General features: G+C 65.9%; 50 protein-coding genes and 1 pseudogene (1 of these 51 running past the window's edge). 20 read left to right on the top strand and 31 right to left on the bottom strand.

Translation table 11 applies throughout. The annotated features are described in order from the left end of the window. The 6 genes in view from paaN to paaA are tightly spaced (at most 58 nt apart) and all read right to left on the bottom strand, a layout consistent with a single transcriptional unit that may run on beyond the window. Positions 1-1,430 carry the 5' portion of a phenylacetic acid degradation protein PaaN gene (gene paaN / locus AC3WL8_RS18230; RefSeq protein WP_492378514.1) on the bottom strand. The gene continues 235 nt to the left of window position 1, outside the view, so the window shows 1,430 of its 1,665 coding nt (coding positions 1-1,430); the start codon lies at positions 1,428-1,430; its stop codon lies beyond the left edge, outside the window. Between the two features lie 58 nt (positions 1,431-1,488). Then, positions 1,489-2,565: a 1,2-phenylacetyl-CoA epoxidase subunit PaaE gene (gene paaE, locus AC3WL8_RS18225; protein WP_492378513.1), complete on the bottom strand. Its 1,077-nt coding sequence runs from the start codon at positions 2,563-2,565 to the stop codon at positions 1,489-1,491. Positions 2,566-2,584: 19 nt separating this feature from the next. Then, complete coding sequence (paaD, locus tag AC3WL8_RS18220; protein WP_211981377.1) at positions 2,585-3,100, bottom strand: 1,2-phenylacetyl-CoA epoxidase subunit PaaD; 516 nt, start codon at positions 3,098-3,100, stop codon at positions 2,585-2,587. 5 nt (positions 3,101-3,105) lie between these two features. Then, complete coding sequence (gene paaC, locus AC3WL8_RS18215; RefSeq protein WP_492378512.1) at positions 3,106-3,861, bottom strand: 1,2-phenylacetyl-CoA epoxidase subunit PaaC; 756 nt, start codon at positions 3,859-3,861, stop codon at positions 3,106-3,108. 10 nt (positions 3,862-3,871) lie between these two features. Then, complete coding sequence (paaB, locus tag AC3WL8_RS18210) at positions 3,872-4,153, bottom strand: 1,2-phenylacetyl-CoA epoxidase subunit PaaB (RefSeq protein ID WP_010809321.1); 282 nt, start codon at positions 4,151-4,153, stop codon at positions 3,872-3,874. A 54-nt stretch (positions 4,154-4,207) separates the two neighbouring features. Next, the gene (gene paaA / locus AC3WL8_RS18205; RefSeq protein ID WP_013952980.1) at positions 4,208-5,194 is read right to left on the bottom strand and encodes a 1,2-phenylacetyl-CoA epoxidase subunit PaaA; all 987 of its coding nucleotides are present in this window, start codon (positions 5,192-5,194) and stop codon (positions 4,208-4,210) included. A gap of 131 nt (positions 5,195-5,325) precedes the next feature. Here paaA and paaX point away from each other — a divergent pair, with 131 nt between their 5' ends. Next, on the top strand, positions 5,326-6,267 hold the full coding sequence (gene paaX / locus AC3WL8_RS18200) for a phenylacetic acid degradation operon negative regulatory protein PaaX (RefSeq protein WP_492378511.1): 942 nt from the start codon (positions 5,326-5,328) through the stop codon (positions 6,265-6,267). Between the two features lie 42 nt (positions 6,268-6,309). On the opposite strand, the gene AC3WL8_RS18195 is transcribed toward paaX, so the two are convergent. Beyond that, entirely contained in the window at positions 6,310-7,326 is a 1,017-nt protein-coding gene (locus tag AC3WL8_RS18195) for a 1-aminocyclopropane-1-carboxylate deaminase (protein WP_013952982.1), read from the bottom strand. 192 nt (positions 7,327-7,518) lie between these two features. Here AC3WL8_RS18195 and AC3WL8_RS18190 point away from each other — a divergent pair, with 192 nt between their 5' ends. Next, the gene (locus AC3WL8_RS18190; protein WP_013952983.1) at positions 7,519-8,034 is read left to right on the top strand and encodes an Lrp/AsnC family transcriptional regulator; all 516 of its coding nucleotides are present in this window, start codon (positions 7,519-7,521) and stop codon (positions 8,032-8,034) included. A 150-nt stretch (positions 8,035-8,184) separates the two neighbouring features. Here AC3WL8_RS18190 and AC3WL8_RS18185 read toward each other — a convergent pair whose 3' ends face one another. Continuing rightward, the gene (locus tag AC3WL8_RS18185) at positions 8,185-9,351 is read right to left on the bottom strand and encodes an acyl-CoA dehydrogenase family protein (protein WP_013952984.1); all 1,167 of its coding nucleotides are present in this window, start codon (positions 9,349-9,351) and stop codon (positions 8,185-8,187) included. Between the two features lie 255 nt (positions 9,352-9,606). On the opposite strand from AC3WL8_RS18185, the gene AC3WL8_RS18180 reads away from it, so the two are divergent. The 6 genes from AC3WL8_RS18180 to AC3WL8_RS18155 all read left to right on the top strand — a co-directional run bounded on the left by AC3WL8_RS18180 (position 9,607) and on the right by AC3WL8_RS18155 (position 17,547). Continuing rightward, entirely contained in the window at positions 9,607-10,911 is a 1,305-nt protein-coding gene (locus AC3WL8_RS18180) for an acetyl-CoA hydrolase/transferase family protein (RefSeq protein WP_492378510.1), read from the top strand. Between the two features lie 41 nt (positions 10,912-10,952). Then, positions 10,953-12,161 carry an acetyl-CoA C-acetyltransferase gene (locus AC3WL8_RS18175; protein WP_013952986.1) on the top strand — a complete coding sequence of 403 codons (1,209 nt, stop codon included), beginning with the start codon at positions 10,953-10,955 and terminating at the stop codon, positions 12,159-12,161. Positions 12,162-12,279: 118 nt separating this feature from the next. Then, positions 12,280-13,266, top strand: a complete 987-nt coding sequence (locus AC3WL8_RS18170) for a Bug family tripartite tricarboxylate transporter substrate binding protein (RefSeq protein ID WP_013952987.1) — start codon at positions 12,280-12,282, stop codon at positions 13,264-13,266. A 52-nt stretch (positions 13,267-13,318) separates the two neighbouring features. After that, entirely contained in the window at positions 13,319-14,476 is a 1,158-nt protein-coding gene (locus AC3WL8_RS18165; RefSeq protein ID WP_153954016.1) for an acyl-CoA dehydrogenase family protein, read from the top strand. Positions 14,477-14,572: 96 nt separating this feature from the next. Next, entirely contained in the window at positions 14,573-15,871 is a 1,299-nt protein-coding gene (locus AC3WL8_RS18160; protein ID WP_013952989.1) for a CaiB/BaiF CoA transferase family protein, read from the top strand. Between the two features lie 143 nt (positions 15,872-16,014). Then, positions 16,015-17,547: a class I adenylate-forming enzyme family protein gene (locus AC3WL8_RS18155; protein WP_013952990.1), complete on the top strand. Its 1,533-nt coding sequence runs from the start codon at positions 16,015-16,017 to the stop codon at positions 17,545-17,547. On the opposite strand, the gene AC3WL8_RS18150 is transcribed toward AC3WL8_RS18155, so the two are convergent. The 5 genes from AC3WL8_RS18150 to AC3WL8_RS18130 form a co-directional block, all read right to left on the bottom strand. Further along, entirely contained in the window at positions 17,544-18,446 is a 903-nt protein-coding gene (locus tag AC3WL8_RS18150; protein WP_013952991.1) for a LysR family transcriptional regulator, read from the bottom strand. The two genes, AC3WL8_RS18155 and AC3WL8_RS18150, sit on opposite strands and share 4 nt — an antisense overlap. Before the next feature lie 149 nt (positions 18,447-18,595). After that, positions 18,596-19,144 (bottom strand): helix-turn-helix transcriptional regulator, encoded by a 549-nt coding sequence (locus AC3WL8_RS18145; protein WP_228772400.1) that lies wholly within the window; start codon positions 19,142-19,144, stop codon positions 18,596-18,598. Positions 19,145-19,599: 455 nt separating this feature from the next. Next, entirely contained in the window at positions 19,600-21,774 is a 2,175-nt protein-coding gene (locus AC3WL8_RS18140) for a xanthine dehydrogenase family protein molybdopterin-binding subunit (protein ID WP_492378509.1), read from the bottom strand. A gap of 9 nt (positions 21,775-21,783) precedes the next feature. Further along, the gene (locus AC3WL8_RS18135; RefSeq protein ID WP_013952994.1) at positions 21,784-22,242 is read right to left on the bottom strand and encodes a (2Fe-2S)-binding protein; all 459 of its coding nucleotides are present in this window, start codon (positions 22,240-22,242) and stop codon (positions 21,784-21,786) included. Then, the gene (locus tag AC3WL8_RS18130; RefSeq protein ID WP_492378508.1) at positions 22,239-23,159 is read right to left on the bottom strand and encodes a hypothetical protein; all 921 of its coding nucleotides are present in this window, start codon (positions 23,157-23,159) and stop codon (positions 22,239-22,241) included. The genes AC3WL8_RS18135 and AC3WL8_RS18130 overlap by 4 nt, the downstream gene beginning before the upstream one ends. A gap of 78 nt (positions 23,160-23,237) precedes the next feature. On the opposite strand from AC3WL8_RS18130, the gene AC3WL8_RS18125 reads away from it, so the two are divergent. Next, positions 23,238-24,143, top strand: a complete 906-nt coding sequence (locus AC3WL8_RS18125) for an adenylate/guanylate cyclase domain-containing protein (protein ID WP_013952996.1) — start codon at positions 23,238-23,240, stop codon at positions 24,141-24,143. Positions 24,144-24,208: 65 nt separating this feature from the next. Here AC3WL8_RS18125 and AC3WL8_RS18120 read toward each other — a convergent pair whose 3' ends face one another. The 15 genes from AC3WL8_RS18120 to AC3WL8_RS18050 all read right to left on the bottom strand — a co-directional run bounded on the left by AC3WL8_RS18120 (position 24,209) and on the right by AC3WL8_RS18050 (position 42,629). Then, a complete protein-coding gene (locus tag AC3WL8_RS18120; RefSeq protein WP_013952997.1) occupies positions 24,209-24,406 on the bottom strand; it encodes a hypothetical protein in 198 nt (65 codons plus the stop codon). A gap of 44 nt (positions 24,407-24,450) precedes the next feature. Beyond that, positions 24,451-27,225 carry an ATP-dependent Clp protease ATP-binding subunit gene (locus AC3WL8_RS18115; protein WP_492378507.1) on the bottom strand — a complete coding sequence of 925 codons (2,775 nt, stop codon included), beginning with the start codon at positions 27,223-27,225 and terminating at the stop codon, positions 24,451-24,453. Between the two features lie 129 nt (positions 27,226-27,354). Beyond that, the gene (locus AC3WL8_RS18110) at positions 27,355-29,628 is read right to left on the bottom strand and encodes an FdhF/YdeP family oxidoreductase (RefSeq protein WP_492378506.1); all 2,274 of its coding nucleotides are present in this window, start codon (positions 29,626-29,628) and stop codon (positions 27,355-27,357) included. Between the two features lie 277 nt (positions 29,629-29,905). Continuing rightward, positions 29,906-30,943 carry a class II fructose-bisphosphate aldolase gene (gene fba / locus AC3WL8_RS18105; RefSeq protein ID WP_013953000.1) on the bottom strand — a complete coding sequence of 346 codons (1,038 nt, stop codon included), beginning with the start codon at positions 30,941-30,943 and terminating at the stop codon, positions 29,906-29,908. Positions 30,944-30,985: 42 nt separating this feature from the next. Further along, on the bottom strand, positions 30,986-32,224 hold the full coding sequence (locus AC3WL8_RS18100; protein ID WP_492378505.1) for a phosphoglycerate kinase: 1,239 nt from the start codon (positions 32,222-32,224) through the stop codon (positions 30,986-30,988). A gap of 9 nt (positions 32,225-32,233) precedes the next feature. Beyond that, positions 32,234-33,244 (bottom strand): type I glyceraldehyde-3-phosphate dehydrogenase, encoded by a 1,011-nt coding sequence (gene gap / locus AC3WL8_RS18095; protein WP_013953002.1) that lies wholly within the window; start codon positions 33,242-33,244, stop codon positions 32,234-32,236. Between the two features lie 59 nt (positions 33,245-33,303). Beyond that, the gene (gph, locus tag AC3WL8_RS18090) at positions 33,304-33,999 is read right to left on the bottom strand and encodes a phosphoglycolate phosphatase (RefSeq protein ID WP_013953003.1); all 696 of its coding nucleotides are present in this window, start codon (positions 33,997-33,999) and stop codon (positions 33,304-33,306) included. Next, a complete protein-coding gene (gene tkt / locus AC3WL8_RS18085) occupies positions 33,999-36,008 on the bottom strand; it encodes a transketolase (protein ID WP_492378504.1) in 2,010 nt (669 codons plus the stop codon). The genes gph and tkt overlap by 1 nt, the downstream gene beginning before the upstream one ends. A gap of 40 nt (positions 36,009-36,048) precedes the next feature. Further along, positions 36,049-36,927 carry a phosphoribulokinase gene (locus tag AC3WL8_RS18080; RefSeq protein WP_035826731.1) on the bottom strand — a complete coding sequence of 293 codons (879 nt, stop codon included), beginning with the start codon at positions 36,925-36,927 and terminating at the stop codon, positions 36,049-36,051. A gap of 11 nt (positions 36,928-36,938) precedes the next feature. Further along, complete coding sequence (locus AC3WL8_RS18075; protein ID WP_013953006.1) at positions 36,939-38,033, bottom strand: class 1 fructose-bisphosphatase; 1,095 nt, start codon at positions 38,031-38,033, stop codon at positions 36,939-36,941. A 57-nt stretch (positions 38,034-38,090) separates the two neighbouring features. Continuing rightward, the gene (rpe, locus tag AC3WL8_RS18070) at positions 38,091-38,816 is read right to left on the bottom strand and encodes a ribulose-phosphate 3-epimerase (RefSeq protein WP_492378503.1); all 726 of its coding nucleotides are present in this window, start codon (positions 38,814-38,816) and stop codon (positions 38,091-38,093) included. Between the two features lies 1 nt (position 38,817). After that, on the bottom strand, positions 38,818-39,582 hold the full coding sequence (locus AC3WL8_RS18065) for an HAD family hydrolase (RefSeq protein ID WP_153954008.1): 765 nt from the start codon (positions 39,580-39,582) through the stop codon (positions 38,818-38,820). 3 nt (positions 39,583-39,585) lie between these two features. Continuing rightward, a complete protein-coding gene (gene cbbX, locus AC3WL8_RS18060) occupies positions 39,586-40,539 on the bottom strand; it encodes a CbbX protein (protein WP_153954007.1) in 954 nt (317 codons plus the stop codon). A 152-nt stretch (positions 40,540-40,691) separates the two neighbouring features. Then, positions 40,692-41,111: a ribulose bisphosphate carboxylase small subunit gene (locus AC3WL8_RS18055; RefSeq protein WP_010809290.1), complete on the bottom strand. Its 420-nt coding sequence runs from the start codon at positions 41,109-41,111 to the stop codon at positions 40,692-40,694. Positions 41,112-41,168: 57 nt separating this feature from the next. Next, complete coding sequence (locus tag AC3WL8_RS18050; RefSeq protein WP_035826739.1) at positions 41,169-42,629, bottom strand: form I ribulose bisphosphate carboxylase large subunit; 1,461 nt, start codon at positions 42,627-42,629, stop codon at positions 41,169-41,171. 166 nt (positions 42,630-42,795) lie between these two features. Here AC3WL8_RS18050 and AC3WL8_RS18045 point away from each other — a divergent pair, with 166 nt between their 5' ends. The 6 genes and pseudogenes from AC3WL8_RS18045 (at position 42,796) to AC3WL8_RS18020 (ending at position 48,025) form a co-directional block, all read left to right on the top strand. Continuing rightward, the gene (locus AC3WL8_RS18045; protein WP_013953011.1) at positions 42,796-43,746 is read left to right on the top strand and encodes a LysR family transcriptional regulator; all 951 of its coding nucleotides are present in this window, start codon (positions 42,796-42,798) and stop codon (positions 43,744-43,746) included. A 218-nt stretch (positions 43,747-43,964) separates the two neighbouring features. Further along, the gene (locus AC3WL8_RS18040) at positions 43,965-44,186 is read left to right on the top strand and encodes a DUF1484 family protein (protein ID WP_153954078.1); all 222 of its coding nucleotides are present in this window, start codon (positions 43,965-43,967) and stop codon (positions 44,184-44,186) included. Between the two features lie 460 nt (positions 44,187-44,646). Next, positions 44,647-44,952, top strand: a complete 306-nt coding sequence (locus tag AC3WL8_RS18035) for a hypothetical protein (protein WP_018314260.1) — start codon at positions 44,647-44,649, stop codon at positions 44,950-44,952. Between the two features lie 438 nt (positions 44,953-45,390). Further along, on the top strand, positions 45,391-46,743 hold the full coding sequence (locus tag AC3WL8_RS18030; RefSeq protein ID WP_013953013.1) for a dicarboxylate/amino acid:cation symporter: 1,353 nt from the start codon (positions 45,391-45,393) through the stop codon (positions 46,741-46,743). Between the two features lie 234 nt (positions 46,744-46,977). Further along, positions 46,978-47,247: pseudogene (locus tag AC3WL8_RS18025) on the top strand (hypothetical protein); the annotation flags it as partial. 493 nt (positions 47,248-47,740) lie between these two features. After that, the gene (locus AC3WL8_RS18020; RefSeq protein WP_080569590.1) at positions 47,741-48,025 is read left to right on the top strand and encodes a septal ring lytic transglycosylase RlpA family protein; all 285 of its coding nucleotides are present in this window, start codon (positions 47,741-47,743) and stop codon (positions 48,023-48,025) included. A 455-nt stretch (positions 48,026-48,480) separates the two neighbouring features. On the opposite strand, the gene mdh is transcribed toward AC3WL8_RS18020, so the two are convergent. Beyond that, positions 48,481-49,653, bottom strand: a complete 1,173-nt coding sequence (gene mdh / locus AC3WL8_RS18015) for an iron-dependent methanol dehydrogenase (RefSeq protein WP_153954006.1) — start codon at positions 49,651-49,653, stop codon at positions 48,481-48,483. 567 nt (positions 49,654-50,220) lie between these two features. Here mdh and AC3WL8_RS18010 point away from each other — a divergent pair. Both AC3WL8_RS18010 and AC3WL8_RS18005 read left to right on the top strand, forming a co-directional pair. Further along, on the top strand, positions 50,221-50,535 hold the full coding sequence (locus AC3WL8_RS18010; protein WP_492378526.1) for a DJ-1/PfpI family protein: 315 nt from the start codon (positions 50,221-50,223) through the stop codon (positions 50,533-50,535). A 201-nt stretch (positions 50,536-50,736) separates the two neighbouring features. Next, positions 50,737-50,937, top strand: a complete 201-nt coding sequence (locus tag AC3WL8_RS18005) for a hypothetical protein (RefSeq protein ID WP_211981398.1) — start codon at positions 50,737-50,739, stop codon at positions 50,935-50,937. Between the two features lie 296 nt (positions 50,938-51,233). Here the strand turns inward: AC3WL8_RS18005 and AC3WL8_RS18000 are convergent, their stop codons facing one another. Further along, on the bottom strand, positions 51,234-52,076 hold the full coding sequence (locus tag AC3WL8_RS18000) for a universal stress protein (protein WP_492378502.1): 843 nt from the start codon (positions 52,074-52,076) through the stop codon (positions 51,234-51,236). Positions 52,077-52,108: 32 nt separating this feature from the next. Next, positions 52,109-52,945 carry a universal stress protein gene (locus AC3WL8_RS17995; RefSeq protein WP_013953018.1) on the bottom strand — a complete coding sequence of 279 codons (837 nt, stop codon included), beginning with the start codon at positions 52,943-52,945 and terminating at the stop codon, positions 52,109-52,111. Between the two features lie 306 nt (positions 52,946-53,251). Between AC3WL8_RS17995 and AC3WL8_RS17990 the strand changes: the two genes are divergently transcribed. The 3 genes from AC3WL8_RS17990 to AC3WL8_RS17980 are packed head-to-tail and all read left to right on the top strand — an operon-like array spanning position 53,252 to position 56,103. Continuing rightward, positions 53,252-53,707: a universal stress protein gene (locus AC3WL8_RS17990; protein WP_013953019.1), complete on the top strand. Its 456-nt coding sequence runs from the start codon at positions 53,252-53,254 to the stop codon at positions 53,705-53,707. Positions 53,708-53,747: 40 nt separating this feature from the next. Then, a complete protein-coding gene (locus AC3WL8_RS17985; RefSeq protein WP_013953020.1) occupies positions 53,748-54,761 on the top strand; it encodes a zinc-dependent alcohol dehydrogenase family protein in 1,014 nt (337 codons plus the stop codon). A gap of 19 nt (positions 54,762-54,780) precedes the next feature. After that, positions 54,781-56,103, top strand: a complete 1,323-nt coding sequence (locus tag AC3WL8_RS17980; RefSeq protein ID WP_492378501.1) for a phosphoribosyltransferase family protein — start codon at positions 54,781-54,783, stop codon at positions 56,101-56,103. Positions 56,104-56,573: the final 470 nt, after the last annotated feature.

The following is a 56,573-nucleotide window of genomic DNA, read 5'->3' as shown; positions in this document are numbered from 1 at the left end:
AGTGCGCCATGTTCCTTCGCGCCGCGGTGCGCCAGCGCGATGCTGTGCGCGGTGTTGTCGGTGGCGACGATGAAGGAGATCGGGCCGAACAGCTCCTGCATGATCTTGCCCTCGTCGCTGGCGTCCACCTTGAGCACCAGCGGCGTGCGGATGCGCGCGCCGGGAAACTCCGGGTGCTCCAGCACGCGGCTGTCGGCGACGATCTCGCCCAATGCGCGCGACGATTCGATGCGCTGCACCACCCCGTCGTTCTGGATCGCGCCCAGCAACTCCACCGCCTTGGCCGCATCGCTGGTGAGCCTGACCACGCCCTCCCCGATCGCCGCGGCTACCTGGTCGAAGCTGAGGTGCCCTTCCGGCGTGTCGATGCCGTCCGTCGGCACATAGATGTTCTGCGGTGCCGTGCACATCTGGCCCGAGTACAGCGCCAGCGAGAACGCGATATTGCGCACCATGCCCTTGAAGTCGCCGGTGGAGTCGATCACGATCTGGTTGACGCCGGCCTTCTCGGTATAGACCTGGGCCTGGTGCGCATTGCGCTCCAGCCAGTCGCCATTGGCGCTGCTGCCGGTGAAGTCGATCAGGCGCACTTCCGGGCGCAGCGCTAGCGTGGACGCCATGCGCTCGGTCGGGTCGTTGGCCACCAGCGTGACCAGGTTGGGGTCGAAGCCGGCTTCCTGCAGCACCTCGCGCGCCACCTCGACGGTGATCGCCAGCGGCAGGATCGCGCCCGGGTGCGGCTTGACCACCACCGCGTTGCCGGTCGCCAGGCTGGCGAACAGGCCGGGATAGCCGTTCCAGGTCGGGAAGGTGCAGCAGCCGATCACCAGGCCCACGCCGCGCGGCACCACGCTGTAGCGCTTCTCCATGCGCAGCGGCTCGGTCTTGCCCTGCGGCTTCTCCCAGATCGCCTGCTTCGGGATGCGGCGCATCTCGTCCCAGGCGTAGGCAACGGCTTCCAGTCCGCGGTCCTGCGCGTGCGGGCCGCCGGCCTGGAAGGCCATCATGAAGGCCTGGCCGGTGGTGTGCATCACTGCGTAGGCAATCTCGAAGCTGCGGCGGTTCAGGCGCTGCAGGATTTCCAGCGACACGCCGACCCAGGCTTCCGGCCCGGCCTTGCGCCAGGCGGGCATGCCTTCGGCCACGCCGGCAAAGAGCTGGTCGAGGTCGGGCTTCGGATAGGTGATGCCCAGTTCCGCGCCGTAGGGCGAGACTTCCTTGCCCGCCTGGCCGACGGTGCCCGGCTGCGACAGCGCGAACGGGCGGTTCAGGCGGGCCTCAAACGCAGCCTTGCCGTCGGCGTTGGCGGTTTCGCCGTAGACCCTGGGGCTCGGCATTTCGGTGAACGGGCTCCAGTAGCCGCGCTCGGCAATGGCTTGGGTGGCTTGTTCCAGCAGCGCCTGGTGGCGTTCAAAAAACAGATGGGACACGGCTTGCTCCGGGGGCAGAATGATTTGTGTATGGGTCGGGACGGCAGCAGGAAACGCCTCAGGTTTCCTGGTCGAAGTCGATCACCAGCTTGTCGCTGACGGCGTAGCTCTGGCAGCTGAGGATGAAGCCGCGCGCGACTTCGTAGTCCTCCAGCGCAAAGTTGACGTCCATGTCGACCTCGCCTTCGATGCGCTTGCAGCGGCAGGTCGAGCAGACCCCGCTCTTGCATGAGTAAGGCAGCTCGATGCCTTGCGCCAGCGCGGCATCCAGCACCGTCTCCTTGTTCTTCTCCAGCGTGAAGGAACGCGTGCGGCCGTCCTGGATCACCGTCACCTCGCACTGCTGCTGACCCACCTGCTTGTGCGCATGCGCGGCCGGGCGTGCCGAGGGGATGCTGGTGGCAAACAGCTCGCGCTTGATGCGGGCCTTGTCCACGCCGTTGTCGAGCAGCGCCTGCGACACCTCCTCCATCATCGAATGCGGGCCGCAGATAAAGGCGATGTCGATGTCCTGCGGCTTGACCCAGTGCTTGAGCAAGGCATTGACCTTCTCGCCGTCGATGCGGCCGTTGAAGAGGTCGATATCCAGCTGCTCGCGGCTTAGCACGAACACCAGGTTGAAGCGCTGCAGGTAGGTGTCCTTCAGGTCTTCCAGCTCTTCCTTGAACAACACGGAAGACGAGGCGCGGTTGCCGTAGAACAGCGTGAAGCGGCTTTCCGGCTCGGCCTGTAGCGTGGTCTTGATGATCGACAGCATCGGCGTGATGCCGCTGCCGGCGGCAAATGCCACGTAGTGCCTCGCTTGCGCGGCAGACAGCGGCACGTGGAAGTGGCCGGATGGCGGCATCACCTCCAGCTTCATGCCGGGCTGCAGCTGTTCGTTGGCCCAGTTCGAGAACAGGCCGCCGTCGACGCGCTTGATCGCCACGCGCAGCTGCGCGTCCTGCACCGCCGAGCAGATCGAGTACGAGCGGCGCACGTCCTCGCCGCCGATGCCGGTGCGCAGCGTCAGGTGCTGGCCCTGGATGTAGCGGTAGGTGTCGGCCAGTTCATCCGGCACGGCAAAGGTCACGGCCACGGCATCGCGGGTTTCGCGGGTGACCGAGGCCACGGTCAGTTCATGGAATTTGCTCATCTCACTACCCCGGTCAGGTTCAGTGCGCCTTGAAGTAATCGAACGGTTCCTTGCAGTCGCCGCAGCGGTACAGGGCCTTGCAGGCGGTCGAGCCGAACTGGCTGACCAGCCGCGTGTGCCGCGAGCCGCAGTGCGGGCAGGCCACCACCAGCGCAGGCGCCACCTTGCGGCTGATGCCGCTGATGTCGATCACCTGCTGGGCCGGCGGCGCAATGCCGTAGCCGCCCAGGCTGGCCTTGCCGCGCGGCGTCATCCAGTCGGTGGTCCAGGCCGGCGCCAGCTGCGTCCGCACGCGCACGCTGGCGATGCCCTGCGCGGCCAGCGTGCGCTCGATTTCCTCCCGGATCACGGTCATGGCCGGGCAGCCGGAGTACGTCGGGGTGATGGTGACGACGCAGGCGTCGTCCTCCCATGCCACGTCGCGCACGATGCCGAGATCCACCACCGAGATCACCGGGATCTCGGGATCGGGCACCGTATCGAGCCAGGTCCAGACCTGCCCGATGGCCGGGCGTGCGATGGCTTGCGCAGTCATGGCGTTCACCAGCTGGCGCCCGGATAGGCGCGCTGCAGGAATTGCATTTCGGCCAGCAGGTAGCCGAGGTGTTCGGTATGGCGGCCGTGGCGGCCGCCGCTCTGCGACCACGTCCCGGCAGGCAATTGCAGCGTGGCTTCTTCCAGCACTGCGGCCACGTGGCGCTGCCACGGTTCGGCCAGTGATGCGGGGTCGGGCACCACGCCGTCCTGCACCAGCGCGGCGTCGCCCGCGTCGGACTCGAACAGCTCACCGCTGAACATCCACAGGTCGTCGAAGGCATCCTGCATGCGGCGGTGGCTCTCTTCGCTGCCGTCGCCCAGGCGCACCACCAGGTCGGCGCTGCGGCGCACGTGATAGGTCACTTCCTTGAGCGACTTGGCGGCAATCTCCGCGATGCGAGCATCGGTCGAGCGCTGCAGCCCGTCGAGCAGGAAGTAGTGCCAGGTGTCGAACAGGAACTGCCGCGCCAGCGTATCGGCATAGCTGCCGTTAGGCTGCTCCGCCAGCAGCAGGTTGCGGAACTGGTGCGCGTCGCGCAGGTAGGCCAGCTGGTCGGCGGTGCGGCCGGCGCCCTCCACTTCCGCGGCGTAGCCCAGCCACAGCCGGGTCTGGCCGGTCAGGTCGAGCGCGACATTGGTCAGCGCGATGTCCTCTTCCAGCGCCGGGCCGCGGCCGCACCATTCCGACAGGCGCTGGCCGAGGACCAGCGTGGAATCGCCGAGGCGCAGCAGGTATTCGAGCTTGTGGTTGTCCATCATGCGGGCCGTATCAGATGTGCTTGACGGCTTCCGGCATCGGGAAGAACGTCGGGTGGCGGTAGACCTTGCTGTTGGCCGGCTCGAACAGCGGGCCCTTGTCGCCGGGGCTGCTGGCGACCACGTCGCCGGCCTTCACCACCCAGACGCTGACGCCTTCGTTGCGGCGCGTGTAGACGTCGCGCGCGTTGTTGATCGCCATTTCGCCGTCCGGCGCGTGCAGGCTGCCCACGTGCTTGTGGGCCAGGCCGTGCTGGCTGCGGATAAAGATCTCCCAAAGCGGCCACTCTTTCATGGCAACCTCCTGTGTCATTGCGTTGGATGGGTGGCGGCGCCGCGCGCCGCGGTGTCAGGCGGCGGCCCGCTGCGCCTGCTTGTCGGCGTGGGTCACCAGGGCATCGCGGAACCACGCGCCCTCTTCCCAGGCCTTGACGCGGGTGCGCAGGCGGTCGCGGTTGCACGGGCCGTTGCCCTGGATGACGTTGTAGAACTCGGACCAGTCGATCTCGCCGAAGTCATAGTGGCCGCGCTCCTCGTTCCACTTCAGCTCGGGATCGGGAATGACCAAACCCAGGTACTCGGCCTGCGGCACGGTCTGGTCGACCATCTTCTGGCGCAGCTCGTCGTTGGAGAACAGCTTGATGCGCCATTGCATGGATTGCGCGCTGTTGGGCGAATCGCCGTCGGACGGGCCGAACATCATCAACGCCGGCCACCACCAGCGGTTCAGCGCGTCCTGCGCCATCTGCTTCTGCTCGGGCGTGCCGTTGCACAACGACAGCAGGATGTCGTAGCCCTGGCGCTGGTGGAACGACTCTTCCTTGCACACGCGCACCATGGCGCGCGCATACGGGCCGAACGAGCAGCGGCACAGCGGCACCTGGTTGATGATGGCCGAGCCGTCGACCAGCCAGCCGATCATGCCGATATCGGCCCAGCTCAGCGTCGGGTAGTTGAAGATGCTGGAATACTTGGCCTTGCCGGTGTGCAGGTCGCCCAGCATCTGGTCGCGCGACACGCCCAGCGTCTCGGCCGCGCTGTAGAGATACAGGCCATGGCCGGCCTCATCCTGGATCTTGGCCAGCAAGACTGCCTTGCGCTCTAGCGTCGGCGCGCGGGTGACCCAGTTGCCTTCCGGCAGCTGGCCCACGATTTCCGAATGCGCATGCTGTGAGATCTGGCGGACCAGGGTCTTGCGATAGGCCTCGGGCATCCAGTCCTTGGCCTCGATCTTGATCCCGGCATCCACGCGCGCCTGGAACTCGCGTTCCTGCGGCTCCATTTCTTCCATGGCGCGAAGCCTCGTCGCTCCTGTCTCCACCAGCTGTGCGTACATCCTTTGCTCCGCTCTTGGTTGCTCTGAATCGGGGTCTTGACCTGCATCAACATCGTCAGTTGCAACGGATGGTAGTGATACAATTTGATTCAATCAATCGGCGTTTGTGTATCACTTAAAGGGGCAGGCCAATGGCGACGTCAGGCACCGATCCGGTTTCTCCGCGCGTGGCGCGGCTGGCACGCGGGCTGAAGCTGGGCGCCAATTCCATGCTGGTGACCTTGTTCGGCGATGTGGTGGCGCCGCGGCCCCAGGCCATCTGGCTGGGCAGCCTGATCCGGCTGGCGGCGCCGTTTGGCATCAATGACCGGCTGGTGCGAACCGCCACCTTCCGCCTTACCGCCGACGACTGGCTGGCCGCTACCAGGATCGGGCGGCGCAGCTACTACGGGCTGTCAGACGCCGGTTTGCAGCGTGTACTGCACGCCGGCAAGCGCATCTACGCCGGTGAGGCATCCGAATGGGACGGCCGCTGGACCCTGGTGATGGTGCGCGGTGACGTACGCGCCACGGTCCGGCAGAAGCTGAAGCGGGAATTGCTGTGGGAGGGCTTCGGCGCCATTGCGCCAGGGGTGATGGCCCACCCCAATGCGGACCTCGCCTCGCTGCGCGAAATCATCCAGGCCGCGCGCGCGCAGGACGATGTGGCGGTGATGGAGGCAAGCAGCCTCGAGGCGTTTTCCATCCGGCCGCTGCAGGCGCTGATGCACCAGACCTTCAAGCTCGGCGACGTGGCCGCTGCCTGGCAGGCGCTGCTGCGCCGCTTTACGCCGCTGGCCGAAGAGGCCGCCGGGCTTGCTCCGGCCGATGCCTTCTTCGTGCGGACGCTGCTGGTGCACGAATACCGGCGCGTGCTGCTGCGCGACCCCAACCTGCCTGAAGCGATGCTGCCGCAAGACTGGGCCGGCCGCACCGCGCGCGGCTTGTGCCACACCCTGTATGGGGCGTTGCTCGACGCCAGCGAAGACTACCTGCACCGCGTGGTGGAAGCGGCGGACGGTTCGCTGCAGGATGCCAACCGGAGCCTGCGCCTGCGCTTTGGGGCCGGCGCGCAGGCGGCCGGCGGCAATTAGCCGGGCATCGGGGGAATCCCGGCTGCGAGACTGTGCACGGAATCACCCGTCCTTGAAGAGGAAGCTGTAGGCGTTCAGCGCCGGCACCCCGCCCAGGTGAGCAAAGAGGACTTTCGATCCTTGCGGAAACTCGCCGCGACGGACCATGTCGATCATGCCCTGCATGGACTTGCCCTCATAGACCGGGTCGGTCATCATGCCTTCCAGCCTGGCGCTGAGGCGGATGGCTTCCAGGGTGCCCGCCGAAGGCAGGCCGTATTCGGGTCCGCCATAGCGGGTGTCCAGCACCACGTCCGCTTCAGTGATGTCGCGGCCGAGGCCGACCAGCTCCGCGGTATGGCGTGCGATGCGCAGGATCTGCGCGCGCGTCGGTTCCGGCCTGGCCGATGCATCGATGCCGATGACCCGGTCCGCACGGCCGTCGGCAGCGAATCCCACCACCATGCCCGCCTGGGTGCTGCCGGTGACCGAGCAGACGACGATGTAGTCGAAGCTGAAGCCGAGCTCGGCTTCCTGCTCCCGGACTTCCTCGGCGAACCCTACGTAGCCGAGACCGCCGAGCGGGTGCTCCGAGCAGCCTGCCGGAATCGGGTAGGGCTTGCCGCCCGCCTTGCGCACGCTCTCCATGGCATCTTCCCAGCTTGGGCGAATGCCGATGTCAAACCCTTCGCTGACCAGGCGCACGTCGGCCCCCATGATGCGCGACATCTGGATGTTGCCCACGCGGTCATAGACCGCGTCTGAGTAGTTGACCCAGTTCTCCTGCACCAGCACGCACTTCAGCCCCAGGTGGGCCGCGATGGCGGCAACCTGGCGCGTGTGGTTCGACTGGATCCCGCCGATCGAGACCAGCGTATCGGCGCCCTGCGCCAGGACGTCGGGAATGACGTATTCGAGCTTGCGCGTCTTGTTGCCGCCAAAGGCAAGGCCGCTGTTGCAGTCCTCGCGCTTGGCATAGAGCTCGACCTTGCCACCCAGGCTTTCGCTCAGCCGCGATAGCGGATGGATCGGCGTCGGGCCGAAGGTCAGGGAATGACGCGGAAATTGCTTCAGGTTCATGACTGGCTCCAGGTTGTGGTTGGCATGCGGGCGCCCGGCAGCCGCAAAGCCCGGCATTCGCACGGAAGCTGCGCGACGCCGCATCTGGAATCATCATAAGAACGCTGGGACGAAAGGTGCTTGCAAAGATCTGCGAGTTCTTGCACGATAAAAAGGCCGGAAGCACCAGAAAATTCTCTTTATTCCGTAGAAATGGCCACATCCAGAATAAAATTTCGTACGAAATCCGAGACCTCCCCGCAGCCCGCGCCGGTGCTGGATCGCACGGACAAGGCCATCCTCCGCGCCTTGCAGCGCGATGCATCCATCTCCAACCTGGCCCTGGCGGCCAAGGTCAGCCTCAGCCCGCCCGCATGCCTGCGCCGCGTGGAACGCCTGAAGGCGGATGGCCTGATCCGCGGCGTCGTGGCGCTGCTGAACCCGGCTCCCCTGGACGCGGGGATGCTGGTCATCATCGGGGTCGTGCTGGACAGGTCCACGCCCGAGTCGTTCGCCGCCTTTGAGAAAGCGGCGCAGAAGGTGTCAGGCTGCATGGAATGCCATGAAGTCACCGGCGAGTTCGACTACATCATGATGCTCAGGACGAAGGACAGCGAGAGCTTCAACCGCCTCCACGCGGAGCAGTTGCTCTATCTGCCGGGCGTGCGGCAGATTCGCTCGTTCATGGTGCTCAAGCAGGTGCTGTCGACGACGCAGTTTCCGATTTGAGGATCGGGCTGGATCCGGCTGCGCGGACGAAGAGAGGAGACAGGGGGAAATTCGGGGGCCTGGGGCGAAGCAGAACCCCCCGGCGCCGTTGCTGCCGGGGTTCCATCCGGCCAGCCCCTTGAATGTTGGGGCTGGCGCGCAGTCCATCGCTCAGAATGAGCGCGGCAGGCCCAGGACGTGTTCGGCGACGAAGGAGTAGATCAGGTTGGTGGAGATCGGTGCCACCTGGTACAGCCGCGTTTCCCGGAACTTGCGCTCCACGTCGTATTCGCAGGCAAAGCCAAAGCCGCCGTGGAACTGCAGGCAGGCGTTGCCGGCCTCCCAGCTGGCCTTGGCCGCCAGGTACTTGGCCATGTTGGCCTGGGCCCCCATGGGCTCGTGCTTGTCAAACAGTTCGCAGGCTTTCCAGCGCATCAGGTTCGCCGCTTCCAGTTCGATAAAGGACTCGGCAATCGGGAACTGGACGCCCTGGTTCTGGCCGATGGGGCGGCCGAAGACCTCGCGTTCCTTGACGTACTTGGTGACGCGGTCGATGAACCAATAGCCGTCGCCGATGCACTCGGCCGCGATCAGCGTGCGCTCGGCGTTCAGGCCATCGAGGATGTACTTGAAGCCCTTGCCCTCTTCACCGATCAGGTTTTCCTCGGGGATTTCCAAGTCCTCGAAGAACAGTTCATTGGTCTCGTGGTTGACCATATTGGGGATGGGGCGCACGGTCAGGCCCTTCTTCTGCGCCTCGTGCAGGTCCACCATGAAGATCGACATCCCTTCGCTCTTCTTCTTCACCTCGGCCAGCGGCGTGGTGCGCGCCAGCAGGATCATGAAGTCGCTGTGCTGGACGCGGCTGATCCAGACTTTCTGGCCGTTGATGACGTAGCGTCCGTCTTTCTTGACCGCCGAGGTCTTGATCTTGGTGGTGTCCGTGCCGGTGGTGGGCTCGGTCACGCCCATGGACTGCAGGCGCCATTCCCCCGAGGCAATCTTCGGCAGGTACTTGTCCTTCTGTGCCTTGGAGCCGTGCCGCAGCAGCGTGCCCATGTTGTACATCTGCCCGTGGCAGGCGCCGGAGTTGCCGCCGCAGCGGTTGATCTCTTCCATGATGACCGAGGCTTCGGTCAGGCCCAGGCCGGAACCACCGTATTCCTGCGGAATCAGCGCCGCCAGCCAGCCCGCCGCGGTCAGCGCATTGACAAAGGCCTCGGGATAGGCGCGCTGCTCGTCCACCTTGCGGAAGTACTCATCGGGAAACTCCGCGCAAAGCGCGCGGATGGCGTCGCGGATTTCTTGGAAGTTGTTCGATTGGGTCTGTTCGATCATGGCGCTTGGCTTGCGTTCGGTCTGTGGCGGACGGCCGCCTCCTTGTGATAGCCGCAATAGTCGCGGCGTTCGGCCAGTTGGACAATCAGCCTTTCCGAAAGCGCGCCTTCCACCGGGGTTAAGTCCCGGCGACGGTCAAGGCCTTTCGCTTTCGCCAAAGTCCGCCATTGGCATTGTCAAATAGCGCAAACCCCGCTTTGGAGACATGCTCCGGGCTATCTGGCGCATGCGCCGACTGACCGCTGCCCCGTGGACATGCACACCCTCGCCTCCCGCCTGAAAGCCCTGATCCGCCCCGGAGACCATATCTGGTGGGGGCAGGCCACCGCCGAGCCGCTGACGCTGACGCGCGCGCTGGTGGAACACCGCCACGCCATCGCCCAGGGCGGACGGCTCAGTGTCTTTGTCGGCATCGGGCAGTCAGACACCCTGCAGCCGGCCCAGGCCGACGTGCTCGACTTCTTCGGCTACGCCGCCAGCGGTCCGCACCGGCAACTGGCCAGGGCCGGCGTGCTGGACATCGTGCCCAGCCACTATTCGCACCTGCCCGGGCTGATCCGCCAGGGCACGCTTCGGGCGGACGTGGTGCTGGTGCAGGTCTCGCCCGCCGACGAGCAGGGGCGCCACAGCCTGGGGGCGGTGCATGAATACCTCCCCGCGGCGCTCGACCGCGCCCGCGTCATCATCGCCGAGGTGAACCCGGAGGTGCCGTGGACCCACGGCAGCCGCTACCTGACCGCGGACGATATCGACCTGCAGGTCGAAGCGCTGCACCCGCCCATCAGCCTTGACCGCAGCGCGCCCGGGCCGGCCGAACAGGCGATTGCACGCCACATCGCCGGCTGGGTGGAGGATGGCGCCACCCTGCAGATGGGCATCGGCAACCTCCCTGAGGCCGTGGTGGCTGCGCTGCATGGCCACCGCGACCTGGGGCTGCACAGTGGCGCGATCGGCGACGGCATTGCGGCACTGGCCGAAGCTGGGGTGCTGACCAACGCACGCAAGAGCATCGATACGGGCGTGGGCATTGCCGGCATCCTGATGGGCAGCGAACGGCTGCGGCGCTGGGCGCACCGCAATCCGCAATTGCAGCTGCGCGAGACCGCCTATACCCATCACCCCGAGGTGCTGGCCAGCGTCGACAAGCTGACCGCCATCAACTCCGCCATCGAGGTCGACCTCACCGGCCAGGTGAACGCCGAAGTCGCCGCCGGCGTCTATGTCGGCGCCGTCGGCGGTGCCGTGGACTTCCTGCGCGGCGCCGCGCGCAGCCGCGGCGGCCTGCCCATCGTCGCGCTGCCGGCGACCGCCAAGGGCGCGAGCCGCATCGTGGCGCAGTTGTCCGGCCCGGTCAGCACGCCCCGCTCGGATGCGGGCCTGATCGTCACCGAGCACGGCGTGGCCGACCTGCGCGGCCAGACGCTGTCGCAGCGCGTGCGCCGCATGCTGGACATTGCCGCCCCCGAACACCGCGAGGACCTGGAGCACCAGGCCCACGCCATGCTGCGCCAGTGTGGCGCGGCCTTCGTGGCCCTTCCCGGGCACACGCTGACCGACTGACTTATTTGCTCACCCCAACACAGAGTTCCAAGGAGACTTCCATGCGCAGAGCTGCAATCGTCACTCCCCTCCGCACGCCCGTCGGCACCTTCGGCGGCAGCCTGCGCCCGGTGCCCGTGGAGGAGCTGGCCGCCACCGCCGTGCGCGCCGTGGTGGAACGCAGCGGCATCGATCCCGCGCGTATCGATGACGTGGTCTTTGCCCAGTCCTACGCCAACAGCGAAGTGCCCTGCGTCGGCCGCTGGGCCGCGCTGCAGGCCGGCCTGCCGGTCGAAGTGCCGGGCATGCAGCTGGACCGCCGCTGCGGCGGCGGCCTGCAGGCCATCGTCACGGCCTCGATGATGGTGCAAAGCGGCGCCGCCGACGTGGTGATCGCGGGCGGCGTCGAGAGCATGAGCAATATCGAGTACTACACCACCGACATGCGCTGGGGCGCGCGCTCGGGCAATGTGCGCTTCTTCGACCGCCTCGACCGCGGCCGTGAACGCTCCCAGCCGGTCGAGCGCTTCGGCAAGATCTCCGGGATGATCGAGACGGCCGAGAACCTGGCGCGCGACTACGGCATCAGCCGCGAAGCGGCCGATGTCTTCGCCGCCCGCAGCCACGCACGCGCCGCGGCAGCCTGGGAGGCCGGCCGCTTCGATGCCGAGGTCGTCCCCGTGCAGGTGCCCCAGCGCAAGGGCGATCCGGTGCGGTTCGCGCGCGACGAAGGTTTCCGCCCGGAAACCACGCGTGAAAGCCTGGGCAAGCTGCGCACGCTGATGCCGAACGGTACCGTCACCGCCGGCAACGCCAGCCAGCAGAACGACGCCTCGGCCGCGTGCCTGATCGTGGCCGAAGACAAGCTGGCCGAATTGGGCCTCACCCCCATGGCCTCGCTGGTGGGCTGGGCGGCGGCTGGCTGCGAGCCCTCGCACATGGGCATCGGCCCGGTGCCCGCGGTGAAGAAGCTGCTGGCGCGCCTGAACCTGACGCTGGACCGGATGGACCTGGTCGAGCTGAACGAAGCCTTCGCCTGCCAGGTGCTGGCCGTGCTCAAGGGCTGGGAATGGCATGACCAGGACGCGATCGAGCAGAAGCTCAACGTGAACGGCTCGGGCATCTCGCTTGGCCATCCGATCGGCGCCACCGGCGTGCGCATCCTGGCCACGCTGCTGCACGAACTGCAGCGCCGCGGCGGCCGCTATGGCCTGGAAACCATGTGCATCGGCGGCGGCCAGGGTATTGCCGCGGTCTTCGAACGCTACTGAGAAACCCACTGCATTCGCCGTACAGCCCCCGTGCGCGACGGCGGGGGCTGCGCCCGCCTTTTGCCTTTTGCTTTTCGGCTTTTGCCATCGGCTCTTTGCTTTACGTAGGAGAAGTATCTTGATTTCCATCTCACGCCGTCACGCCATGCTGGCCGCCCTGGCCCTGTGCGGCGCAACTCTGGCCACTCCCCCTGCCTCGGCGCAGCCCAACGGCCAGCCGGTGCGCCTCGTGGTCGGCTACGCGGCCGGCGGCCCTGCCGACCAGGCCGCGCGCCTGTTTGCGGTGGCGTTGGGCAAGGCGCTCAACGCCAACGTCATCGTCGACAACAAGCCCGGCGCCAATGCCACGCTGGCCGGCTATGAAGTGGTCCGCGCCAAGCCCGATGGCGCCACGCTGTGGTTCGCCGCCAGCGCGGCGCTGACGGTCGCGCCCAACATCATGAAGAGCCTGCCGTACGACCCGGCGAAGGACCTCGCCCCGGTGGCACCGGTGGCGCGCTACTACAACATGCTGGTGGCCAACGTCAAAGAGCCGTTCAAGGGCACCCAGGACCTGGTTGCCTACGCCAAGGCGCATCCTGGCAAGCTCAGCTACGGCTCTTCGGGCGTGGGCAGCTCCAACCACGTCGCCATGGCCTTGTTCGCCCGGCAGGCACAGGTCGAGCTGAACCATATTCCCTACAAGGGCAATGCCCCGGCCATGACCGACACCATCGGCGGCCAGATCGACGTGATGTTCGACATCATCAGCACCGCCAGCGGCTATGTGCAGAGCGGCAAGGTCAAGCCCATCGCCGTGGGCTCGCCCAAGCGCAGCGCATCGCTGCCCGGCGTGCCCACCTTCCGCGAATCCGGGATTGCCGGCCTCAAGGACTATGAAGCCGGCGGCTGGTACGCCATCTACGCCCCCAAGGGCGTAACCCCCGAGCAGACCCAGAAGCTGGCCGCGGCAGTGCGGCAGGCCGTGGAAGACGCGGAGCTCAGGAAGCGCTATGCCGAACTGGGCTACGAACAGTGGAGCGGCACCACGCAGGACGTCGTGAACACCGCCGCGCGCGAGCGCACGCAGTGGGCCAGCGTGCTCAAGGGCGTGACGCTGGACTGATGGCCCCGCCACCCTCGAACCGACACCGACCCGACATCCAGGAAGAACTGACATGATCCGCGATAACGACATCCTCGAAGCCCTGCTCGACAGCGTGCGCCGCTTTGTGCGCGAACGCCTGGTTCCCGCCGAGGCGCTGGTCGCCGAGACCGACGAAATCCCGCAGGACATCGTGCAGGACATGCGCGAGATGGGCCTGTTCGGCATGACCATCCCCGAGCGTTTTGGCGGCCTGGAGCTGACCATGGAAGAGGAGGTGCGCGTGGTCATGGAGCTGTGTCAGACCTCGCCGGCCTTCCGCTCGCTGCTGGGCACCACCGTGGGCATCGGCTCGCAGGGCATCCTGATGGACGGCACGCCGGAGCAGCAGGCCGCGTGGCTGCCCCGCCTGGCCACCGGCGAGATCCTGGCCTCCTTTGCCCTGACCGAACCGGAAGCCGGCTCGGACGCCGGTTCGCTGCGCACCACCGCGGTCAGGGATGGCGACCACTACGTGGTCAACGGCACCAAGCGCTTTATCACCAATGCGCCGCAGGCCGGAATGTTCACGCTGATGGCGCGTACCAGCCCTGAAATCAAGGGCTCGGCCGGCGTCTCTGCATTTATCGTCGATGCCAAGACACCGGGCATCAGCTTCGGCAAGCGCGACGTGAAGATGGGGCAGAAAGGCGCGCACACCTGTGACGTGATCTTCGACAACGTGCGCGTACCGGCGGCCAACCTGATCGGCCTGAAGGAAGGCCAGGGCTTCAAGACGGCGATGAAGGTGCTCGACAAGGGCCGGCTGCACATTGCGGCGGTCAGCGTCGGGGTGGCCAGGCGCGTGCTGCGCGACGCGCTGAACTACGCACTGGAGCGCCAGCAGTTCGGCCAGCCGATCTGCGAGTTCCAGCTGATCCAGGCCATGCTGGCGGACAGCCAGGCCGAGCTTTATGCCGCCGAATGTATGGTGATCGACGCCGCGCGCCGCCGCGACGAAGGCAAGAACGTCTCCACCGAGGCCTCGTGCTGCAAGATGTTCGCCACCGAGATGGTGGGCCGCGTGGCGGACCGCGCGGTGCAGATCCTTGGCGGTTCCGGCTATATTTCCGAGTTCGGCATCGAGCGCTTCTACCGCGATGTGCGCCTGTTCCGCCTGTATGAGGGCACCACGCAGATCCAGCAGGTCATCATTGCGCGCAACATGATCCGTGAAGCCCGCGGCGCGTAAGAACCGCGCCCCGTTCCAGGACGCCTGACCCAAGCCCACGCGCAACGCTGCCCGCCCCCAGGATAGGCAGCCTGCCTTGAGACCGCCTGACCTGACATGACAGATTCCACCGCTACGCCGGCCACTGGCCTTCCTCCCCCCTCCCCCCGCACCGGCGCCCTGAGCCACCTGCGGGTGCTTGACCTCTCGCGCGTGCTGGCCGGGCCGTGGTCCACCCAGAACCTGGCGGACATGGGCGCCGACGTGATCAAGATCGAGAAACCCGGCGAAGGCGACGATACGCGCCACTGGGGGCCCCCGTTCCTCGCTGACGAGGCCGGCGCGCCGACCCGGCAGGCTTGCTATTTCACCGCCGCCAACCGCAACAAGCGCTCGGTCACGGTGGACATGGCCACGCCGGAGGGGCAGGAGCTGATCCGCGAACTGGCCCGGCAGAGCGATGTGGTAGTGGAGAACTTCAAGACCGGCGGCCTCAAGCGCTACGGGCTGGACTATGACAGCCTGAGCGCGCTCAACCCGCGCCTGATCTATTGCTCGGTCACGGGGTTTGGCCACACCGGTCCCTACGCGGCGCGGCCCGGCTACGATCTGCTGATCCAGGCCATGAGCGGCCTGATGAGCATCACCGGCCACGCCGACGGCGAGCCCGGCGGCGGCCCGATGAAGGTGGGCGTGGCCGTGATCGACCTGTTCACCGGCATGTATGCCACCACCGCGATCCTGAGCGCGCTGGAAGCACGCCATTTCACCGGCCGCGGCCAGCATATCGACATCGCCCTGCTGGATGTGGCGATGGCAGTGCTGGCCAACCAGGGCGCGGGCTTCCTGAACGCCGGCGACGTGCCCCGGCGCCAGGGCAATATCCACCCCAGCGTGGTGCCCTACCAGGACTTCCCGACCGCCGACGGCAATATGCTGCTGGCCATCGGCAACGACGGGCAGTTCGCACGCTTCTGCGACGCCGCGGGCGTGGACTGGGCGCGCGACGAACGCTATGCCACCAACACCGGCCGCGTCAACAACCGCAAGACGCTGATCGCAATGATGATGGAGCTCACGCGCACCCGGTCAACGGCGGAATGGGTCACGCTGCTGGAAGCCAATTCCGTGCCTTGCGGCCCCATCAACAACATCGCCCAGGCCCACGCCGACCCACATGTGCAGCACCGTGGCCTGCGCGTCGAGCAAGAGCGCTATCCGGGAGCCCAGCCGCCCGCAGGCGAGTCCGTGAACCAGGTGGTCACCGCGGCCAGCCCGCTGCGCCTGTCGGAGACGCCCCCGACGCTGCGCTATGCCCCGCCCGCCCTGGGCCAGCACACCGACGAGGTGCTGCGCGAGTACCTGAAGCTGAGCCCGCAGCAGCTGGAAGCACTGCGCGCCAGGCGCGTGGTGTAAGCGGCCAGGCGGCTTTCGGCAGGCAAGAAATCCGCCTTTGCCGATTACCGATTGCACCGTGCAACGGGCACACATACACTGGCGCCGTTCGGCTGGCACGCCGCCTTGCCGAACGGTTTTTCCAGCACAAGGATTCCCGCGAGATGCCACCGGACCGAGACACCCCACCACGGATCAGCGACATCCCACGCCACTGGGCCGCCGAGACCCCCGGCCATGTGGCCGTCTTCGAGGAAGGTCGGACCACCACCTATGCGCAGCTGTGGGCGGGCATCGAGGATGCGCAGCGCTACCTGCAAGCGCAGGGCGTCGGCACCGGCGATCGGGTGCTGATCACGGCCGAGAACTGCCTGGCAGTGATCACGCTGGTGTTCGCCTTGTCAGAACTGGGCGCGTGGCCGGTCGTCGTCAACGCCCGCCTGTCGGAGCGGGAAATCGAGGTGATCCGCGCCCACTGCCAGCCGCGCCTGATGCTGTTCACCCACGCGGTGTCGCCCGATGCCCTGCGGCACGGCGTGCGCTACCGGGCCAGGGAGATTGCCCCGGCCGGCCTCGGCCCGCTGATGGCAGGCGCTGTCGACGAGGCCGGCGAGCGCGAGCCTGAAGCGCTGGCGCGTGACGTCGCCGCGTTGATCTACACCTCAGGCACCACCGGACAGCCCAAGGGGGTGATGGTCACCCACCGGGGCCTGCTGCACTTTGCGCGGGTCACGGTGGCGTCGCGCCGCATGCAGGCAGACGACTGCGCCTATGCAGTCATGCCCATGTCGCATATCTTCGGCTTGGGGACGCTGCTGGTCTCGACCCTGCAGGCCGGCGCCAGCCTGTACCTGAGCGCGCGCTTCAATGCCGCGGACGTCACCGCTGCGATCCGGCAGGGTGCGATCACGCTGCTGCAGGGCGTGCCGACGATGTTCAACCGCATCCTCGCCCATGTGCGGGCAACGGGAGCGCCCCTGCAGCCTTCGCCGCGGCTGCGCTATCTCTACACCGGCGGCGGGCCGCTTGATCCGACGCTCAAGCACGACGTCGAGGCGATGTTCGGCCAGCCGCTGCACCATGGCTACGGCATGACCGAATATGCGGGGTCGCTGTTTGTGACCCGCATGGACCGGCCGCGCACCGACTGCTCGGCGGGCGAGATCGTCGAAGGCGCAGAACTGCGGGTGGTTGGGCCGGAGGGCAAGCCGATACCGCAGGGGGAACCCGGCGAGCTATGGATCAGGGGGCCCGGCGTGATGCGCGGCTACTACCGCGCACCGGACCTGAGCGCCGAGGCCCTGCGGCCCGACGGCTGGCTCAACACCGGCGACATCGGCCGGCTGGACCCCGACGGCGCGCTGTTCATCGTCGGCCGCACCAAGGACCTGATCATCCGCTCGGGCTTCAATGTCTACCCGATCGAAGTCGAATCGGTCATCAACACGCATCCGTCCGTGCGCGTGTCGGCCGTCATCGGACATCCCACCGTGGACGGCAACGAGGAAGTGATCGCCTTCGTCGAGATCAGGGATGGCGAGAAATTCGACGCGCAGGCCCTGCACGACTACCTGGTCGACCGCCTGTCGCCGTACAAGCGCCCGGAGCGGATCCTGCGCGTGGCCTCGATCCCCACCACGGCCAGCGGTAAGCTACTGAAGCACCAGCTTCGGCAGATGCTGGCGGACAAGCCCTAGTCCTGGCGCCCCAGGCCGTCCTCGACCAGCAGGTCCACCAGCTTGCGCGCAAACAGCGGCAAGGCGCCGAGGTCGGCCACGCATACCTGCAGCTTGCGCTCGGCCCATTCATCGTTGAGCTGGACGATGCGCAGCGCCATCGTCTTCGCATGGCGGCTGGCGGTAGTCTCCGGCAACACGCCGACGCCGACATTGGCCTCGATCATCCGGCACGCGGTCTCGAAGTTGCTGACCTGCACGCGCCAGCGCAGCGTGCGCTGCAGGTCGGCCGCGGCCCGCATCAGGAAATTGTGGATCGCGCTGGCCTCGGGCAGACCGATGAAGTCATAGTCCAGCGTATCGATGAAATCCACGCTGCCGCGCTCGGCCAGCGGATGGCTCAGCGCGGTGGCCAGCACCAGGCGGTCGCGCCGGTAAGGCATCACCTCCAGCCCTTCCGTGCGCACGTTGCCGGCAATGATGCCGATGTCCACCATACCCTCCTGCACCGCGCGCACGATATCCGGGCTCAGGCGCTCGTGCATGTCGATGGTCACGTCCGGATGGCTGACGAGATAAGTGCGCAGCACCGCCGGCAGGAACTCGCTCATTGCGGTGGTGTTGGCGAACACGCGCACATGGCCTTTCACGCCCGCCGCGTATTCCTGCAGATCGCCGCTCAGCTGCTCCAGCTGGCGCAGCACGCGGCGCGCATGGGCGAGCAGGGTCTCCCCCGCCCCGGTCACCTTCACGCCCTGGCTGCTGCGGCTCAGCAGCTTGACGCCGACGTGTTCCTCGAGGTTCTTGATGCGCGTGCTGGCCGCGGCCAGCGACAGGTGTGAGCGTTGCGCACCGCCGGTCAGGCTCTGGGCCTCCGCAATATGCGTGAACAGTTTCAGGTCGACCAGATCAAAGCGCATGACATCATTCCGCAGCGTAGGGCCGGATTATCTCGCAAAGCGCGGCGCTCAGTACACTCTGGCGCGCGCAATTTGCAGGGGCCGGCACCCTCGCATCGGGGACCTGATCCCGGATGCTTGCGAACGTCAGGTAGATTTTTGGGAACTAGTCAGGCGACCGAGCGCTGCCGCTGCGCCGCGCGCACCACCGCCAACCGCCTGGCAGCCTCCATCGATAAGCCGAAGCGATCGTAGAAAGCGCAGTCCAGATCACTGCTGGCTGGCCAGCCGACTCGCCGCCGGGCATCGCCAATGCCGGCATCACCGGCCATGACCTCGAACAGCAACCGCATCAGCCGTTGCGTGCGGCACAGGTCGGTCAGCGCCGTGCCCTGCGAAAACAGCAGGCGGCGTAGCTGTGCCGTGGACATGCCCAGCCGTTCCGCGATAAACGCAGCATTCCAGGCGTAATGCGGTTGCAGGAAAACTCGCTTGCAGATGCGGTGGTGCAGGCATTCCTGCTGCGCCGCAGGGATCATGCGCTGGATTTCGAGGGTGCACGCGGCCGGCTGAGTGCTGCTGCCATCCAGGTGCAGCGCAAAGGTTTCAAACGGTTCGATGGTGAGCTGCTGGCCCGGCAGCAGCAGACGCTCATAGCCGCGGCGCCTGAGCACCAGCCTGCCGTGGGCCGTAGAGACCGACAGCGGGAAGGCCAGCAACAGCTGCTGCAGGCTGACGTGCATGTGGGACTGCAGATGGACGTGCATGGTGGCTCGGGATGCGGACAGGATCAGGCTGCATGATCGCCGCTAATTGGATTGCCCGCCTCTGCCATTTCCGAATGCACCGTTCACCGCCGCCGCATGGCCGTTGGTGCACGATGGACACTTGAACTGCCGGGGTGTTTGCTCCCTCTCCCGCTTGCGGGAGAGGGTTGGGCCTTCAACGGGCGTTGTGCTGGATAAAACCGAAGGCCCCGCTTGATGTGGTTCCCAGCTAAACCACCCCTCACCCCGGCCCTCTCCCCATGAGGGGAGAGGGAGAACACCTTGCTTAGGCTAGTTCGGGCGGCTTTGGCGCACCGAAAACCGTTGGCTAGCGGTCTGGGGGCTCCCCTCTCCCCCTTGCGGGAGAGAGGGGAGCCCCACGCTGGCCATACCGACTTGCTCGAAGATCACGCGGTGAACGGCAGGCTGCGATGCCGCTTGCCGGTGAGCGCCGCGACGGCGTTAGCCAGTGCCGGCGCGATCGGCGGCACCGCGGTCTCGCCAATGCCGGTCGGCGGGTCGGCCGACGGCACGATATGCACCGCGATCTGCGGCGGCATGTCCGCATGCGTGGCGAGCCGGTAGTCGTTCCAGTTGCTCTGCTGGACCACGCCATCCTTCAGCGTGATCTGCGCGCCGGGCAGCGTGGTGCCCAGCCCCATCATCATGCCGCCCTGGACCTGCGCCTCGACCGTGCGCGGATTGATCGGCATGTTGCAGTGGACGGCCGCAGTGACCCGGTGCACCACCGGCTGATTGCCGCGCATCGAGACCTCGACGATATACGCGACCACGGTGTCGAACGATTCATGCACCGCCACGCCCCAGGCCCGCCCGCCCGCGAGGCGCCGCTTGCCGTAGCCCGAGCGCTCGACCGCCAGGTCCAGTGCCGCCAGGTGACGCTTGTGCTCACGCAGCAGCGTGCGGCGGTACGCCACCGGATCGATCCCGCCAGCGCGCGCCAGTTCATCGACCAGGGTCTCCATCACATAGGCCGTGTGTGTGTGCCCCACCGAGCGCCACCACAACACCGGAACATTGACCTTGGGATGATGGATCTCGAGCGCGATCGGGAACGGATAAGCACTGTCGCTCACACCCTCGACCATGGTCGAGTCGACCCCGTTCTTCACGGTGAAGGACTCGAACGGGGTGCCGCTGGTTATGGACTGGCCGACGATCACGTGCTTCCAGGCCAACACCTTGCCCTTGCCGTCGTGGCCGATTTCAACGCGGTGCAGGTGCATCGGGCGGTAGTAGCCGCCGCGCACGTCCTCTTCGCGCGTCCAGATCATCTTGATCGGCTCGCGCCGGCCGGCCGCATAGCGCGCCTTGGCCACCTGGGCGGCCTCGAACAGGTAGTCGGACGTGGGCACGGCACGCCGGCCGAAGCCGCCGCCGGCCATCATGGTGTTGAACGTCACCTGTTCCGGCTTCAGGCCGAGCACGGCTGCGACGTTGGCCTGGTCGACGGTCTGGAATTGCGAGCCGGCCCAGACGGTGCATTGGTTGCCGCGAAAGTCGATGGTGCAGTTGAGCGGCTCCATCGGCGTGTGCGCCAGGTAGGGAAAGACATACTCTGCGGTAAGCTTGTGTGGTGCGGTGGCAAGCGCCGAAGTGTCCGCCGCCCTGGCCTGCACGCCGGGCCGGGTGGCCAGTTCGCGGTAGCGCGCCAGCAGTGCGTCGCTGTCCGGCTTCTCGACACCGCTGGTGTCCCATTCCACCTGCAGCACCTCGCGCGCCGTGCGCGCCGGCCAGAACCCATTGGCCACGATCGCCAACCCGGTCGCGCCGCCGGCCAGTGGCACCTGGTAGACCTCTTCCACGCCGGCGATGGCCTTGGCACGCGCGGGGTCGAAGCGCGCGACCCTGGCGCCGAACACCGGCGGATGCACCATGACCACGGTGCGCGTGCCGGGCAGCGCCATGTCGATGCCGAACTGCTGCCTGCCGGTGGACTTGTCGCGCGCGTCGAGCCGGCCGGTGGGCTTGCCGATGAGCCTGAACTCCTGCGGCGATTTCAGCTGCACGCTCGCCGGCACCGGCTCGGCCAGGGCCCCGGCGGCCAGCTCGCCGTACGTGGCTCGGCGGCCGTCGGGCGCGGTCACCACGCCGGCCTCGGCCTTCAGCTGCCCGGCCGGCACCCCGAAGCGCCTGGCGGCCGCCCCGAGCAGCATGGCGCGCATGCGCGCGCCGACCTCTCGATACTGCGTCCACGAGTTCTTCATGCTGGTCGAGCCACCGACCATCTGGATATGGAACACCGGATCCTTATAGGCCTCGCCGGCCGGGGCCAGCTGGCAGCGCACCTTGCTCCAGTCCGCGTCCAGTTCCTCGGCCACCAGCATCGGCAGTGCCGTCTGCACGCCCTGCCCGAATTCAAGCTTGCCGATCGTGACCGTCACCGTGCCGTCGGCATCGATACTGACGAAGGCCGACGGCTGCACCGGCGCCTTGGGCTGCGCGGCCGCCTCCGTCTGCGCGCCAAGCGGAGCGGCACAGAGCGCGAAGCCTGAGCCGACGCTCAGCTTCAGGAAGGTCCGCCGGTCGATGCCGCCGCTTGCCTGCTGCATGAGTCTCATGGCATCTCCTCAGCCGATGGCCTTGGCTGCATCCTTGACCGCGGCATGGATGCGCGCATAGGTGCCGCAGCGGCACAGGTTGGCGCTCATGGCCTGTTCGATGTCGGCATCGGTCGGGCGCCGGTTGACCTTGAGCAGCGCCACCGCCGACATGACCTGGCCGCTCTGGCAATAGCCGCACTGCGTGACGTCGTTGCGCACCCAGGCCTCTTCGACCGCGCGCCCCACCGGGTCCTCGCCGATGCCCTCGATCGTGGTGAGCTGCCGGCCGGCGATGGAGGACACCGGCGTCACGCACGCGCGGCGCTGCTGGCCATCGACATGGACCGTGCACGCGCCGCACACCGCGATGCCGCAGCCGAACTTGGTGCCGGTCAGGCCCAGCGTGTCGCGCAGCACCCACAGCACCGGCGTGTCGCCGGGCACGTCAACCTGCTGGGTCTTGCCGTTCAGTTGAAAGGAGATCATGGCTGGCTCCCGTTGCTCGTGCCCTTGGTCTGGGTCAAGGCGCCCGATCCGGCGATGGCGCGCAGGTTCTTCAGCAAGGCTTCGTCGGCGGCGGCGCGCGTGGGCCCGGCAGAGGTACGCAGCGGCTCGCGCGTATCGCACGGCGCACCATGGCGTATCCACTGGCGCACCTGCTCGTCGAACGCGGGCTTGTCCAGCGGCGGCAATTCGCGCCCCGGCCCCGGTTGCCAGCCCCAAGCCACTAGGTGGTCGGTCACCATGTGTTCTTCGAGCATCGCCAGCGAGCGGCCGCCGTTGGTCCTGGTGTCGCGCAAGACCTTGCACAGCGCCGGCCCGGACAGGCCCAACCATGACATCTTCATCTTCGCTGGCGGCATGTGCCAGCCCGGCTGGCCGTCGGTATCGAGCCCGGGCGGCGCATGCGCGAGCGGACTGTTCTGGGTGGCATGGCAGGTGGCGCATTGCAGTGGCGGCACGCCTTTGCCGTCGGCGCCACGCTGCACCGGTGGAAAGTGCACCCGTTTCGCATCGCCCTGCAGCGGGCCGTCGGGCACGTGGCAATTCAGGCAGCGGGCATGCAGCAGCACACGTTCGATCTGCGCGAAGGCCTGCAGCCCGGCGTTGCGGTCGGGCGTGGCGGAAACCTGCGTGGGCTGGAAGGCTCCGCCGGGCCCGGCAGCAAAGGCGAGCGCCGGAAGCGTCAGGACGGAGCCCGCCAAAAGCTGGCGAGTGGCGGCGACGAGAGGGTTGCGGGCGTGATGCATTATGGGGCCTCCTCCTTCACCGTCGTCGGCGTGCTTGATCGTTGTAGTGCCTGATGCGATCCCTGGCAAGGCGAAACGGCAGGAGAGGATCGAGGTGCCCGGATCGGCAAGCAGCACTTTTTCGAGATGGTCACCAGTGCTGCAATGTCGCAATGAAGTTCTATCATGCAGACGAAGCGCACTGCCGATTGAAGGGCATGGCGCGCTCCGACCAAACGGCCTGTGATGCATATGGACCAAGATTCGCGACAAGACGCGTCCGATGGATCGGTGATGTTCGCGGACGTCTGCGACAGCACCAGACTCTACGAGCAGGCCGGCGATGCCGTGGCGCTTGGCGCAATCCGCCAGTGCCTCGCGCTGATGAAGTCCCACTCCGCGGCCGCGCAAGGACGGGTGGTCAAGACCATCGGTGACGAAATCATGGTGCTGTTTCCCGCGGCGGAGAATGCGATGCGGGCGGCACTGGACATGCAGGAGGCCGTCGCCGGGCTGCCGCCGATCATCGGCGCACCGCTGGCAATTCATATCGGCTTTCACCATGGCCCGATCCTGTCGGACGAATCCGGCGACCTGTTCGGCGACACCGTGAACCTTGCCGCCCGACTGGCCAGCCTCGCGTCGCGGGGCCAGATCATCACCAGCAAGAACGCGGTTGAGCAACTGTCCGCGGGGCTGCGCCAGATGACACGCTACCTGTATCCGATACAGGTGCGCGGCAAGCACCAGGTGATCGAGCTGTATGAAGCGATCTGGCAGCAGAGCATCGACCTGACCCTGGTGGCCCCGGTGGATCTCGCATTGGCCCGTTCGGCATTGCTCTCGCTACGGTATCGGGGAACCGTCTTCGAAATGAACACCGCCTCGCCGCCTGTCACCATTGGCCGGGACACGACCATGAGCATTGTGGTCACGGACCGGCAGGTGTCGAGATTCCAGGCCACGGTGGAGCCGCGCGGCGGCCGCTTTGTCCTGATCGACAGAAGCTCGAACGGCACCCACGTGAAGATCGATGGCGAAAACGCGCTCATCCTGCGCCGTGACGAAATCACGCTCAGGGGTCATGGCTGGATTACCTTTGCCCAGCCGAAAGAATGCATCGACGAGGGTATCGAGTTCTTTGTCGACGAGAAGTGATGCTGGCAGGAAGGAAGCCGTGCGGCCGCAACCCATCGGAACAGGCCGCGGCCGCGCGTGGCGGGTTACCCGCCCAGCTCCTGAAAGGCGTGCCCGTTGGCTTCCAGCCCCTTCAACATACCGGGTGGCAATGCGCTCTCCGGAACCGTCCCTTCAAGTTGCCACTCCTTTGCGTCGGCGAGGTCCTGAAGTCCTGCCCCCTTGCGCACATAGAGCCCCAGCGTCGGTTTCAGCAGATTGATGTAAAAGTCGTACTCCTGCATTTGCGAATCTCCCACGAAAGTCGTGATTGCCCTGGCTCGTGCGCTCAAGCGCTGGAGTCTCCTGCCGCGACGGTGCTATCCGCCTGCTTGGGTGCAGCGCCCTTGGCGGCAGCTTTGCCTGCCTTCGGCTTCTTGACGGCTTCCATCTTCCTGAAGACCACGGCGTTGCTTGCTTTGTCGTAGCCGAGCTCGACGCTGTCGCCGGATTTCAGCTTGTCGCCGAGAATCTCCTTGGCCAGCCCGGTCTCGACCGACTGGCGGATCTGGCGCCGCAGCTCCCGCGCACCGAACTCAGGCTGGTAGCCCACCTCGACCAGATGATCGACCAGGTCATCGTCGAGCTTGACCGTGATGTCCTGCGCGGCGGCGGTGCGCACCACGCGCTCCAGCTGGATCTGCACGATCGCGCGGATGTTCTCGCGCGACAGCGCATGGAACACGATGATGTCGTCGATGCGGTTCAGGAACTCGGGCCGGAAGTGTCCCTTCAGCACCTTCATCAGCGCCTCGCGCAAGTCCTTCTCAGGCATGCGCTTGTCCTCGGGCTGCTCCAGGTTATCCATGATGATCGGCGCGCCCAGGTTGCTGGTGGCGATGATGACGGTGTTGCTGAAGTCCACCACGCGGCCCTTGCCGTCGGTCAAGCGGCCATCATCGAAGACCTGCAGCAGCACGTTGTTCACGTCCGGGTGGGCCTTCTCGATCTCATCCAGCAGGATCACGCTATAGGGCTTGCGCCGCACGCGCTCGGTCAGCTGCCCGCCTTCGTCGTAGCCGACATAGCCCGGGGGCGCGCCGATCAGCCGGGCCACCGCATGGCGCTCCATGTACTCGGACATGTCGATGCGGATGATGGCCTGCTCGTCGCCGAACACGGTTTCCGCCAGGGCCTTGGCCAGCTCGGTCTTGCCGACGCCGGTCGGCCCGAGGAAGAGGAAAGTCGCGATCGGGCGGTTGGCCTGGCCCAGGCCCGCACGCGACAAGCGCACCGCGTCGCTGACCGCGACCACCGCGTCCTCCTGCCCCACCACCCGCTCGCGCAGCCGCGCTTCCATCTTCAGCAGCTTCTGGCGCTCTTCCTGGGTCAGGTCGGTCACGGGGATGCCGGTCAGGCGCGACACCACTTCGGCAATGGCCGCGACCGTCACCTCCAGGGTCTCCGACCCGGTCTTGCGCTGCCAGGCCTCGGTCAGCTCATCAAGCCGCTTCTGCTTGTCGTTGATGCGGTCCTCGAAGCCCTTGGCCTCGTCAAAGCGCTTGCGCGACGACGCATAGTCCTGCTCGCGCTTGAGCTGGGCGATCTCGGCCTCCAGTTCCTGGATATCCGCGGGGCGCGAGGTGGCGCCGATGCGCACGCGCGCCGCGGCCTGGTCGATCAGGTCGATGGCCTTGTCCGGCAGGAAGCGCGAGGTGATGTAGCGGTCCGACAGTTCCGCCGCGGCGACAAAGGCGTCGTCGGCGAAGGTGACCTGGTGGTGCGCCTCAAGCTTGTCGCGCAGGCCGCGCAGGATGACGATGGTCTGCTCGACAGTCGGCTCCGGCACCAGCACCGGCTGGAAGCGCCGCTCCAGCGCCGCGTCTTTCTCGATGTATTTCTGGTATTCGTTCAGCGTGGTGGCGCCGATCAGGCTTAGTTCCCCGCGCGCCAGCGCGGGCTTGAGCACGTTGGCGATATCGAGCCCGCCCTCGCCGCCGCCCTGCCCCGCGCCGACGATGGTGTGCAGTTCGTCGATAAACAGGATCAGTTCGTCGTTCTTGGCCGTGACCTCATCGATCAGCTGCTTGGCACGCTCCTCGAACTCGCCGCGGTACTTGGCCCCGGCGACCATCGAATTGATGTTCACCTCAACCAGACGCTTACCGCGCAGCACCTCCGGCACATCGCCATTGACGATGCGCTGCGCCAGGCCTTCCACGATGGCGGTCTTGCCCACGCCTGGCTCGCCGATCAGCACCGGGTTGTTCTTCTTGCGCCGCGCCAGCACTTCGATCGTGCTCTCGATCTCCTGCGCACGGCCCAGCACCGGATCGAGCTTGCCCTGCCGCGCAATCGCGGTCAGGTCGCGCCCGAACTTGTCCAGCGTGGGCGTGCCGGTCGGCGTGTCGACGCGGCCGTCTTCAGCGCCTTTGCCGACCACCTTCACCACCTTCTGGCGCAGCGCCTCGGGGGTCACGCCGTACTTTTTCAGCAGCGTCCCGGCAATACTGTCCGGCACCGAGGCCAGGCCGATCAGCAGGTGCTCGGGTCCAACGTAGGAATGCCCCAGGTCGCGCGAGGCCTGGAAGGCAAACTGGAAGGCCTTTTTCAGCCGCGGCGAGATCGTCATCCGGTCGATGGCCGTGTCGGGTTCGGCGGTTCCGGTCTGCGCATGCTCGTCGATATAGCCCTTGATGTCCTGCGGCGAGAGTTTGAGCTCCTTGAGCAGCGCCGTGCAGACATCGGTATCGGCGAGCACGTAGAGCAGGTGCTCGGTATCGAGTTCATTGCGCCGCAGCTCGTGGGCCTTCTCCGCGGCGCGCTGCAGCAGCTCCATGGTCTGCTCGCTGAAGGCATCGGTGGGGTCGACGGATTCGCGCGGAACTTCGGTGGAGTACCCGGGATGCTCGTCGTCATCCATCCCGCCTCCCATTCCGCGGAAGAAGCGGGACAGGCCGCCGCCACCCAGCAGGGAGTCGAACGGGTTGAGCATGTCCTGGTGGCGCAGCAGCTGCCGGTAGTCGTAGTCGCAGATCGACATCGTCTTGCGCTCGCCGTCCTGAACCACGGTCACCCGTGCCACGGCGGGACGTGCGTTGCAGATTTCGCATAGGGTCGGCATGATGGACTTTCCTCCACAGGTAGGTCACATTGCTTCAACAGGGGGACGTTGCGCGCGCTCAGGGCCGCGCGCAGCGGCGCTAAAAAGCGGGCATGAGCCGTGCTTACGTGATGGTGGGCTGGCCCGCCATTACGTCACCGCCGAACGCACCACGCGCACGGGCACTGACTTGTAGGACGGGGTGCCGCTGTCCTCGTCGATGTAGTCGAGCGGCACCAGCCTATTTGCCTCCGGATAGTAGGCGGCGACGGAGCCGGGCGCAATTTCATATTCAATCGCAGTGATCTTCTCGAAACGCAGCTGCCGGCCCGCAGCGATGGTCTCGATGTCGACCAGGTCGCCATGCTCCAGGCCGCGCGCGGCCAGGTCGGCTGGGTTCATGAACAGCACGTCGCGCCGCCCGAACACGCCCCGGTAGCGGTCGTCCATGGCATAGATGGTGGTGTTGTACTGGTCATGGCTACGGATCGTCACCAGCCGCAGGACATCGTCGGCAAGGACTTCCTTGTCTTCATGCAACCCCTTGAACACGTAGAACTCGGCCTTGCCCGACGGCGTTTCCCATTTACGCTCGGTTGGCGGCAAGGGCATGCGGAATCCGCCAGGGACCCGCACGCGCGTGTTGAAGTCCTCAAAGCCGGGCACCGTCTTCTCGATCAGGTCGCGGATCCTGTCGTAGTCGGCAACCAGTTCCAGCCATGGCACCTTGCTGTCAGGCAGGGTCGCGGTGGCCATGCCCGCCACGATGGCCGGCTCGGAGCGCAGGAACTCGGACGCCGGCGCGAGCTTGCCGGCCGACGCATGCACCATCGACATCGAATCCTCCACCGTCACCGATTGCGGCCCGGTCTCCTGCACATCCAGTTCGGTGCGGCCCAGGCAAGGCAGCACATAGGTCTCCTTGGCCACCAGCAAGTGGGTGCGATTGAGCTTGGTCCCGACATGCACGCTCAGGTCGAGCTTGCCCATGGCGGGGAAGCACTGCTCGGGGTCAGGCAAGGCGACCGCGAAGTTCCCGCCCAGGCAGAACAGCGCCCTGGACTTGCCGTCGATCATCGCCTGCATCGCGTTGACGGCATCGTGCCCGTGTCCGGCGGGCGGGCTGAAGCCGAAGGTGTCCTCGATCCGCTGCAGGAAGCCGGCCGACGGCTTCTCGGTAATGCCGACAGTCCGGTTCCCCTGCACATTGGAGTGGCCGCGCAAGGGGCAGATGCCGGCGCCGGGCTTGCCGAAGTTGCCTCGCAGCATCAGCAGGTCGCACAGCAGGCGCACATTGGCCGTGCCTTCGTTGTGCTGGGTCACGCCCATGCCGTAGGTGACGATGGTGGCATTCGATTTGGCATAGGCCGCCGCCACCAGCTCCAGGTCCGCGCGGGTCAGGCCACAGGTCTTTTCGATATCCGCCCATTCGGTCGACCGCAGATCGTCGGCCAGCGCCTCAAAGCCCTCGGTGTGGACCGCGATGAAGTCGTGGTCCAGCACATTGCCCTGGCTGGCCTCCAGGTCCAGCAGCGCCTTCATCACCCCTTTTATGGCGGCGGCGTCGCCACCGGCGCGGACCAGGAAGTAGGACGACGCAATCCGGGTGGAGCCATAGGTGGCCATCTCCACCATGTTCTGCGGGTCAGCGAAGCGCTCAAGCGCCCGCTCGCGCAGCGGGTTGAACACCAGGATCGGCACCTTGCGGCGCGAGGCCTCATGCAAGGTCCCCATCATCCGCGGGTGGTTGGTGCCCGGGTTGTGGCCGATCGAAATAATCAGCTCGCACGTGTCAAAGTCATCCAGCGACACCGTGCCCTTGCCGATGCCGATCGAGCGCGGCAAGCCCACGCTGGTGGGCTCGTGGCACATGTTCGAGCAATCGGGGAAATTGTTCGTGCCATATTCCCGCGCGAACAGCTGGTACAGGTAGGCGGCCTCGTTGGAGGCCCTGCCCGAGGTATAGAACTCGACCTGGTCCGGCGTCAGCCCGCGCAGGATCTCGCCGATGCGGGCGAAGGCTGCCTCCCACTCCACCGCGCGGAAGGTGTCGGTGGCGCGGTCGTAGACCAGGGGATGCGTCAGCCGGCCAAAGTCCTCGAGCTCGTAGTCCGTGCGGTTCAACAGCGACGACACGGTATTGGCTGCAAAGAACTCGGGGGGCACCCGTTTGGTGGTTGCCTCCCACGTCACGGCCTTGGCGCCGTTCTCGCAGAACTGGAAGGTCGACCGGTGCTCCTTGTCGGGCCATGCGCAGCCGGGGCAATCGAAGCCGTCAGGCTGGTTGGTCCGCATCAGCGTGATCGGCGCCTTGACGGTATCCATCTGCGTCCGGATCGCCGTGGCGGTTGCCTTCAGCGCACCCCAGCCGCCGGCGGGACCGTCGTACTTCCGGATACCAGGCACTTCGCGTCGATTGGCCATGTTTGCTCCTTGTGCCGCGCCAGGTTGCTGGTGACGGCGTTGGGGTTAGTCACGCGTGCTGTTCCTGCCGCCGGTTTGCTCCCCTCTCCCGCTTGCGGGAGAGGGGCCGGGGGTGAGGGCAGGCCCAGGCATACCGACGGCTTTTACTTCGTTGATGCTCCGGCCCTCACCCCCACCCCTCTCCCGCGCGCGGGAGAGGGGTGCGTATGCGTGGGTTCGTGGTACTGCAGACGGCCCACTTTGCTGATCTCCGCCATTCGCCCACCGGGCGGCTCCTTCAGGAATAAAGCTTCGCCACCCGCTCCAGCGGCACCGGCTTGATCCGCGAAGCCTGCCCGGCGCAGCCGAAGGCCTCGAAGCGCAGCTTGACCACGCTCCTCGCGCCCTTCTTGGCCGCCAGCAGCGCCTTGCGCGGATCGAACTCGCTGCGGTCGTCGGACAAGGACTTGCGGATCGCCCCGGTCATCGCCAGGCGGATATCCGTGTCGATATTCACCTTGCGCACCCCCATCTTGATGCCGCGCAGGATCTCCTCGACCGGCACGCCGTAGGTCTCCTTGATGTCGCCGCCGTACTGGCGGATGATCTCCAGCCATTCCTGCGGCACCGAGCTGGAGCCGTGCATCACCAGGTGGGTGTCAGGGATCTGCTCATGGATCTCGCGGATGCGGTCCATAGCCAGGATGTCACCGGTGGGCTTGCGCGAGAACTTGTAGGCGCCGTGGCTGGTGCCGATGGCAATCGCCAGCGCATCCACGCCGGTGCGGGCGACAAAGTCGCGCGCCTGGGCCGGGTCGGTCAGCATCATGTCGTGCGACAGCGTGCCCGCCGCGCCCACGCCGTCCTCTTCGCCGGCCTGGCCGGTTTCGAGCGAGCCCAGGCAGCCCAGTTCGCCCTCCACCGACACGCCGATCGCATGCGCCATTTCGCACACGCGCCGCGTGACGTCGACGTTGTAGTCGTAGTCGGACGGGGTCTTCATGTCTTCGCGCAGCGAGCCGTCCATCATCACGCTGGTGAAGCCGGAGCGGATCGAGGCCTGGCAGATCGCCGGGCTGGAGCCGTGGTCCTGGTGCAGCACGATGGGGATGTCCGGATGGGTCTCGGCCGCGGCCAGCACCATATGGCGCAGGTAAGCCTCGCCGGCGTACTTGCGGGCGCCGGCGGAGGCCTGCAGGATGACCGGGCTGTCGGTTTCCTCGGCCGCCTCCATGATGGCGTGGATCTGTTCCAGGTTGTTGACGTTGAAAGCCGGCACGCCGTAGCCGAACTCTCCCGCGTGGTCCAGCAGCTGGCGCAAGGAAATGAGTGCCATGATGAAGCTCCTTTACTGATTGCAGAATCGGTGAGGTCGGGTTCAGGCGGCGCGCTGTGCCAGCACGGCCAGCGCGGGCAGCGTCTTGCCCTCCAGGAATTCCAGGAACGCACCCCCGCCCGTGGAGATGTAGCCCACGCGGTCGGCAATGCCGTACTTGGCAATGGCCGCCAGCGTGTCGCCGCCGCCGGCGATCGAGAACGCCTTCGATTCGGCGATGGCCTGGGCCAGCACCCTGGTGCCATTGCCGAACTGGTCGAACTCGAACACACCCACCGGGCCGTTCCAGACGATGGTGCCGGCGGCCTTGAGTTGCTCGGCCAGCATGGCGGCGGTCTCGGGGCCGATGTCCAGGACCATGTCGTCGTCGGCCACGTCCTTCACGTCCTTCACGGTAGCCTCGGCGGTGGCGCTGAATTCCTTGGCGCATACGACGTCGACCGGGATCGGCACTGAGGCGCCGCGGGCAGCCATGATGTCGATGATGGCCCTGGCATCGGCCAGCAGGTCAGGCTCGGCCAGCGACTTGCCGATCTTCAGGCCGGCGGCCAGCATGAAGGTATTGGCGATGCCGCCGCCGACGATCAGGTTGTCGACCTTGTCGGCCAGCGACTTCAGGATGGTCAGCTTGGTCGAAACCTTGGAGCCCGCCACGATTGCCACCAGCGGACGCGCCGGCTGGCCCAGCGCCTTGCCCAGCGCGTCGATCTCGGCGGCCAGCAGCGGGCCGGCGCAGGCGATGGGGGCGTACCTGGCGATGCCATGCGTGGTCGCCTCGGCACGGTGGGCGGTGCCGAAGGCGTCGTTGACGTAGACATCGCACAGCGCGGCCATCTTCTGCGCCAGTTCGTCGCTGTTCTTCTTCTCGCCCGTGTTCATGCGGCAGTTTTCCAGCAGCACCACCTGCCCGGGCGGCACCTGGAAGCCGCCCTCGGTCCAGCCGGACAAGAGCGGCACCTGGCGGCCCAGCAGTTCCGACAGGCGGCGGCCCACCGGTGCCAGGCTGTGGCGCGGGTCGGGCGCGCCCTCCTGCGGCCGGCCCAGGTGCGAGGTGACCATCACCGCGGCGCCCGCCTGCAGGCAGGCCGCGATGGCAGGCACGGAAGCACGGATGCGGGTGTCGTCGGTGATAGCGCCCGCTGCATCCTGCGGGACGTTGAGGTCGGCGCGGATAAAGACCCGCTTGCCAGCCAGTCCGCCTGCTGCAAGCAGTGCGGCCAGCGTGTGCGGCGCCGCCGCGGGTTTCGGTTGCGGGTTCGTAGCATGGGATAGGCTCATCATGGCAACCTGCTAGCGTGCGTGGGCCAGCGCCACCGCGGTATCCAGCATGCGGTTGGAGAAGCCCCATTCGTTGTCATACCAGGCCGACACCTTGACCAGCGTGCCGTTAACCTTGGTCAGGGTGGCGTCAAAGGTGGACGACGCCGGGTTGTGGTTGAAGTCCACCGAGACCAGCGGCGCGGTGTTGTAGTCCAGGATGCCCTTGAGCTCGCCTTCAGCGGCTGCCTTCAGGATGCCGTTCACCTCCTCCACCGTGGTGGGCCGCGCCGCCACGAAGGACAGGTCGACCAGCGACACATTGATGGTCGGCACGCGCACGGCAAAGCCGTCCAGCCGGCCGTCCAGCTCAGGCATCACCAGCCCGACCGCGGCGGCGGCGCCGGTCTTGGTCGGGATCATCGACATGGTGGCCGAGCGCGCCCGGCGCAGGTCTTCGTGGTAGACGTCGGTCAGCACCTGGTCGTTGGTATAGGAGTGCACCGTGGTCATCAGGCCGTTCACCACGCCCAGCTTCTCGTGCAGCGGCTTGACCAGCGGCGCCAGGCAGTTGGTGGTGCACGAGGCGTTGGAGATCACCGTGTCGCTGGCCTTCAGCACGCCGTGGTTGACGCCGTAGACGATGGTGGCGTCCACGTCCTTGCCGCCGGGGGCGGAGATGATCACCTTCTTCGCGCCGCCCTTCAGGTGGGCCGAGGCCTTTTCCTTGCTGGTGAAGAGCCCGGTGCATTCCATCACCACGTCCACGCCCAGCTCGCCCCACGGCAGCTCGGCCGGGTTGCGCTGGGCCAGCACGCGGATGCGGTCGCCGTTGACGCGGAAGGCATCGCCGTCGACCGAGACCTCGCCCGGGAAGCGGCCGTGGACGGTGTCGTACTGGGTCAGGTGCGCATTGGTGGCCGCGTTGCCGAGGTCGTTGATGGCGACGATCTCGATATCGTGCCGCTTGCCGCCTTCATAGTGGGCGCGCAGCACATTGCGGCCGATGCGTCCGTAGCCGTTGATGGCAACCTTGATAGTCATGCTGTCTCCTTTACTTGTCTTGGTATCCTTGCCGGTCGCGCTGGCGCGCCGGCGCAACATTAGGCTGCTGGCGCCAGCCGCGCCGGCGTCAGCAGCGCCGGCAATGCCTCCAGCGAATCGAGCAGCGCGTCGGCGCCCAGCGCCGCGGGCCCGCCGGGGCCGGCGTAGCCGTAGCGCACCAGGCAGACCGGGATGCCGGCCGCGCGCGCCGCCGCCACGTCCACCGCCGAATCCCCCACCAGCACGCCCTGCGCCGGATCGACGTCGAGCAGGTTGCAGGCGTGCCGCAGCGGTTCGGGGTCCGGTTTCATCTGCGCGATCGAGTCGCCCGCCACCAGCACTTCCAGGTATTGCGACAACCCGGTCAGCGCCAGCAGCGGCACCGCCAGCGCGCGCGGCTTGTTGGTGACGCAGGCAAGCCGGTAGCCCTGCCGCCTGAGCGCCTCCAGGCCTGCCTCCACGCCCGGGAACACCGATCCGAGGCGGCCGTTGGTCTCGGCATAGTGGCGGTGGAACATCGTCACTGCATCGGCAGCCTCAACCTGCGCCGCGAGCCCGGCGGTCTCGAGCACGCGCCGCACCAGGTTGGGCACCCCGCGGCCGATAAAGCCGGCCACGGTGTCGAACGGCAATGCCGGGCTGCCGAGGTCGGCCAGCATGCGGTTGGCGGCCTCGACAATGTCGGGCGCGCTGTCGACCAGCGTGCCGTCCAGGTCGATCAGCACCGCGGTGCAGGGCATGGATGTGGTAGCCATCACGCCTCCTCCAGCAGCACGCGCGCGGCCGCGGCGACATGCGTCGGGGTCAGGCCGAAGTGCTGGTACAGCGCCTCGGCCGGCGCAGATTCGCCGAAGCTGTCGATGCCCAGCGCCAGGCCCTGCTCGCCCACCACGCCGCGCCAGAACCAGGTGCCGCCCGCCTCCACGCTGACGCGCGGCAATCCCGGCGGCAGCACGGTGTCCCGGTACGCCACGTCCTGCGCGTAGAACAGCTCCACGCAGGGCATGGACACCACGCGTGCGGCGATGCCGGCATCGGCCAGGTCCAGTGCCGCGCGCATGGCGATTTCCACCTCGGAGCCGGTGGCGATCAGCACCACGCGCGGCGCCGGCGCATCGCGCAGCACATAGCCGCCTCGCGCAATCTCCGCGCGCTGGGCCGCATTGCGCTCGAACGGCATCAGCGCCTGCCGCGACAGCACCAGGCAGCTCGGGCCATCCTCGCGCCGCAGCGCGGCCAGCCACGCATACGCGGTCTCGGCGCCGTCGCAGGGACGCCAGACCTGGTTGTTGGGGATCAGCCGCAGGCTGGCGGCGTGTTCCACCGGCTGGTGGGTGGGACCGTCCTCGCCCAGCCCGATCGAGTCATGGGTCAGCACGTGGACCACGCGCAGGCGCATCAGCGCCGCCATGCGGATGGCATTGCGCGAATAGTCCGAGAAGGTCATGAAGGTGCCGCCGTAGGGGATCAGCCCCCCATGCAGCGCAATGCCGTTCATGGCGGCGGCCATGCCGAACTCACGCACGCCATAGCTCACGTAGTTGCCATGCCCGGCATGGTTGACCCAGACCGATGCCTTGACATTGGTCAGGTTGGAGCCGGTCAGGTCGGCCGAGCCGCCCAGCAGCTCGGGCAAGGCGGGCGTGAGCGCCTCCAGGCACAGCTGCGATGCCTTGCGCGTGGCGATCTTGCCTTGCAGCGGCGACGGCGCGTCCAGCAACGCCAGCAGCTCGACATCGAAGCCTTGCGGCAGGCGGCCCTTGACGCGGCGCACGAACTCCTCGGCCAGTTCGGGGTGCGCGGCGCAATAGCTGACGAAGCGCGCCTCCCATTCGGCCTCGCGCGCGGCGCCTTGCGCGCGTGCGTCCCAGGCGTCGGCGACATCCGCCGGCACCGTGAAGGGCTCGGCTTCCCAGCCCAGCGCGGTGCGCATGGCGGCGATCTCCGGCGCGCCCAGCGGGGCGCCATGCACATCGTGGCCGCCGGCCTTGGCGGGCGCGCCCTTGCCGATCACGGTGCGGCAGCAGATCAGCGTGGGCCGGTCGCGCTCGGCCTTGGCCTCGTGCAGCGCAGCGTCGATGGCCTGCACATCGTGCCCGTCGACGGCAATCACATGCCAGCCGTAGGCGGCAAAGCGCTTCGGGGTGTCGTCGGCAAACCAGCCGGCCACCTCGCCGTCGATGGAGATGCCGTTGTCGTCGTACAGGCAGATCAGCTTGCCCAGCCGGAGCGTTCCCGCCAGCGAGCAGGCCTCGTGGCTGAGGCCTTCCATCAGGCAGCCATCGCCAAGGAAGACGTAGGTGTGATGGTCGACGATGTCGAAGCCGGGCCGGTTGAAGGTGGCGGCCAGCAGCTTCTCCGCCAGCGCCATGCCGACGGCATTGGCCAGGCCCTGCCCCAGCGGCCCGGTGGTGGTTTCCACGCCCGGCGTCACGCCAAGCTCCGGATGGCCGGGCGTGGCCGCGTGCAGTTGGCGGAACTGGCGCAGCTGCGACATCGGCAGGTCATAGCCGGTCAGGTGCAGCAGTGCGTACTGCAGCATGGATGCATGGCCGTTGGACAGCACGAAGCGGTCACGGTCGGGCCAGGCCGGGTTGGCCGGGTTGTGGCGCAGGTGGCGCCGCCACAGCACTTCGGCCATCTCGGCCATGCCCATGGGAGCGCCGGGGTGGCCGGACTTGGCCTGCTCCACCGCGTCGGCGGCCAGGAAGCGCAGCGCATTGGCACAGCGCGCTGCGGAATCGATGCGTTCTGGGGCGTTCATTCAGAAGATCCTCGCGAGTCGGCGTTTCACGGTCGGGTCCTTACAGCGCGGCGCGCTTGCGGCGCTCCATCATGCGCAGCACGAAGGGCGTGAAGATCAGCTGCATGGCCAGTTCCATCTTGCCGCCGGGCACCACGATGGTGTTGGCGCGCGACATGAAGGAGTCGTGGATCATGCTAAGCAGGTACTGGAAGTCGATCCCCTTCGGATTGGCAAAGCGGATCACCACCATGCTTTCATCGGGCGCGGGGATTTCGCGCGAGATAAAGGGGTTGGACGTATCCACGCACGGCACGCGCTGGAAGTTCACATGCGTGCGCGAGAACTGCGGGCAGATGTAGTTCACGTAGTCCGGCATGCGGCGCAGGATGGTGTCGGTCACGGCCTCGGTCGAATAGCCGCGCTGCTTCTTGTCGCGCCAGAGCTTCTGGATCCATTCCAGGTTGATGACCGGCACCACGCCGATCAGCAGGTTGGGATACTGCGCGACATTGACCGAGTCGGTGACCACGCCGCCGTGCAGGCCTTCGTAGAACAGCAGGTCGGTATCGGCCGGTAACGGCTCCCACTGGGTGAAGGTGCCGGGTTCCTGCCCGAACGGCGCGGCCTCCTCCGGGCTATGCAGGTAGTGCCGGTGCATGCCCGTGCCGGTTTCGGCATAGGAGCGGAACAGGTTCTCCAGCTCGCCGAACAGGTTGTTCTCCTCGCCGAAGTGGCTGAAGTTCATATTGCCGGTGCGCTCGGCCTCGGCCATCTTGACCTTCATCTCGGCGCGGTCGTAGCGGTGGAAGCTGTCGCCTTCGATCACCACTGACTTCACGCCCTCGCGGCGGAAGATGTTCTCGAAGGTACGGGTCACCGACGTGGTACCGGCGCCCGAGGAGCCGGTGATGGCGATAATGGGATAACGTTCTGACATGGCCAGGCACCTCAGGCAGACGCGCGGAACAGGCTGCGCTCGTTGAACAGGGGACTCGGAAGGTCGGGATCGGTCTGGTCGGTGTGGTAGCCCTCGATCCGTTCCACTTCATTGCGCGAGCCGAAGATCACGCCGATGCGCTGGTGCAGCGCGCCCGGCGCCACCGACATCAGCGTCTGGCGGCCCGTGCTGGCGCGCCCGCCGGCCTGCTCCATCAGGAAGGCGATCGGGTTGGCCTCATACAGCAGGCGCAGGCGGCCCGGCTTGGCGGGATCCTTGGAGTCGCGCGGGTACATGAAGACGCCGCCACGCATCAGAATGCGGTGCGCCTCGGCCACCATCGACGCGATCCAGCGCATATTGAAATCCTTGCCGCGCGGCCCGCTCTTGCCGGCCATGCACTCGGCGATATAGCGCTGCACCGGCGCTTCCCAGAAGCGGCTGTTCGACGCGTTGATGGCGAATTCCTGGGTATCGGCCGGCACCCGCAGGTTGGGGTGCGTCAGGAAAAATTCGCCCAGGTTGGGATCGAGCGTGAAGCCGTTGACGCCATTGCCGACGGTCAGCACCAGCATGGTGGTAGGACCGTAGAGCGCATAGCCGGCCGCCACCTGGGCGCTGCCGGCCTGCAGGAAATCCTGCTCGGTCACGGCACTTGCACCCTCCGGGGCGCGCAGCACCGAGAAGATGCTGCCCACCGAGACATTGACGTCGATGTTGGATGAGCCGTCGAGCGGATCGAACACCAGCAGGTACTTGCCACGCGGGTAATGTTCCGGGATCTGGTAAGGCGCCTCCATCTCCTCCGACGCCATGCCGGCCAGGTACCCGCCCCACTCGTTGACGCGCAGGAAGGTGGTATTGCTCAGCACGTCCAGCTTCTGCTGGATTTCGCCCTGCACGTTGACGGCCCCTGCTTCTCCAGCTTGATTGCTGGCCTTGCCGTGCAAGCCCCCCAGCGCGCCGAAGGCAACCGCGCGCGCAATTTCCTTGCAGGCCATGGCGACGTTGAGAATCAGGCCGTTGAAGCCGCCGCTGGCATCCGGATAGCGGCGGCGTTCCTCGATCAGGAACTGCGTCAGGGTCATCCTTTGGACTTCAGGCATGACAGGTCTCCTATAGATTGGCTATGTGTTCTTGTGTAGTGCCGGTGCGGGTGGCCGCTATGTGATCGTGGCGGCCTCGCGCAAGCGGCGCAGGATGCTCGAGTAGCCGCCGTCGGCATCGGGCGCGCCGAACACGGCGCTGCCGGCCACGAAGGTGTCGGCGCCCGCGCGTGCGATCCCGGCAATGTTGTCGGCCTTGACGCCGCCGTCGATCTCCAGCCAGACCGGCCGCCCGCCGGCGTCCACCTGCCGGTCAATGCGCGCGCGTGCCTGGCGCACCTTGTCTAGCACGCCCGGAATGAAGGCCTGGCCGCCGAAGCCCGGGTTCACGCTCATCAGCAGCACCAGGTCGAGCTTGTCCAGCGTATGGTCCAGCCAGCCCAGCGGCGTGGCCGGGTTGAGCACCAGGCCGGCCTTGCAGCCGTGGTCGCGGATCAGGCCGATGGTGCGGTCGACATGGCGGCTCGCCTCCGGGTGGAAGCTGATGATGTTGGCGCCGGCCTTGGCAAACAGCGGGATCAGCGCGTCGACCGGTTCCACCATCAGGTGCACGTCGATGGGGATGGAAACCAGCGGCCGGATCGCCTCGCACACCAGCGGGCCGATGGTCAGGTTGGGCACATAGTGGTTGTCCATCACATCGAAGTGCACCAGGTCTGCACCCCCGGCCTCGATCGCACACACCTCTTCGCCCAGGCGCGCGAAATCGGCCGACAGGATGGAGGGCGCCAGGCGGATGGCACGCAGGCTGCCATGGCCGGTGTTGGTTTCAGTGGCATGCATGTCAGGTCGCCTCGATCAGGGTGCCGTGGTGCCAGGCGCGCAACGCGGCAAGGTCGGCCCAGCGGTGCGCCGCGCCGGGCACGTGCTGGGGCATGGGTTCGCCGGGGTCGCCAAGATGCGGCAGCACCAGCAGCGCGCCCTCGAAGGAGTCCTGCCCGCTGAACGCGGTGGGCGTGACCACAGTGGGGATACCGGCGGCCCGGGCAGCGCGCAGGCCGTTCTCCGAGTCCTCGATCGCCAGGCAGTCACCGCCTTGCAGGCCGAGCCGCTCCAGCACGGCCAGATAGACATCGGGCGCCGGCTTCTTGATGGCCGTGGTGCCGGCGTCGCCGATGGCGGCAAAGCGACGGCGCCAGTCCGCGCCAAGCGGCGCCTGCAGCAGCGCGTCGAGGTTGGCCGGCGTGGTGGTGGTGGCAATCGCGAGCGGGAGCCCTGCCTCGCCGGCCTCGGCGATCAGGCGGGCGATGCCCGGGCGCAGCGGCAGGCCGCCCGCGCCCACGCGCTCGGCATAGTGGCGGGTCTTGATGGCGTGCACGGCGTCGATGGTTTCCTTCACCTTGCAGCCACGGGCCTCTTCCGGGTCGACCATGCGCCAGTAATGCATCAGGCGTTCCTTGCCGCCGGCCACCTTGAGCAGGCGCGTGTAGAGCGGCGCGTCCCAGTGCCAGTCCAGGCCGACCTCGGCGAAGGCGGCATTGAAGGCTTGCAGGTGCGCGCTCTCGGTATCGGCCAGCGTGCCGTCGACATCGAAAATCAGGGCTTGCATGGCTTACTCCTTGGCCGGGGCCTGTGCGTCCGGCCCAGCCTTCGAAAACACGCGGCTGGCCAGCAAGTCAGACGCCGTGATGGTGGTCAGGGTACGGTCGTCGACAACCGTGCCGGCATCGTCCAGCAGGCGCGAGGCGTGGCGCAGCCGCGCGCGGTCCAGCGCATTGCGCACGCTGCGGGCATTGGCAAAATGCGGCTGCGCCATGCGCCGGGCCAGGTAGTCGGCAAACACGGCCCGGCTCTGGTCGTCGAAGCGGTATTGCATCTCGGCCAGCATCAGGTCGGCGATCTGGCGCAGCTCGTCGAGCTGGTAGTCAGGGAAATCGACATGGTGGGCAACGCGCGAGGACATGCCCGGGTTGGACTCGAAGAAGCGGTCCATGCGGTCCTTGTAGCCGGCCAGGATCACCACTAGGTCGTCGCGGTTGTTCTCCATCACCTGCAGCAGGATCTCGATGGCCTCCTGGCCGTAGTCGCGCTCGTTCTCCGGGCGGTAGAGGTAGTAGGCCTCGTCGATGAAGAGCACCCCGCCCATGGCCTTCTTCAGGATCTCCTTGGTCTTGGGTGCGGTATGGCCGATGTACTGGCCGACCAGGTCGTCGCGGGTCACCGCCACCAGGTGGCCACGGCGCACGTAGCCCAGCTGGTGCAGGATCTGCGCCATGCGCATGGCCACGGTGGTCTTGCCGGTGCCGGGATTGCCGGTGAAGCACATATGCAGGCTGGGCGCACCGGCGCTGAAGCCGCGCGCGGCGCGCAGCTTGTCCACCAGCAGCAAGGCGGCGATATCGCGGATACGCGCTTTCACCGGCTTCAGTCCGATCAGCTCGCGGTCAAGCTGGGCCAGCAGCTCGGTGATGCCCGAGCTGGCCAGCGACTCGGCCAGGGATCCGGGCAACGATGCGGCCGGAGCGGCTGGCGGCTGCAGCGGTGCGGTCGTTTCAGGTGCGGACATGGCAGGCTCCGTGAGGATCATTCGAGCATCCGGCTCGAAGATTCGAGGCGCAGCTCCCCCCGGTGCGCGGCCTTGCGGCAGCGCAACCGTGGGATTGCACAGTCAGGAAAAGCGCCGGCGGCAGCGCCGCGCGGCGGTTCAGCCGGCGCCGCTCAGTAGCGGCTGCCCTCGGGGCGTGCCTGCACGGCGTAGCTCTCGATCGAGTAGCGCATGGTGCGGCCGGGCTCTTCCTGGCGCACCAGGCGGAAGCCGGGCTCGTCCGCAGGACGGTTGACGATGAACGACATCACCACCGACTCTACCGTATGCGTCGAATCGAAAGCCGTGACGCGGATGTAGTGGTTGGGGAAGGTGCTGCGCGCGTTGTTGATCTCCAGCAGGATGCCGGCGGCATCGCGCAGGTCGAACATCGGCAGGCCGAACATCTCCCAGTAGGTATTGCGCGGATGCGGGTCGTCGGTGTACTCGATGCCGACCGCCCAGCCCTGGTTCAGGCAGTATTCAAGCTGGCTGGTGATCTGCGCGTCGGTGAGGTCGGGCAGGAAAGAGAAAGTGCCTTGAGTAATACGCATGATGTCCTCTCGTTCTTTGGGTTCGCTCGTCGTGCTTTGGTGGCGTCTCGCCAAGGCTCAGGCCACCGACGCGGTGGGCGCGAAGTCCGAGGTGTCGGTCGGCGTGTAGTTGAAGCTAATGTCGCCCCAGGTATCGAGCGCAGCCCGCAGCGGTCCGCACCAGCGCGCGGCATCGCGCAGGATCTCCGGCCCTTCGTTGAGGATGTCGCGGCCTTCGTTGCGCGCCAGCACCATGGCTTCCAGCGCAACGCGGTTGGCGGTGGCGCCGGCCTGGATGCCCTGCGGGTGGCCGATGGTGCCGCCGCCGAACTGCAGCACCACATCGTCGCCAAAGAGGTGGATCAGCTGGTGCATCTGGCCGGCGTGGATGCCGCCGGAGGCCACCGGCATCACCTTGCGCAGCGAAGCCCAGTCCTGGTCAAAGAACAGGCCGCGCGACAGGTCGGTGTGGGTGTAGGCATCACGGCAAACGTTGTAGTACCCCTGCACGGTCAGCGGGTCGCCTTCCAGCTTGCCCACCGCGGTGCCGGTATGCATGTGGTCGACGCCCGCCAGCCGCAGCCATTTGGCAATCACGCGGAACGACACGCCATGGTTCTTCTGCCGCGTGTAGGTGCCATGGCCCGCCCGGTGCAGGTGCAGGATCATGTCGTTCTGGCGGCACCAGTTGCTCATGGACTGGATACAGGTCCAGCCGACGATCAGGTCGATCATGATGATGACCGAGCCCAGCGACTTGGCGAACTCGGCACGCCGGTACATCTCTTCCATGGTGCCGGCGGTCACGTTGAGATAGCTGCCTTTGACCTCGCCGGTGGCGGCCGAGGCCTTGTTGACCGCGTCCATCACGAACAGGAAGCGGTCGCGCCAGTGCATGAAGGGCTGCGAGTTGATGTTCTCGTCATCCTTCATGAAGTCCAGCCCGCCCTTCAGGCCCTCATACACCACGCGGCCGTAGTTGCGGCCCGACAGGCCCAGCTTGGGCTTGGTGGTGGCGCCCAGCAGCGGGCGGCCGAACTTGTCCAGGCGCTCGCGCTCGACGATGATGCCGGTGGACGGGCCGGCGAAGGTCTTCACATAGGCCACCGGGAAGCGCATGTCTTCCAGGCGCGCCGCCTTGATCGGCTTGAAGCTGAAGACGTTGCCGATGATCGACGCGGTCAGGTTGGCGATCGAGCCTTCCTCGAACAGCGACAGGTCATAGGCCACGTAGCAGAAGAACTGCTCGGGGTTGTTGGGCACCGGATCGACCCGGTAGGCCTTGGCGCGGTACATGTCGCAGGCGGTCAGGCGGTCGGTCCACACCACCGTCCAGGTGGCGGTGGAGGATTCGCCCGCCACCGCGGCAGCGGCCTCGACCGGATCCACACCATCCTGCGGCGTGATGCGGAACAGCGCCAGCAAGTCGGTATCCTTGGGCTCGTAGTCGCCGTCCCAGTACCCCATTTCCTTGTACTTCATGACGCCGGCGTCGTAGCGCTTGCGCGGCTTGGCTTGGACCGATTCAGGTGCGTTCATGCTTGTCTCCTTGCTTGGTTGAGCGTCGTGGCTACTGCGTTGATGCAAAGATATAAGCCCACCCACATAAGGTAAATTCAGATATTCTTAGTGCCTGTATAAGCTATCCCTTAAGTGCGACCAAAGCTGCACATCACGGGAACATCCAAAGCCGCCCCCACCGCCCATGTCCTTCCTGCGCGCCCTCACCCTTCGCCAGTTGCAGATCTTCGTCACCGTGGCCAGGCACGCCAGCTTCGTGCGCGCGGCCGAGGAGCTGCACCTGACCCAGCCAGCGGTCTCGATGCAGGTCAAGCAGCTTGAATCCGTGGTCGGCATGGCGCTGTTCGAGCGGGTCAAGGGGCAGCTCACGCTGACCGAGCCCGGCGACCGCCTGCTGCACCATGCGTCCCGGATCCTCGGCGAGGTCAAGGACGCCGAGGAAGGCTTGCAGGCGGTCAAGGACGTCGAGCAGGGTTCGATCACGATCGGGCTGATCAGCACGTCGAAGTACTTCGCGCCCAAGCTGCTGGCCGGTTTTACCGCGCTGCACCCGGGCGTGGACCTGCGCATCGCCGAAGGCAACCGCGAGACGCTGCTGCGGCTATTGCAGGACAACGCCATCGACCTCGCGCTGATGGGCCGCCCGCCGCGCGAACTGGATGCGGTGTCGGAACCCATCGCCGCGCACCCGCACGTGCTGGTGGCCTCGCCGCGGCACCCGTTACACGACGCAAAGGGGTTCGACCTGCAGGAACTGCGTCACGAGACCTTCCTGCTGCGCGAACCGGGTTCCGGCACCCGTACCGTGGCCGAGTACATGTTCCGGGACCACCTGTTCACGCCGGCCAAGGTGATCACCCTGGGCAGCAACGAGACCATCAAGCAGGCCGTGATGGCCGGCATGGGCATCAGCCTGTTGTCGCTCCACACGCTATCGCTGGAGCTGCGCACCGGCGAGATCGCGCTGCTGGACGTGACCGGCACGCCGATCGAGCGCATCTGGCATGTCGCGCATATGTCCAGCAAGCGTTTGTCACCGGCCAGCGAGAGCTGCCGCGCCTATCTGCTGGAGCACACGGCGGAGTTCTTGGGGAAGGAGTATGGCGGGCTGATGCCGGGGCGGCGCGTGGCCTGAGGTTCTCCGGTCCCGCCCGGAACCCGCTGGGCAGCGGCAGCTGGTGAAGGCCTTCCGATGACAAAGGCTAGAGAATTGCGATTCCTCTGATCGCCATGAACGTTCGCGATGGGAACACTAGAGGCATCACCGAAACAACGGTGATCGGGCGTAGCAACCTGAAGCTCGCTAACGGTGGCCGCATCATGCGGCCAAGTTCACGCGTTCAGGAGCTCGCAATGCAAAAACGAACCACATCGAAACATGAAACCGTGCTGGCCGCCAATCCAGCAGACTGCCTCGAATCGCTCGAGCACATCAGCGCCAGCCTTAGTTGCGTCCTGTCCCTGCTGGAAGTGGAAAGCGAGCGTTCCGAGGCATGCCACGGCATTCATTGCCTGGTGGTCATGATCAAGCTGCGGCTTGATCAGACTGCTGCGGAGCATTTCCCTTCGGACTGAGGCGAATGTCCGGCGCGGCCGCTACGAGGGCAGTCTTGATGGCGGTTGGCCATACTGGAGAATGAAGGATAACCGCAGCTTCGGCTGCGGTTATTCACTTTGGACGCCTGACACAACGTTGGGCTGGCTGGGCCGTCGCTTGTCGGCCATCTGCGGTCATAGACCCATGCATTCTCACGGACATTCGAACGTCGGCTGCGGGCTTTCTCGCTTTCGCGGTGTGTAGCCGTCTCGTGACGCCATCACGCCCGGCCTCGCCCGCGAGCGGGATGGCCGACAACTAGCATTCTCAGTGGCCGGTGCTATCTTTTAGTATCGGCGCCCCGGCCAGCCACGGCGTCGGTTTGCCCACCCGCCGTGCTCGACGGGCCGCTGAGCGACGACGTTAGGCGGCACGAGCGCCTGAGGCAAGGCAAAAGTCTGGCCACGGCGCAGCAACGATGAAAGAGGAAGGTGAATTATGAAGATGCTACTCACAGTCGAAATCCCTCATGAGCCCTTCAACTCCCTCGTCAGAGGCGGGAAGGCGGGCGAGATAATTGGGCGTATCCTAGAAGCGATCAAACCGGAAGCGGTGTACTTTACTGAGCAAGACGGAATGCGCTGCGGGGTCTTCCTGATCAACGTCGAAAATCCATCCGACGTTCCTGCTTTTGCGGAGCCCTTCTTTCTCAACTTCCAGGCCAACTGCAAGTTCCGCATTGTGATGAGCCAGGAGGATCTGCAAAAGGCTGGTCTGGAGGAACTAGGGAAGAAGTGGGCGTGATGAGCGGTCGGCGAGATCGGTAACGAATAGCCCCCAGACGGCCCCACATTCATTTCCGTTAATGGTATCTAACATTTCCGTCACCACGGAGGCCATGCAAGCGGCACGCCGCTCGCATGGCGCCGGTTACGTCCAGTGTTGATGTTGTAGAAAATACTTGAAGTCGCATCGACGAGACCGTCCGGTTTCAGCCGGTGTGAGTGACGGCAGCGGGTCGGCAGCAGTTCCGCGCTCTGCAAAGCGGACACTCCCTGCACACCGACAGCTTTGGCCGAACACCCGCCAGCCAACGTGACCGACTGGATGGCCGTAGTACCTTGGAAGCTGCCATTGAAGTAGCCTGGACACAGCGGCCGCAGTGGGCCGGCAAGCGACGACCGGCTGCCGGACCCGGCCGGGCGTCCGGATGCCGACCGTGAACCAGCAATGGAGACGATGATGGACAAAGACGATCACCCGAAGCCGTTCTACCGATCCCTCTACTTCCAGGTCATCACCGCCATTGTCATCGGCGTCATCCTCGGCCATTTCTGGCCGCATGCCGGCGAGGCGATGAAGCCGTTGGGTGATGGCTTCATCAAGCTGATCAAGATGATCATCGCGCCGATCATCTTCTGCACGGTCGTGGTGGGCATCGCCGGCATGGAGGACATGAAGAAGGTTGGCAAGACCGGCGGGCTGGCGCTGCTGTACTTTGAGGTCGTGAGCAGCATTGCGCTGTTGGTTGGCCTGTTGATCATCAACATCGTCAAGCCCGGCGCCGGCATGAACGTCGACGTATCCACCCTCGACACGAAGGGCATCGCCGCCTATACCGAGCCCGGCAAGATGCAAGGCACGGTCGATTTCCTGCTGCACGTGATCCCGAACACGGTGGTGGATGCCTTTGCCAAGGGTGAGATCCTCCAGGTGCTGCTGTTCGCGGTGATGTTTGGTTTCGCGCTGCACAGGTTCGGCGGCCGCGGCACGTTGGTGTTCGACTTTATCGAGAAGTTCTCGCACGTGCTGTTCACCATCGTCGGCTACATCATGAAGGTCGCGCCGATTGGCGCCTTCGGCGCCATGGCCTTCACCATCGGCAAGTACGGCGTGAGCTCGCTGCTGCAGCTTGGCCAGCTGATGGCGACCTTCTACGCCACCTGCCTGCTTTTCATCTTCGTCGTGCTGGGCACCATCGCGCGGCTGCATGGCTTCTCGATCTGGAAGTTCATCAAGTACATCAAGGAGGAACTGCTGATCGTGCTGGGCACGTCGTCGTCGGAATCCGTGTTGCCGCGGATGATGGCCAAGCTGGAGAACCTGGGCGCCCGCAAGTCCGTCGTCGGACTGGTGATCCCGACTGGCTACTCCTTCAATCTGGATGGCACCTCCATCTACCTGACCATGGCGGCGGTGTTCATCGCCCAGGCGACCAACACCGACATGACCCTGATGCAGCAACTCACCCTGCTCGCCGTGCTGCTACTGACCTCCAAGGGCGCCGCCGGTGTCACCGGGAGTGGCTTCATCGTGCTGGCGGCCACGCTTTCGGCGGTGGGGCATGTTCCTGTGGCGGGGCTGGCCCTGATCCTCGGCATTGACCGCTTCATGTCGGAGGCTCGCGCCCTGACCAACCTGATCGGCAACGGCGTGGCCACAGTGGTGGTGGCAAAATGGACCGGCGACCTCGATGTCGAGCGGATGCACCGCAGGCTTGATGACGAGTCGGACATTGAGGCCGACGAGCCGGAAGTGGTGCTCGACCAGGTCGCGACCCATATGCCGGCCGCCGACACCACGGTAACCCAGTGAGCGGCACCGCGCAAGCACACATCACCACCGCGGGCTGTGGCAACTATGGCTCCCGGGCACTACGGAAGGCTTCGACCGCGGCAGGCGCACCGGCTTACGTTGCGCCATGAAGCCCGACCTTCCCTGATGGACAGACCGAGGCGTGGCCGGTCGTCAACCAGATCGAACGCCTCTACAATCACCAGCGCAGGCACGATTTCGAAATGGCTGCTTGAGTCGATTCAGCCTCACGAACTGCTGTTCCGCCTGGCCGAGGAGGCGGGCGTGGTACTGCTGCCTGGCAAGGGATTCGGTACGCGCCACCCGTCGGGGCGGGTCTCGCTGGCCAACCTCAATGAAGAAGACTATGTGAAGATTGGTCGCTGCGTGCGCAACGAGTATCTCGAACCTGTCGCCGGAGCTGCGCACCGGCGAGATCGCGCTGCTGGACGTGACCGGCACGCCGATCGAGCGCATCTGGCATGTCGCGCATATGTCCAGCAAGCGTTTGCCACCGGCCAGTGAGAGCTGCCGCGCCTATCTGCTGGAGCACACGGCGGAGTTCTTGGGGAAGGAGTATGGCGGGCTGATGCCGGGCGGCGGGTGGCCTGAGGTTCTCCCGTCCCGTGGCGCTGACTGCCTTCTGGCTTTCCACAATGCGGGGATAGAGTGGTCAACTCAACGGCGTCGCGTCAAATGCTCCGGGGAAAATGCGAAGCCTTTGGACCACATTCGACCGATAGTCCAGAAACCAGCCTGTCGTTGGGTCGGACCTTCAGGGGCGTCGCTTGTCACCTAAAATATTGTCAAGGTGTTACGTAACCCGGTCACGCCGCCAACGTGAACTTTTGGAGACCGCTAGAACCACGTCTCAATAACTGACTGGTGGTCTATGGTGCTATCACTTCGCTATTTGGGATTCTTGGGAATCTGCGCTTTGTTCACTGCTTGCGGACAGATTCCGTCCAAGCATTCTGCGTGCAGAGCTGATTCCTGTCGCCCTCGGCACGAGCACGAGATGTTGCAATCCGGCGAGGCGTCATGGTATTCGGCAACGCTCCAGGGGCATCTGACCGCAAACGGAGAACGCTACGATGGCGGCGCCTTGACTGCCGCCCATCGAACGTTACCGCTCGGCAGCTATGTGCGCGTCAGATCGTTGGCTACCGGAAAGTCGGTTGTCGTTCGCATCAACGATCGCGGACCATACGTCAAAGGCCGGATTATCGATCTCTCTTACGCTGCGGCGGCGGCCTTGGGTTTGCCAGACGCGCGGTCGATGCACGTGCAGATTGAACGTTGATCGATTGCGGCTGCGGTTTTGACCGTTCTGCGCCACCGCGAATTTACGCACCTTGTGCCACTTAGTGTCTTTGTCGCCGTGATCGCGACCGCGGAGATTTCCTCTTGATAGGGCGGCACGGAAAGAACCTCCAAACAGCGGACCTTCGCGGCGGGACGCCACGACACCAGGCAATGTTATGTGGTGAAGGGCGTAAGGCCGCCCGCCTAGCCCGCGACTGTTTCATCGGCAATGGCCGAACTCCGTCCCCCAAGCGCATCGGCGAGCGGCCGTTGTACCTTGAAAGCCGCCATAGATGTCACGCTGGGTCGACAGGCCGCAATGGGTCGGTCGGAGAAGGCCGCAGCCTAGCTGTAGGCGGCCGGCCGAGTCCGGCCACAAAGGGACCTTCGCAGATGCTCCCTAAATGTCCGCAGTCTGCCCGCCCCACCCCTTCGCAGCAGGGGGCATACGCATTACATCGCCGCAGCGAAGATTGCCATGACTTGCGCCAGCGTGGCCTTGCGCGGATTCGTCAGCATGCAAGCATCCTTTTGCGCATTGCTTGCCATCACTTCATGGTCGTCCGCCTTGACGCCCAGGCCCGCCAGACCCGCCGGAATGCCAATCGACGCGGAAAGGGTCCGGATCGCCGAGACGGCAGCTTTGGCGGCGTCATGCGCGCTCAAGCCCCCAATGTTCTCGCCTAGCAGTTCGGCGATTCTCGCGTAGCGCTCCGGCGCGGCAATGAGGTTGAATTCCGACACGTGCGGCAGCAGGATCGCGTTGCACACGCCGTGGGGCAAATTGTAGAAGCCGCCGAGTTGATGGGCCATCGCGTGCACGTAACCGAGTGATGCGTTGTTGAAGGCCATGCCGGCAAGGTATTGGGCGTAGCACATGGCCGCGCGTGCTTCCATCGAGTCCCCGTTCGCGACAGCTTTGGGCAGCCATTCGGCGATCAGCGCGATCGCCTTCTCCGCACAGGCATCGGTAATTGGCGTGGCGGCGGTGGAAACGTATGCCTCGATGGCGTGAGTCAACGCGTCCATGCCGGTCGCCGCCGTCAAGGCGGGCGGCATCGCGACCATCAGGCTCGGATCGTCGATGGCGATTAATGGCGTGCAACGCCAGTCGACGATTGCCATCTTCACATGATTGCTCGAATTAGTGATGATGCAAAAGCGTGTCATTTCCGCAGCAGTGCCAGCGGTCGTGTTGATCGAAATCAGCGGCGTCATTGGCACCGTTGATTTGTCGATGCCTTCGTAGTCGCGGATATGTCCGCCTCCGGCGGTAACGAGGCCGATGCCTTTCGCGCAGTCGTGCGATGAGCCGCCGCCGAGCGAAACGATGAAGTCGCATTCTTCCCGCTCGAACAACTTGACGCCGTCGTGAACGTTAACGTCGGTGGGATTGGGCTCGGCACCCGGAAAGATGACGGCCTGGAGCCCGGCTTCGCGAATGTGCCCCGCGACGACTTCGGAGAGCCCCATCTTGTGCAAGCCTGCATCCGTGACGATGAGAGCCTTCCTGGCCCCGAGTGATCTGGCGCGAGCGCCCGTTTCGCGCGCGCAGCCCGGACCGAAGAGGGTCACGCAGGGAATGAAGAAGCTGTCGACGCGATTAGCGATGTTCAGGTGGGTCATGTCGTCTCCAAGGTTGTAATGAATATGAGGTCTCCTGTCCTCGCAAGCCTTGACGCACGAACCGTACCTGTGTCTGGCGAGGTCTTTTTCAGACGCTGTCCATCAGATGCACCTCGTGGAGTGTTGTAATTTGAATCGATGTGTTCAGTTTTGGAGCGACTGGGCGTATCCGACAACGGCTGGATCGGCCGAACTTCAGTCGTTCTCAGAGCAGTGTGCGAATGACCGTGAGGGGTCGGGAAGAGACAACTGGCTTGCGACTGGCAGAGGCCAGGCGCTCGGCCCTCGATTCAGGTCACCGACAGCAATGCCGCATCAAGAAGATCGGTCCCGAATTGTCAATCGCACAGAGCCGATTGCCCTCTGGCCCCTTCCCGAAGACGTACGTCGCACGTCTGCTCGATGCGACGGCAACACCCGCTGCATCGAGCGAGTTGAGCACCGCGTCTCCAGTACCGCAGAAGCTTGGGATTAACGGACTCACGATAAAAGGCCGCGTTTCGAGCGATATACGTCTGGTGTGGCACCCATTTGTCGGCCGAATGCACGTTGAAAGGCGTCGACTGACTGAAAGCCGCTTTCCCGTGCGATCTTCTCCTGCGGCCAATAATCGTCGCGATCTGCTCCGGCGCGCTGGTCGTCGGCAAGGCCGGCTTGCTCGATGGTCGCCGGTTCGCGGGACACTGGTATGACAGGAACAAGCTACGGGAACGGCATCCCAGCGCCACCCATGTTCCCAATCGCCGCTACATTGCCGACCGCGGCGTCGTGTCGACCACGGGCGTAACCGCGTCGGTGCCCGTCAGCGTGGCAATCGTCGAAGCGATTGCCGGGCCAGCTCGTGCGGCTGCGGTGGCGCAATCGCTCGGCTTACGCACATAGGGGACCACGCATGACAGTGCCCCATTCCGGATCGACGCCAGTCGAGTCCTGGCGCTGGTCGTCAATAGCGTCGCATTCTGGCGGCGCGAGACCATCGCCATTCCGGTAAGCGATGGCGTCGATGACATCCAGCTCGCGCTGACGGCGGATGCCTGGTCTCGCACCTACCGATCACATGCCCTGGCCGAAGCGAGCCGCGCAGTGAAGATGCGCAGCGGCCTGACGCTGGTGCCGACATCCCCTTTGTCCGGCAATGGCACATACCGGGTTTCCCTGCCGGCGGACAGGCTGCCCGTCATGCAACTGCATGAGACACTTGCCGATATTGGCAGGCGCTATGGCGTCGCCACGCGCGAACTGGTCAAACTGGAGCTGGAGTACGGCACCCAAGATGGGTTCTGATTCCTCTCGCGCGCTCACTGCCGTGCTATCCGACGCGTCCCAAAGCCCCCTGAGGGCATAACCTGACCGCGCCGAACCGGATTTTCCCCTATTGCTGCCGCGCCTATCTGCCGGAGCACACGGCGGAGTTTTTGGGGGAGGGAATATGGCGGGCTGATGCCGGGGCGGCGCGTGGCTTGAGGTCCAGGAGGGTTGGCCGGGATTCGAAAATGCTTTGCCACATTCCGGTCGGAACCCTCCGGGCGGCGGCGAGGCCGCTCGCGCGCCGCCAGTGCCCGATCGGCGGTGGTCACACCTCAGTGCGACATGAAGACTGGCAAGCCTGACTGGCGCAGCAGGGCGCGGGTGGTGCCACCCAGCACAAGCTCTCTCAGCCGGGAGCGGCCATAGCCGCCGGCGACCAGCAGGTCGGCCTGAACCTTGGCCGCAAGTTGTGGCAGCACGTGGTCGGGATCGCCCTCCCCGACCAGCAGACTGGCGCGGATGCCATGGCTGAGCAGCCATGCTGTCAGCCGATCCGCGCTGTCTCGATAGGCCGCTTTCTCACCGGCAGTGCTGTGCTTGCCAGCGCTGACCACCAGGACGGTAACGGCGCTGGCATGCACAAGCCACGGCAGTGCGTCCGCGACCGCCCGCGCGGCCTCCCGGCCGCCGTTCCATGCGATGGCAACATGGCCACCAATTCTCGGGACGGATGCGCCCGGCACCAGCAGGATGGGCCGGCCTGCATTGAGCATCGCATACTCAGCGACCCCGGCCAGCAAAGCCGGCACTTCGGCCTGCGCCGAGGGCGATGCGGGCAGGATGAGGTCGGCGAAGCGGCCCTCGTCGGCAAGCGCCCAGCCGGACTCGGCGTCGACAACGATGTGCCGGGTGGGAATGGCCGGTGACACTTGCCTGGTCAGCGTGTCGAGTGCGTTCTTGTGAGCGGCAGCCAGTTTGTGCAAATGGCTCGCGGCAAGCACAGCGTATTGCCCGGCTTCTTCGCCCGCCCCACGAAACGGCTCCAGGTGCGTTCCTGTTGCCGTCAGGCCGACCACGCTGCCGCCGGACCTTGCGGCAAGTCGTGCCGCCGTTTCAATGCGCGCGGACCGTGCAGCATCTTCGCTGAGGTCGACAAGGATGGTTCTGAAGTCCATGAGGTGATTCCACTCTTTGGTTTAAGTTCGCATCATCGTGAAAACAGCACCGGTGCCGTCATCGAGTCAAGCAGCGTATGCGTGACACCGCCCAGCACCAGTTCCCGCATGCGACCGTGTCCGTAGGCACCCATCACGATCAGGTCGGCATCGAAATCCGCCGCGCGCGAAAGGATGAGTTCGCCGATGGTCAGGTCAGCCCCACCGGGACCGTGTTCGATTTCCACGGCGACGCCGTGGCGTTCCAGCACGCGTGCGGCGTGGCCGACCGGGGTGGCGTCTGCTCTTGCCTCCTTGGCCGCAGTCTGTGCGCAAAGAATGCGCGCCTGCGCGCCGGCCATCAGCGGCACGGCGTCGTGAAGCGCCCGCGCCGCCTCGCGGCTGCCATTCCACGCCACGATAACGCGCGTACCCAGCGTTGGAAACGTGCCCGTGCACGGCACCACGAGCGTCGGTCGGCCGGTCTCCAGCAGCAGCGATTCCAGCAGTTGTCGGGCCACCGGACCTTCGGTATTGCCGGGGTCGTACTGGCCGGCAACGACCAGGCCGGCCTCGCGGGCCTCGCGCAGCACTGATGCCACGGCCCCCAGCTCCGCAGCGCGCCACTCCGCGCGCACTGGCATGGCCTGGGTTGCAGCCAGAAACTGCCCCCGGACGTCTTCCCTGACCTGCTTGCGCCGGGCCAGGTCGTCCGCAACATATTGCTGCGCGCCGTCCATGAGGTAAAACCAGGCAGGATCGGGAATGAAACCGGCGTACATGCCGATCAGCCGGCACTCGCTGGCCGCCGCAACGCGCCCCGCCACTTCAAGCCGCTGCCGTGCCTGCGGATTGCTGTCCAGATGAACCAGGATGCTGTCGTAAGCCATGATCGCCCTCTCGCTCGACTACAGACCAGTCTAGGCAGCAAGGCCGACCGGCGCTTGACCCGGATCAACGGGCCTGCCCTGCGGCGAAATCGCTCACGCATCGCCCTGATGTGCGGTGGAGGCTACTGCGGGCAAACGTATGCGGAGCCGGCAAGCCGTCCGGCCATCACTTCTGTTTGCGGTCAATTACTCGCCGCGCCTGCCTCTTCGGGTTGACATATATCAAGCGCGTATCGAGGCCGGCGCCTACGCTGAATGCAGCGAATCGCAACATTGAGCACACCCTTGCTCCTCAGGAGACCCATCATGTACCAGCGCATCCTGCTCGCGGTCGACGGCAGCCGTTCTTCCGACCTTGCACTGAGCCAGGCCATCATCATCGCCAAGGCAACCGGGGCCGAGGTCAAGGCGTTGTTCGTGGTAGACGACAGCGATGTGTTCTTCGAGGCTAGTTACTTCAACCCCAAGGAACTGATCGACAACATCACCGCGCACGGCCGCAAGGCGCTGGATGCCGCCTCGGCCAGGCTCAGCGAAGCAGGCGTGCGCAACTCGGTGAAACTGGATGAAAAGCCGGTTGCGCCCGGCCGGATCTCGCTGACCATTGTCACCGAGGCCGATGCGTGGAATGCCGACCTGATCGTGCTTGGCACCCACGGCCGCCGCGGCGTCCGGCGCCTGCTGATGGGCAGCGTGTCGGAAGGCGTGCTTGCCAAGACCAGCAAGCCCGTGCTCCTGGTCCGCAGCGAAGTCGAAGGTTAGGCGCGTCACGGCGCCACGGGCGGCGTAGGAGTGCCAGGCCATGCCTCACCAAACCATGCGTGCGATGGTCTTCGAGGGCGCGGGCCTGCCGCTGCGCCTTCACAACTTGCCGGTTCCCGACCCGGGGCCTGGCGAAGTTCGCATTGCCGTGGGGGCTTGCGGGGTGTGCCGGACCGACCTGCATATCGCCGACGGCGACCTGCGCCATCCCAAGCCGGTGCTCATCCCAGGGCATGAAATCGTCGGACAGGTGGATTCGTGCGGCGCCGGTGTCACCGCCTTCAAGCCGGGCGACCGCGTGGGTGTGCCCTGGCTCGGACATACCTGTGGCCGTTGTCGCTACTGCCTGCGTCATCACGAGAATCTTTGCGACGCGCCGCTGTTCACTGGCTATACCCGCGATGGCGGCTATGCGGAGTACGTTATTGCCGACAGCGGCTATTGCTTCCAGATTCCGCCTGGCTACGATGACGAACACGCCGCACCACTACTCTGCGCCGGCCTGATCGGCTACCGGACGCTGCGCATGGCGGGCGCAGCCAGCCATGCACACCGCATCGGCATCTACGGCTTCGGCGCCGCCGCCCACCTGGTGACGCAGATCGCGGTGGCGCAAGGCCGCGAAGTCTACGCCTTCACCCGCGCGGGCGACGCAGGCGCGCAGCAACTCGCGTACCAGTCCGGCGCGTGCTGGGCCGGCTCGAGCGACCTCCAGTCGCCCGTGCCGCTGGACGCCGCGCTGATTTTCGCCCCGGTGGGCGCGCTGGTTCCCAAGGCGCTGCGCGCTGTGGACAAGGGTGGCATCGTGGTCTGTGGCGGAATTCATATGAGCGATATCCCAAGCATGCCTTACCAGCTGCTTTGGGAAGAAAGGCGCCTGTGTTCCGTAGCCAACCTCACGCGTGCCGACGGCATCGCGCTGATGGATATCGCCGCCCGGACTCCGCTGCATACGCACACCACCGCGTATCCGTTGGAGCAGGCCAACGAAGCGCTGGCCGACCTGCGCGAGGGCCGGCTTACCGGCGCCGCCGTCCTGAAACTCCGTCAATAGATTCCTGGCAGATAGATCGATGAGCCGTTACCAGACACGTTTTCAGGCGCGAGAGCATGCGGGCTCGGAACTGGCCTGGGCGTTGCGCGCGTATCGGGGAACCGGTGCCCTGGTCCTGGCGATTCCGCGCGGCGGCGTGCCGGTCGGGCGCGTTGTGGCCGACGCACTGGGCGCTGACTTCGACCTGGTGATGGCGCGCAGGATCGCTCCTGGCGTAGCACTGGACGACTCTGGCGAGACATGGTGCACGGACGCAATGAACGCAAATGGCGGCGCCAGCAGCCAGCGTGATGCCCAGTTCGACCAGCTTCGCAGGCAGCGCGCCGTGTATACGCCGGTTCGCAAGCTGGCGGATCCGGGCGGTCGCGTGGTGATCGTCGTGGATGACGGCCTGGTGAGCGGCGCAACGATGTATGCGGCCCTCGCAAGCCTGCGCAAGCGGCACCCTGCCCGGCTCATATGCGCGCTCCCGATCGCCACCGCAGCCGGCCTGGACCGGGTCCGCGCGTTGGCCGACGAAGTCATCTGCCTGGATACACCGGACCGCATCGAAAACCTCGCGCACTTCTATCATGAGTTCCAGCTGGTCAGCGACGACCGCGTCCGGCAGTTGACTGGTATACCGCCAGCGCAACCCCAGACCCGCGCCCGGCCAAGTGCGGTGGCGGGCGTGCCGTCGTTGAGCAAGGCGATGCTGATTCCGTATCAGACGACTCGGCTCCGGGCCATGCTCGAATCGGCGCCGAACCCGATCGGCGTCGCGGTGATGGTGCATGCCGGTGGCGCGCAACGCCGCGCAGCCCGCAGCCATTACCTGGCACGCAAGCTACGCGCGAAAGGATTCGCCACCTTGCTCGTAGACCTGCAGCCTGACAGCCGCGTCGACGACGCACCGGAATCGGACGTCGATGAGCTGGTGGCAAGACTGGACCAGACCTTGAGCTTCCTGCGTACTGGGACGCCCTGCGCAAGCTTGCCTGTGGGCCTGCTCAGTACCGGCACCGCAGCGGCGGCAGCCCTGCGCTCGGCCGCCTGCAGCGCGACGCAACTCAGCGCTGTAGCCTGTGTTGCGGGGCGGCTGGATCTCGCGGGAAGCGCAACCCTGCAGCAGCTCGAAATCCCTGCCTTGCTGATATGTGCCAGCGGCAATCCGAAAGACATTCAGATCAACAATCTTGCATTCGAACAGATGCATTGTCCGCGGCAACTGAGGCTCATCCCGACCAGCGGCCGCGGATTTGAAGACCCCAGGGCCCTGGAAGACATCGCAGCACTCACGATAGGCTGGTTCGAGCGGCACCTTGCGGCCCCATCTCCTCTCGGCCTGGGTTACGGCGGATGACAATACCTGGCGGATTACGCTCCGCAGCAGTCTTATCAAGCTGCAGCTTGCATTTCCCCTCGGACTGAGCCGGATGTCTGGCGCGGCCGCTACGAGCGGTAGTCTTGGTGGCGGTTCGTCATACTGGAGAATGAGGAATAACCGCAGCTTCGGCTGCGGTTATTCACTTTGGACGCCTGACACAACGTTGGGCTGGCTGGACCGTCGCTTGCCGGCTGGGGATTCAACCGGTCGACATCGAGGGGTAGATGGTCGACGATTCAAGACACTACCAGCACCGCTGCCCGTCAATGCCGATCGAGTGTCCTGGCTTGCGCGGAGGCAGCGAATACGCTTCGGCAGACATCAGGTCGGCAGGGTAGAGTTGGAGGAACGACCGCGTTTCATCCGCCCGGAGGTGTCAGGAATTCTGTGTGCTGAGGTCGGTTAAATAAATCTCAGCGTAGGGCGTTGGTGAAGCGGTCACCGAA

It is taken from the genome of Cupriavidus sp. FW305-F7, from assembly GCF_058782875.1.
The sequence above is the reverse complement of the archived record's forward strand: the minus strand, read 5'-3'. Positions and strand labels throughout refer to the sequence as shown.

Excerpts from the sequence above, each read along its gene's own strand:
- paaE (WP_492378513.1), bottom strand. The coding sequence starts at position 2,565 with ATGAGCAAATTCCATGAACTGACCGTGGCCTCGGTCACCCGCGAAACC.
- paaD (WP_211981377.1), bottom strand. The coding sequence starts at position 3,100 with ATGACTGCGCAAGCCATCGCACGCCCGGCCATCGGGCAGGTCTGGACC.
- paaC (WP_492378512.1), bottom strand. The coding sequence starts at position 3,861 with ATGATGGACAACCACAAGCTCGAATACCTGCTGCGCCTCGGCGATTCC.
- paaB (WP_010809321.1), bottom strand. The coding sequence starts at position 4,153 with ATGAAAGAGTGGCCGCTTTGGGAGATCTTTATCCGCAGCCAGCACGGC.
- paaA (WP_013952980.1), bottom strand. The coding sequence starts at position 5,194 with ATGTACGCACAGCTGGTGGAGACAGGAGCGACGAGGCTTCGCGCCATG.
- paaX (WP_492378511.1), top strand. The coding sequence starts at position 5,326 with ATGGCGACGTCAGGCACCGATCCGGTTTCTCCGCGCGTGGCGCGGCTG.
- AC3WL8_RS18195 (WP_013952982.1), bottom strand. The coding sequence starts at position 7,326 with ATGAACCTGAAGCAATTTCCGCGTCATTCCCTGACCTTCGGCCCGACG.
- AC3WL8_RS18190 (WP_013952983.1), top strand. The coding sequence starts at position 7,519 with ATGGCCACATCCAGAATAAAATTTCGTACGAAATCCGAGACCTCCCCG.
- AC3WL8_RS18185 (WP_013952984.1), bottom strand. The coding sequence starts at position 9,351 with ATGATCGAACAGACCCAATCGAACAACTTCCAAGAAATCCGCGACGCC.
- AC3WL8_RS18180 (WP_492378510.1), top strand. The coding sequence starts at position 9,607 with ATGCACACCCTCGCCTCCCGCCTGAAAGCCCTGATCCGCCCCGGAGAC.
- AC3WL8_RS18175 (WP_013952986.1), top strand. The coding sequence starts at position 10,953 with ATGCGCAGAGCTGCAATCGTCACTCCCCTCCGCACGCCCGTCGGCACC.
- AC3WL8_RS18165 (WP_153954016.1), top strand. The coding sequence starts at position 13,319 with ATGATCCGCGATAACGACATCCTCGAAGCCCTGCTCGACAGCGTGCGC.
- AC3WL8_RS18160 (WP_013952989.1), top strand. The coding sequence starts at position 14,573 with ATGACAGATTCCACCGCTACGCCGGCCACTGGCCTTCCTCCCCCCTCC.
- AC3WL8_RS18155 (WP_013952990.1), top strand. The coding sequence starts at position 16,015 with ATGCCACCGGACCGAGACACCCCACCACGGATCAGCGACATCCCACGC.
- AC3WL8_RS18150 (WP_013952991.1), bottom strand. The coding sequence starts at position 18,446 with ATGCGCTTTGATCTGGTCGACCTGAAACTGTTCACGCATATTGCGGAG.
- AC3WL8_RS18140 (WP_492378509.1), bottom strand. The coding sequence starts at position 21,774 with ATGAGACTCATGCAGCAGGCAAGCGGCGGCATCGACCGGCGGACCTTC.
- AC3WL8_RS18135 (WP_013952994.1), bottom strand. The coding sequence starts at position 22,242 with ATGATCTCCTTTCAACTGAACGGCAAGACCCAGCAGGTTGACGTGCCC.
- AC3WL8_RS18125 (WP_013952996.1), top strand. The coding sequence starts at position 23,238 with ATGGACCAAGATTCGCGACAAGACGCGTCCGATGGATCGGTGATGTTC.
- AC3WL8_RS18120 (WP_013952997.1), bottom strand. The coding sequence starts at position 24,406 with ATGCAGGAGTACGACTTTTACATCAATCTGCTGAAACCGACGCTGGGG.
- AC3WL8_RS18115 (WP_492378507.1), bottom strand. The coding sequence starts at position 27,225 with ATGCCGACCCTATGCGAAATCTGCAACGCACGTCCCGCCGTGGCACGG.
- AC3WL8_RS18110 (WP_492378506.1), bottom strand. The coding sequence starts at position 29,628 with ATGGCCAATCGACGCGAAGTGCCTGGTATCCGGAAGTACGACGGTCCC.
- fba (WP_013953000.1), bottom strand. The coding sequence starts at position 30,943 with ATGGCACTCATTTCCTTGCGCCAGCTGCTGGACCACGCGGGAGAGTTC.
- AC3WL8_RS18100 (WP_492378505.1), bottom strand. The coding sequence starts at position 32,224 with ATGATGAGCCTATCCCATGCTACGAACCCGCAACCGAAACCCGCGGCG.
- gap (WP_013953002.1), bottom strand. The coding sequence starts at position 33,244 with ATGACTATCAAGGTTGCCATCAACGGCTACGGACGCATCGGCCGCAAT.
- gph (WP_013953003.1), bottom strand. The coding sequence starts at position 33,999 with ATGGCTACCACATCCATGCCCTGCACCGCGGTGCTGATCGACCTGGAC.
- tkt (WP_492378504.1), bottom strand. The coding sequence starts at position 36,008 with ATGAACGCCCCAGAACGCATCGATTCCGCAGCGCGCTGTGCCAATGCG.
- AC3WL8_RS18080 (WP_035826731.1), bottom strand. The coding sequence starts at position 36,927 with ATGTCAGAACGTTATCCCATTATCGCCATCACCGGCTCCTCGGGCGCC.
- AC3WL8_RS18075 (WP_013953006.1), bottom strand. The coding sequence starts at position 38,033 with ATGCCTGAAGTCCAAAGGATGACCCTGACGCAGTTCCTGATCGAGGAA.
- rpe (WP_492378503.1), bottom strand. The coding sequence starts at position 38,816 with ATGCATGCCACTGAAACCAACACCGGCCATGGCAGCCTGCGTGCCATC.
- AC3WL8_RS18065 (WP_153954008.1), bottom strand. The coding sequence starts at position 39,582 with ATGCAAGCCCTGATTTTCGATGTCGACGGCACGCTGGCCGATACCGAG.
- cbbX (WP_153954007.1), bottom strand. The coding sequence starts at position 40,539 with ATGTCCGCACCTGAAACGACCGCACCGCTGCAGCCGCCAGCCGCTCCG.
- AC3WL8_RS18055 (WP_010809290.1), bottom strand. The coding sequence starts at position 41,111 with ATGCGTATTACTCAAGGCACTTTCTCTTTCCTGCCCGACCTCACCGAC.
- AC3WL8_RS18050 (WP_035826739.1), bottom strand. The coding sequence starts at position 42,629 with ATGAACGCACCTGAATCGGTCCAAGCCAAGCCGCGCAAGCGCTACGAC.
- AC3WL8_RS18045 (WP_013953011.1), top strand. The coding sequence starts at position 42,796 with ATGTCCTTCCTGCGCGCCCTCACCCTTCGCCAGTTGCAGATCTTCGTC.
- AC3WL8_RS18040 (WP_153954078.1), top strand. The coding sequence starts at position 43,965 with ATGCAAAAACGAACCACATCGAAACATGAAACCGTGCTGGCCGCCAAT.
- AC3WL8_RS18035 (WP_018314260.1), top strand. The coding sequence starts at position 44,647 with ATGAAGATGCTACTCACAGTCGAAATCCCTCATGAGCCCTTCAACTCC.
- AC3WL8_RS18030 (WP_013953013.1), top strand. The coding sequence starts at position 45,391 with ATGGACAAAGACGATCACCCGAAGCCGTTCTACCGATCCCTCTACTTC.
- AC3WL8_RS18020 (WP_080569590.1), top strand. The coding sequence starts at position 47,741 with ATGTTGCAATCCGGCGAGGCGTCATGGTATTCGGCAACGCTCCAGGGG.
- mdh (WP_153954006.1), bottom strand. The coding sequence starts at position 49,653 with ATGACCCACCTGAACATCGCTAATCGCGTCGACAGCTTCTTCATTCCC.
- AC3WL8_RS18000 (WP_492378502.1), bottom strand. The coding sequence starts at position 52,076 with ATGGACTTCAGAACCATCCTTGTCGACCTCAGCGAAGATGCTGCACGG.
- AC3WL8_RS17995 (WP_013953018.1), bottom strand. The coding sequence starts at position 52,945 with ATGGCTTACGACAGCATCCTGGTTCATCTGGACAGCAATCCGCAGGCA.
- AC3WL8_RS17990 (WP_013953019.1), top strand. The coding sequence starts at position 53,252 with ATGTACCAGCGCATCCTGCTCGCGGTCGACGGCAGCCGTTCTTCCGAC.
- AC3WL8_RS17985 (WP_013953020.1), top strand. The coding sequence starts at position 53,748 with ATGCCTCACCAAACCATGCGTGCGATGGTCTTCGAGGGCGCGGGCCTG.
- AC3WL8_RS17980 (WP_492378501.1), top strand. The coding sequence starts at position 54,781 with ATGAGCCGTTACCAGACACGTTTTCAGGCGCGAGAGCATGCGGGCTCG.